The sequence below is a fragment of the Mycobacterium sp. DHQP2018-32-09 genome (genome assembly GCF_058148405.1).
Map to the genome: position 1 here is coordinate 1 of NZ_JBYVYK010000036.1, position 57,671 is coordinate 57,671.

The 57,671-nt window shown below is 70.6% G+C and carries 51 protein-coding genes and 1 pseudogene (1 of these 52 running past the window's edge); 33 read left to right on the plus strand and 19 right to left on the minus strand.

The features are described from left to right. The 9 genes and pseudogenes from AC30CM_RS17770 to AC30CM_RS17810 all read left to right on the plus strand — a co-directional run. Positions 1 to 1,006 (plus strand): annotated as a pseudogene (locus AC30CM_RS17770) (NAD(P)H-hydrate dehydratase); the annotation flags it as partial. Between the two features lie 75 nt (positions 1,007 to 1,081). Further along, entirely contained in the window at positions 1,082 to 2,473 is a 1,392-nt protein-coding gene (gene gad / locus AC30CM_RS17775; protein WP_490118223.1) for a glutamate decarboxylase, read from the plus strand. A gap of 6 nt (positions 2,474 to 2,479) precedes the next feature. Beyond that, entirely contained in the window at positions 2,480 to 3,673 is a 1,194-nt protein-coding gene (gene alr / locus AC30CM_RS17780; protein ID WP_490118276.1) for an alanine racemase, read from the plus strand. 20 nt (positions 3,674 to 3,693) lie between these two features. After that, on the plus strand, positions 3,694 to 4,782 hold the full coding sequence (locus AC30CM_RS17785) for an alpha/beta fold hydrolase (protein WP_490118224.1): 1,089 nt from the start codon (positions 3,694 to 3,696) through the stop codon (positions 4,780 to 4,782). Further along, positions 4,775 to 5,263 (plus strand): tRNA (adenosine(37)-N6)-threonylcarbamoyltransferase complex ATPase subunit type 1 TsaE, encoded by a 489-nt coding sequence (tsaE, locus tag AC30CM_RS17790; protein ID WP_490118225.1) that lies wholly within the window; start codon positions 4,775 to 4,777, stop codon positions 5,261 to 5,263. The genes AC30CM_RS17785 and tsaE overlap by 8 nt, the downstream gene beginning before the upstream one ends. Continuing rightward, the gene (gene tsaB, locus AC30CM_RS17795) at positions 5,260 to 5,886 is read left to right on the plus strand and encodes a tRNA (adenosine(37)-N6)-threonylcarbamoyltransferase complex dimerization subunit type 1 TsaB (RefSeq protein ID WP_490118226.1); all 627 of its coding nucleotides are present in this window, start codon (positions 5,260 to 5,262) and stop codon (positions 5,884 to 5,886) included. Before tsaE ends, tsaB begins: the two co-directional genes overlap by 4 nt. Beyond that, positions 5,883 to 6,347, plus strand: coding sequence for a ribosomal protein S18-alanine N-acetyltransferase (gene rimI, locus AC30CM_RS17800; protein ID WP_490118227.1), 465 nt, complete (start codon positions 5,883 to 5,885; stop codon positions 6,345 to 6,347). Before tsaB ends, rimI begins: the two co-directional genes overlap by 4 nt. A gap of 1 nt (position 6,348) precedes the next feature. Beyond that, a complete protein-coding gene (gene tsaD / locus AC30CM_RS17805) occupies positions 6,349 to 7,374 on the plus strand; it encodes a tRNA (adenosine(37)-N6)-threonylcarbamoyltransferase complex transferase subunit TsaD (RefSeq protein ID WP_490118228.1) in 1,026 nt (341 codons plus the stop codon). Next, complete coding sequence (locus tag AC30CM_RS17810; RefSeq protein WP_490118229.1) at positions 7,371 to 7,835, plus strand: nuclear transport factor 2 family protein; 465 nt, start codon at positions 7,371 to 7,373, stop codon at positions 7,833 to 7,835. Before tsaD ends, AC30CM_RS17810 begins: the two co-directional genes overlap by 4 nt. Before the next feature lie 3 nt (positions 7,836 to 7,838). Here the strand turns inward: AC30CM_RS17810 and AC30CM_RS17815 are convergent, their stop codons facing one another. From AC30CM_RS17815 to AC30CM_RS17830, 4 genes are all read right to left on the minus strand, one after another. After that, positions 7,839 to 8,900, minus strand: a complete 1,062-nt coding sequence (locus AC30CM_RS17815; protein ID WP_490118230.1) for a GGDEF domain-containing protein — start codon at positions 8,898 to 8,900, stop codon at positions 7,839 to 7,841. 85 nt (positions 8,901 to 8,985) lie between these two features. Beyond that, the gene (locus tag AC30CM_RS17820; protein WP_490118231.1) at positions 8,986 to 10,521 is read right to left on the minus strand and encodes an HNH endonuclease signature motif containing protein; all 1,536 of its coding nucleotides are present in this window, start codon (positions 10,519 to 10,521) and stop codon (positions 8,986 to 8,988) included. A 32-nt stretch (positions 10,522 to 10,553) separates the two neighbouring features. Next, positions 10,554 to 11,594, minus strand: coding sequence for a PucR family transcriptional regulator (locus AC30CM_RS17825; protein ID WP_490118232.1), 1,041 nt, complete (start codon positions 11,592 to 11,594; stop codon positions 10,554 to 10,556). Between the two features lie 89 nt (positions 11,595 to 11,683). Next, the gene (locus AC30CM_RS17830) at positions 11,684 to 13,114 is read right to left on the minus strand and encodes an APC family permease (protein WP_490118233.1); all 1,431 of its coding nucleotides are present in this window, start codon (positions 13,112 to 13,114) and stop codon (positions 11,684 to 11,686) included. Positions 13,115 to 13,275: 161 nt separating this feature from the next. Here AC30CM_RS17830 and AC30CM_RS17835 point away from each other — a divergent pair, with 161 nt between their 5' ends. The 6 genes from AC30CM_RS17835 (at position 13,276) to AC30CM_RS17860 (ending at position 20,329) form a co-directional block, all read left to right on the plus strand. Further along, positions 13,276 to 15,540, plus strand: coding sequence for a propanediol/glycerol family dehydratase large subunit (locus AC30CM_RS17835; protein WP_490118234.1), 2,265 nt, complete (start codon positions 13,276 to 13,278; stop codon positions 15,538 to 15,540). Beyond that, a complete protein-coding gene (locus tag AC30CM_RS17840) occupies positions 15,537 to 15,896 on the plus strand; it encodes a diol dehydratase small subunit (protein ID WP_490118235.1) in 360 nt (119 codons plus the stop codon). Before AC30CM_RS17835 ends, AC30CM_RS17840 begins: the two co-directional genes overlap by 4 nt. 13 nt (positions 15,897 to 15,909) lie before the next feature. Continuing rightward, positions 15,910 to 17,520 carry a diol dehydratase reactivase ATPase-like domain-containing protein gene (locus tag AC30CM_RS17845; RefSeq protein ID WP_490118236.1) on the plus strand — a complete coding sequence of 537 codons (1,611 nt, stop codon included), beginning with the start codon at positions 15,910 to 15,912 and terminating at the stop codon, positions 17,518 to 17,520. 154 nt (positions 17,521 to 17,674) lie between these two features. Further along, a complete protein-coding gene (groES, locus tag AC30CM_RS17850) occupies positions 17,675 to 17,977 on the plus strand; it encodes a co-chaperone GroES (protein ID WP_490118237.1) in 303 nt (100 codons plus the stop codon). A gap of 83 nt (positions 17,978 to 18,060) precedes the next feature. Then, positions 18,061 to 19,683 carry a chaperonin GroEL gene (gene groL, locus AC30CM_RS17855; RefSeq protein WP_490118238.1) on the plus strand — a complete coding sequence of 541 codons (1,623 nt, stop codon included), beginning with the start codon at positions 18,061 to 18,063 and terminating at the stop codon, positions 19,681 to 19,683. 253 nt (positions 19,684 to 19,936) lie between these two features. Next, positions 19,937 to 20,329, plus strand: a complete 393-nt coding sequence (locus AC30CM_RS17860; protein ID WP_490118239.1) for a DUF2510 domain-containing protein — start codon at positions 19,937 to 19,939, stop codon at positions 20,327 to 20,329. Positions 20,330 to 20,474: 145 nt separating this feature from the next. Here AC30CM_RS17860 and AC30CM_RS17865 read toward each other — a convergent pair whose 3' ends face one another. Then, entirely contained in the window at positions 20,475 to 20,648 is a 174-nt protein-coding gene (locus tag AC30CM_RS17865) for a hypothetical protein (RefSeq protein ID WP_490118240.1), read from the minus strand. A gap of 168 nt (positions 20,649 to 20,816) precedes the next feature. Between AC30CM_RS17865 and AC30CM_RS17870 the strand changes: the two genes are divergently transcribed. After that, positions 20,817 to 21,215: a VOC family protein gene (locus AC30CM_RS17870; protein WP_490118241.1), complete on the plus strand. Its 399-nt coding sequence runs from the start codon at positions 20,817 to 20,819 to the stop codon at positions 21,213 to 21,215. 13 nt (positions 21,216 to 21,228) lie between these two features. Here the strand turns inward: AC30CM_RS17870 and AC30CM_RS17875 are convergent, their stop codons facing one another. Further along, positions 21,229 to 21,519 (minus strand): WhiB family transcriptional regulator, encoded by a 291-nt coding sequence (locus AC30CM_RS17875; protein ID WP_490118242.1) that lies wholly within the window; start codon positions 21,517 to 21,519, stop codon positions 21,229 to 21,231. Between the two features lie 419 nt (positions 21,520 to 21,938). Here AC30CM_RS17875 and AC30CM_RS17880 point away from each other — a divergent pair, with 419 nt between their 5' ends. The 3 genes from AC30CM_RS17880 (at position 21,939) to AC30CM_RS17890 (ending at position 24,595) form a co-directional block, all read left to right on the plus strand. Then, the gene (locus AC30CM_RS17880) at positions 21,939 to 22,721 is read left to right on the plus strand and encodes a hypothetical protein (RefSeq protein ID WP_490118243.1); all 783 of its coding nucleotides are present in this window, start codon (positions 21,939 to 21,941) and stop codon (positions 22,719 to 22,721) included. Between the two features lie 91 nt (positions 22,722 to 22,812). Next, a complete protein-coding gene (locus tag AC30CM_RS17885; RefSeq protein WP_490118277.1) occupies positions 22,813 to 23,391 on the plus strand; it encodes a sigma-70 family RNA polymerase sigma factor in 579 nt (192 codons plus the stop codon). Then, positions 23,384 to 24,595 carry an anti-sigma-D factor RsdA gene (locus tag AC30CM_RS17890; protein ID WP_490118244.1) on the plus strand — a complete coding sequence of 404 codons (1,212 nt, stop codon included), beginning with the start codon at positions 23,384 to 23,386 and terminating at the stop codon, positions 24,593 to 24,595. Before AC30CM_RS17885 ends, AC30CM_RS17890 begins: the two co-directional genes overlap by 8 nt. 35 nt (positions 24,596 to 24,630) lie before the next feature. Here AC30CM_RS17890 and AC30CM_RS17895 read toward each other — a convergent pair whose 3' ends face one another. Then, positions 24,631 to 25,038 carry a DUF5319 domain-containing protein gene (locus tag AC30CM_RS17895; protein ID WP_490118245.1) on the minus strand — a complete coding sequence of 136 codons (408 nt, stop codon included), beginning with the start codon at positions 25,036 to 25,038 and terminating at the stop codon, positions 24,631 to 24,633. A 168-nt stretch (positions 25,039 to 25,206) separates the two neighbouring features. Here AC30CM_RS17895 and guaB point away from each other — a divergent pair, with 168 nt between their 5' ends. From guaB to guaA, 7 genes are all read left to right on the plus strand, one after another. Then, positions 25,207 to 26,748 (plus strand): IMP dehydrogenase, encoded by a 1,542-nt coding sequence (gene guaB / locus AC30CM_RS17900; RefSeq protein ID WP_490118246.1) that lies wholly within the window; start codon positions 25,207 to 25,209, stop codon positions 26,746 to 26,748. Positions 26,749 to 26,770: 22 nt separating this feature from the next. Then, positions 26,771 to 27,910 (plus strand): GuaB3 family IMP dehydrogenase-related protein, encoded by a 1,140-nt coding sequence (locus AC30CM_RS17905; protein ID WP_490118247.1) that lies wholly within the window; start codon positions 26,771 to 26,773, stop codon positions 27,908 to 27,910. 82 nt (positions 27,911 to 27,992) lie between these two features. After that, complete coding sequence (locus AC30CM_RS17910; RefSeq protein ID WP_490118248.1) at positions 27,993 to 29,759, plus strand: GMC oxidoreductase; 1,767 nt, start codon at positions 27,993 to 27,995, stop codon at positions 29,757 to 29,759. A gap of 131 nt (positions 29,760 to 29,890) precedes the next feature. Then, positions 29,891 to 30,688, plus strand: a complete 798-nt coding sequence (locus tag AC30CM_RS17915) for a cysteine peptidase family C39 domain-containing protein (RefSeq protein ID WP_490118249.1) — start codon at positions 29,891 to 29,893, stop codon at positions 30,686 to 30,688. Then, positions 30,685 to 31,515, plus strand: a complete 831-nt coding sequence (locus AC30CM_RS17920; RefSeq protein ID WP_490118250.1) for a hypothetical protein — start codon at positions 30,685 to 30,687, stop codon at positions 31,513 to 31,515. The genes AC30CM_RS17915 and AC30CM_RS17920 overlap by 4 nt, the downstream gene beginning before the upstream one ends. Continuing rightward, positions 31,512 to 32,363: a cysteine peptidase family C39 domain-containing protein gene (locus AC30CM_RS17925; protein WP_490118251.1), complete on the plus strand. Its 852-nt coding sequence runs from the start codon at positions 31,512 to 31,514 to the stop codon at positions 32,361 to 32,363. The genes AC30CM_RS17920 and AC30CM_RS17925 overlap by 4 nt, the downstream gene beginning before the upstream one ends. Before the next feature lie 56 nt (positions 32,364 to 32,419). Further along, the gene (guaA, locus tag AC30CM_RS17930) at positions 32,420 to 33,988 is read left to right on the plus strand and encodes a glutamine-hydrolyzing GMP synthase (protein WP_490118252.1); all 1,569 of its coding nucleotides are present in this window, start codon (positions 32,420 to 32,422) and stop codon (positions 33,986 to 33,988) included. A gap of 5 nt (positions 33,989 to 33,993) precedes the next feature. Here guaA and AC30CM_RS17935 read toward each other — a convergent pair whose 3' ends face one another. Beyond that, on the minus strand, positions 33,994 to 34,896 hold the full coding sequence (locus AC30CM_RS17935) for a MerR family transcriptional regulator (RefSeq protein ID WP_490118253.1): 903 nt from the start codon (positions 34,894 to 34,896) through the stop codon (positions 33,994 to 33,996). A 206-nt stretch (positions 34,897 to 35,102) separates the two neighbouring features. Here AC30CM_RS17935 and AC30CM_RS17940 point away from each other — a divergent pair, with 206 nt between their 5' ends. Then, complete coding sequence (locus AC30CM_RS17940) at positions 35,103 to 36,287, plus strand: NAD(P)/FAD-dependent oxidoreductase (protein ID WP_490118254.1); 1,185 nt, start codon at positions 35,103 to 35,105, stop codon at positions 36,285 to 36,287. Positions 36,288 to 36,357: 70 nt separating this feature from the next. Here the strand turns inward: AC30CM_RS17940 and AC30CM_RS17945 are convergent, their stop codons facing one another. Then, positions 36,358 to 36,972 carry an SDR family NAD(P)-dependent oxidoreductase gene (locus AC30CM_RS17945; RefSeq protein WP_490118255.1) on the minus strand — a complete coding sequence of 205 codons (615 nt, stop codon included), beginning with the start codon at positions 36,970 to 36,972 and terminating at the stop codon, positions 36,358 to 36,360. Between the two features lie 74 nt (positions 36,973 to 37,046). Next, complete coding sequence (locus AC30CM_RS17950; protein WP_490118256.1) at positions 37,047 to 37,280, minus strand: hypothetical protein; 234 nt, start codon at positions 37,278 to 37,280, stop codon at positions 37,047 to 37,049. A gap of 268 nt (positions 37,281 to 37,548) precedes the next feature. On the opposite strand from AC30CM_RS17950, the gene AC30CM_RS17955 reads away from it, so the two are divergent. Then, a complete protein-coding gene (locus AC30CM_RS17955; protein WP_490118257.1) occupies positions 37,549 to 40,344 on the plus strand; it encodes a helix-turn-helix transcriptional regulator in 2,796 nt (931 codons plus the stop codon). A gap of 19 nt (positions 40,345 to 40,363) precedes the next feature. On the opposite strand, the gene AC30CM_RS17960 is transcribed toward AC30CM_RS17955, so the two are convergent. Next, positions 40,364 to 41,689, minus strand: a complete 1,326-nt coding sequence (locus AC30CM_RS17960; RefSeq protein ID WP_490118258.1) for a helix-turn-helix domain-containing protein — start codon at positions 41,687 to 41,689, stop codon at positions 40,364 to 40,366. 81 nt (positions 41,690 to 41,770) lie between these two features. After that, a complete protein-coding gene (locus AC30CM_RS17965) occupies positions 41,771 to 42,184 on the minus strand; it encodes a cupin domain-containing protein (protein ID WP_490118259.1) in 414 nt (137 codons plus the stop codon). Positions 42,185 to 42,441: 257 nt separating this feature from the next. Between AC30CM_RS17965 and AC30CM_RS17970 the strand changes: the two genes are divergently transcribed. Next, complete coding sequence (locus AC30CM_RS17970; RefSeq protein WP_490118260.1) at positions 42,442 to 45,180, plus strand: helix-turn-helix transcriptional regulator; 2,739 nt, start codon at positions 42,442 to 42,444, stop codon at positions 45,178 to 45,180. 17 nt (positions 45,181 to 45,197) lie between these two features. On the opposite strand, the gene AC30CM_RS17975 is transcribed toward AC30CM_RS17970, so the two are convergent. From AC30CM_RS17975 to pknB, 5 genes are all read right to left on the minus strand, one after another. Continuing rightward, positions 45,198 to 45,590 (minus strand): hypothetical protein, encoded by a 393-nt coding sequence (locus tag AC30CM_RS17975; RefSeq protein WP_490118278.1) that lies wholly within the window; start codon positions 45,588 to 45,590, stop codon positions 45,198 to 45,200. A gap of 41 nt (positions 45,591 to 45,631) precedes the next feature. Next, positions 45,632 to 48,460 (minus strand): MMPL/RND family transporter, encoded by a 2,829-nt coding sequence (locus AC30CM_RS17980; protein WP_490118261.1) that lies wholly within the window; start codon positions 48,458 to 48,460, stop codon positions 45,632 to 45,634. Then, positions 48,457 to 48,924, minus strand: coding sequence for an MmpS family transport accessory protein (locus tag AC30CM_RS17985; RefSeq protein ID WP_490118262.1), 468 nt, complete (start codon positions 48,922 to 48,924; stop codon positions 48,457 to 48,459). Before AC30CM_RS17985 ends, AC30CM_RS17980 begins: the two co-directional genes overlap by 4 nt. A gap of 256 nt (positions 48,925 to 49,180) precedes the next feature. Further along, a complete protein-coding gene (locus AC30CM_RS17990) occupies positions 49,181 to 49,945 on the minus strand; it encodes a DUF1906 domain-containing protein (RefSeq protein WP_490118279.1) in 765 nt (254 codons plus the stop codon). Between the two features lie 137 nt (positions 49,946 to 50,082). Next, positions 50,083 to 52,020, minus strand: a complete 1,938-nt coding sequence (gene pknB, locus AC30CM_RS17995; protein WP_490118263.1) for a Stk1 family PASTA domain-containing Ser/Thr kinase — start codon at positions 52,018 to 52,020, stop codon at positions 50,083 to 50,085. 90 nt (positions 52,021 to 52,110) lie between these two features. Here pknB and hadA point away from each other — a divergent pair, with 90 nt between their 5' ends. Beyond that, positions 52,111 to 52,557: a (3R)-hydroxyacyl-ACP dehydratase subunit HadA gene (gene hadA, locus AC30CM_RS18000; RefSeq protein ID WP_490118264.1), complete on the plus strand. Its 447-nt coding sequence runs from the start codon at positions 52,111 to 52,113 to the stop codon at positions 52,555 to 52,557. 131 nt (positions 52,558 to 52,688) lie between these two features. Then, positions 52,689 to 55,568, plus strand: coding sequence for an MMPL/RND family transporter (locus AC30CM_RS18005; protein ID WP_490118265.1), 2,880 nt, complete (start codon positions 52,689 to 52,691; stop codon positions 55,566 to 55,568). On the opposite strand, the gene AC30CM_RS18010 is transcribed toward AC30CM_RS18005, so the two are convergent. After that, positions 55,500 to 55,952: a hypothetical protein gene (locus AC30CM_RS18010; protein ID WP_490118266.1), complete on the minus strand. Its 453-nt coding sequence runs from the start codon at positions 55,950 to 55,952 to the stop codon at positions 55,500 to 55,502. The genes AC30CM_RS18005 and AC30CM_RS18010 overlap by 69 nt on opposite strands. Before the next feature lie 158 nt (positions 55,953 to 56,110). Here AC30CM_RS18010 and AC30CM_RS18015 point away from each other — a divergent pair, with 158 nt between their 5' ends. After that, the gene (locus tag AC30CM_RS18015) at positions 56,111 to 56,887 is read left to right on the plus strand and encodes a class II aldolase/adducin family protein (protein ID WP_490118267.1); all 777 of its coding nucleotides are present in this window, start codon (positions 56,111 to 56,113) and stop codon (positions 56,885 to 56,887) included. A 63-nt stretch (positions 56,888 to 56,950) separates the two neighbouring features. Then, complete coding sequence (locus AC30CM_RS18020; RefSeq protein WP_490118268.1) at positions 56,951 to 57,241, plus strand: hypothetical protein; 291 nt, start codon at positions 56,951 to 56,953, stop codon at positions 57,239 to 57,241. Here AC30CM_RS18020 and AC30CM_RS18025 read toward each other — a convergent pair. Further along, positions 57,211 to 57,671 carry the final stretch of an NAD-dependent epimerase/dehydratase family protein gene (locus AC30CM_RS18025; protein WP_490118269.1) on the minus strand. The gene runs 577 nt beyond the window's last position, so the window shows 461 of its 1,038 coding nt (coding positions 578-1,038); its start codon lies off the right edge, out of view; it ends in the stop codon at positions 57,211 to 57,213. The two genes, AC30CM_RS18020 and AC30CM_RS18025, sit on opposite strands and share 31 nt — an antisense overlap.

Here is a 57,671-nt window from a genome sequence, read left to right on the forward strand (position 1 = left end):
CGCCGACGTCGCCCGGCGCGGCATCCCGGTGGTCGCCGTCGACGTGCCCAGCGGTGTCGACGTGCAGACCGGCGCGGCCGACGGGCCCCACGTCGAGGCCGCGCTCACTGTCACGTTCGGCGGTTACAAGCCCGTGCACGCCCTGGGGGACTGCGGCCGCGTACGCCTCGTCGACATCGGGCTGGACCTGCCCGAGAGCGACGTCCGCTCCCTGGAGCGCGTCGACGTCGACGCCCGGTGGCCGCGGCCCGGCGCCCGTGACGACAAGTACTCCCAGGGCGTCACCGGGGTCCTGGCCGGCTCGTCGACCTATCCCGGTGCGGCGATCCTGTGCACCGGCGCCGCCGTCGCCGCGACGTCGGGAATGGTGCGGTACGCGGGCACCGCGGCGGCGGAGGTGGTCGATCACTGGCCCGAGGTCATCGCCACGTCGTCGGCAGGCGAGGCGGGCCGCGTGCAGGCGTGGGTGGTGGGGCCGGGCGTCGGCACCGACGAGGCCGGCGCGGGCGCGTTGCAGTTCGCCTTGGCCACCGACCTGCCGGTGCTGGTGGACGCCGACGCGTTGACCATCCTGGCCGCCCATCCCGACCTGGTGGCCCAGCGCAGTGCACCCACCGTGCTCACGCCGCACGCGGGGGAGTTCGCGCGGCTCGCCGGCCACCCGCCGGGCGACGACCGGGTGGCCGCCACGCGCAGGCTGGCGGCGGCCTTCGGCGCCACGGTGCTGCTGAAGGGCAACGTCACGGTGATCGCCGACCCCGACGGCGCGGTGTACGTCAACCGGGCCGGTCAGTCGTGGGCGGCCACCGCCGGTTCCGGGGACGTGCTGTCCGGCATGATCGGCGCGCTGCTGGCGGCGGGCCTGCCGCCGGGCGAGGCCGCGGCCACCGGCGCCTTCGTGCACGCGCGCGCCGCCGAGTTGGCGGCCCTCGATCCCGGCCCTGCCGCGGCGCCCACGTCGGCGTCGCGCATCGTGCATCACGTCCGTTCCGCAATCGCTCACCTCGCGTCGGACCACCACGCGTCAGACCACCACGCTGCAGACCGTCACGCTTCAGACCACCACTAGGAGGCCCACCCGATGTCACGCCGTCACAAGCACGCCCCGTCGATCTCGCCCGCGTACACGGGGCGGCTGTCGACGTCGCCGGTGCCCTCGCTGCGGATGCCCGAGAAGTCCATGGAGCCGCAGGCGGCGTACCGCTTCATCCACGACGAGCTGATGCTCGACGGGAGTTCGCGACTCAACCTCGCGACGTTCGTCACCACGTGGATGGACCCCGAGGCCGAGAAGCTCATGGCCGAGACGTTCGACAAGAACATGATCGACAAGGACGAGTACCCGGCGACGGCCGCCATCGAGCAGCGCTGCGTGTGCATGGTCGCCGACCTGTTCCACGCCGAGGACCTGCGCGACGACGACCCGTCGAGCGCGGTGGGCGTGTCCACGGTGGGCTCCAGCGAGGCCGTCATGCTGGCGGGCCTGGCGATGAGCTGGCGCTGGCGCGCCAAGGTGGGCGACGGCAAGCGGGGGTGGCGCAGCCGCAGGCCGAACCTGGTGATGGGATCCAACGTCCAGGTGGTGTGGGAGAAGTTCTGCCGGTACTTCGACGTCGAGCCGATCTACCTGCCGATGGAGGAGGGGCGCTACGTCATCACCCCGCAGCAGGTGCTCGATGCGGTCAACGAGGACACCATCGGCGTGGTCGCGATCCTCGGGACCACCTACACCGGCGAACTGGAGCCCATCGCCGAGATCTGCGAGGCGCTCGACGGCCTGGCGGCAGGCGGCGGCGTCGACGTCCCGGTGCACGTCGACGCGGCCAGCGGCGGGTTCGTGGTGCCGTTCCTGCACCCCGACGTCGTGTGGGACTTCCGGTTGCCGCGGGTGGTGTCGATCAACGTCAGCGGGCACAAGTACGGGCTGACCTACCCGGGCATCGGGTTCGTGGTGTGGCGCAGCGCCGAACACCTGCCCGAGGAGCTGGTGTTCCGCGTCAACTACCTGGGCGGTGACATGCCCACGTTCACGCTGAACTTCTCCAAGGGCGGCAACCAGGTGGTGGGGCAGTACTACAACTTCCTGCGGCTGGGGCGTGCCGGCTACTCCAAGGTCATGCACTGTCTGTCGGACACCGCCCGCTGGCTGGGTGATCAGCTGCGGGAGAGCGAGCACTTCGAGCTGATCTCGGACGGTTCGGCCATCCCGGTCGTGGCGTTCCGGCTGTCCGGCAAGCGCGCCTACACCGAGTTCGACGTGTCGCACGCGCTGCGGTCCTACGGCTGGCAGGTGCCCGCGTACACCATGCCCGACGACGCCACCGACGTGGCCGTGCTGCGCGTGGTGGTGCGCGAGGGCTTCTCCGCGGACCTCGCCCGCGCGTTGCGCGACGACACGATCTCGGTGCTCGCGTCGCTCGACGAACTCAAGCCCAACGGCCACTTCGACGAGGTGCAGCCCTTCGCGCACTAGCCGCCTCTGGGATACTCGGTCGTGACCATGCACACCACCGACCCCACCCCCGATACCAGGACCGTCCCGCACGCCGCGACCGCGGTCGTGGACCTGGCCGCCATCGCGCACAACGTGCGGGTGTTGCGCGAGCGCGCCGGCGCGGCGGGCGTGATGGCCGTGGTGAAGGCCGACGGCTACGGCCACGGGGCGCTGCAGGTGGCGCGCACGGCGCTGGCGGCGGGGGCCGCCGAGATCGGGGTCGCGACGGTCGCCGAGGCCCTCGACCTGCGGCGCGCGGGGTTCGACGGGCCGCTGCTGGCGTGGCTGCACGGCCCCGACGTCGATTTCGCGCCCGCCGTGGCCGCCGACGTGCAGCTCGCGGTGTCCTCGCGGCGCCAGCTCGCCGGGGTGCTGGCCGCGGTCGAGAGCACGGGCCGGCCCGCGACGCTGACGGTCAAGGTGGACAGCGGACTCAGCCGCAACGGCGCGAGCCCCGGGGAGTTCGAGGCCCTGCTGCCCGAGTTGGGGCGCGCAGCGGCGGGTGAGCAGGTGCGGCTGCGGGGCATCATGTCGCACCTGGCGTGCGGCGACGAGCCGGACAGTCCCGTCAACGACGCTCAGGTGCAACGTCTTTCGGCGGCTCGCCGGCAGGCGCTCGCGGCGGGCGTGGCCTTCGACGTGGCGCACCTGGCGAATTCGCCTGCGGCCATGACGCGGTCGGACCTCGCCTTCGACCTGGTGCGTCCCGGCATCGCGGTGTACGGGCAGTCGCCCATTCCCGCGCGCGGTGACATGGGTCTGGTGCCGGCGATGACGTTGACGTGTCCGGTGGCGATGGTGCGGTCGCTGCCTGCCGGTGCGGGGGTGTCCTACGGGCACACGTGGATCGCCGAGCGCGACACCACCGTTGCCCTGCTGCCGCTCGGTTACGCCGACGGCATCTTCCGTGGCCTGTCGGGCAGGTTCGACGTCCTGCTCGGGGGACGGTTGCGGCGCAGCGTCGGTCGCGTGTGCATGGACCAGTTCGTGGTGGATCTGGGGCCGGGACCCGTCGACGTCGCCGAGGGCGACGTCGCGGTGCTGTTCGGGCCGGGCACCCACGGCGAGCAGACGGCGCAGGACTGGGCCGACGCGCTGGGCACCATCACCTACGAGATCGTGACGAGCGTGCGGGGGCGGGTCAACCGCGCGTACGCCACCGACGGCGGACCGCGTTGAGCGAGCGGCGGCGCGGGCGAATGCGCCACGCGCAGTGGATGGCCGGGGCTGCCGGGCTGGCGGCCGTCGGTGGCCTCGCCGGAACGACGGTGGCGCGCTCGCTCACCCGTCGGGTCACCGACGACGATCCGTACGCCCACGACGACTTCGAACTCCTGGATGCCGACCGCAGCTACGTCGTCACCACCGACGACGGGGTGCCGCTGGCGGTGCGGGAGGTGGGTCCGGAGAATGCCGCGCTGACCGTCGTCTTCGCACACGGCTTCTGTCTTCGCATGGGAGCGTTCTACTTTCAGCGGCTCCGGCTCACCGAGCTGTGGGGCGACCAGGTGCGCATGGTGTTCTACGACCAGCGCGGGCACGGACGGTCCGGGGACGCTGCGCCGGACACGTTCACGGTGCCGCAGCTGGGCAAGGACCTGGAGGCGGTGCTGGCCGTCATGGCGCCGACGGGGCCGGTGGTGCTCGTCGGGCACTCGATGGGCGGCATGACCGTGCTCTCGCACGCCAGGCAGTTCCCCAAGCGCTACAAGTCGCGAATCGTCGGCGTGGCCCTCATCTCCTCTGCCGCCGAGGGGGTTTCGCGGTCTCCGCTGGGCGAGATCCTGCGCAATCCCGTGCTGGAGGCGGCGCGGTTCGCGGCGCGGTACGCGCCCGGGGCGGTGCACCGCACCCGCGGTGCCGCGCGTGCGGTGATCGGTCCCGTGCTGCGGGCGGCGTCCTACGGCGACGAGAAGATCAGTCCCAGCGTGGTGGCGTTCTCCGAACGCATGATGCACGACACGCCCATCGCCACGCTCGTCGGCTTCCTGCACGCTCTCGAGGTGCACGACGAGACCGAGGGCCTGACCACGCTCGCGAAGATCCCCACGCTGGTGGTCTGCGGCGACCGAGACCTGTTGACCCCCATGGAGTATTCGGAGGACATGGCCGATCGCCTACCGAAGTCGGAGCTGCTGATCGTCTGTGGCGCAGGGCATCTGGTGCAACTCGAACAGCCCGAGATCGTCAACGAAGCGTTGGTCCGCCTGGTGGAGCGGGCGACGCCGTCGAAGCTCGTCGCGTTGACGCGACGGCTGCGGGAGCGGGCGGCGCGCAATCATGGCTGAGGGCGGTTACGACATCGAGGACGGTACGGCCGAACTGCCGATGGAGGCGGACACCGTGGCGTTCGGGGCGCGGTTGGGTGCGGGTCTGCGCGCCGGTGACGTGGTGGTGCTGTCGGGTCCGCTGGGCGCGGGAAAGACGGTGGTGGCCCGGGGAATCGCCCAGGCGATGGACGTCGAGGGCAGGATCACCTCGCCGACGTTCGTGTTGGCCCGGGTGCACCCGGCCCGGCAGCCCGGGCGGCCCGCGCTGGTGCACGTCGACGTGTACCGGCTGCTCGAAGGGCATGCCGGGGTGGACGCCGACCTGCTGGCCGAGCTGGATTCGCTGGATCTCGACACCGAGCTGTCCGACGCCGTGGTGGTGGTCGAGTGGGGTGAGGGGCTGGCCGAGCGGCTCTCGGATCGCCACCTCGACGTCCGCTTGGAGCGCAGCGTCACCACCGACGTGCGGACGGCCGTGTGGAAGTGGAGTACGCCATGAGGTTGGTGTTGGTCCTGGACACCGCGACGCCGGCGGTCACCGCGGGCGTGGTGCGGCGCGGGGAGGCCGACGTCGAGGTGCTCGCCGAGCACGTCACGCTCGACGCGCGCGCCCATGCCGAGCAGCTCACCCCGAACGTGCTGGGCGCCATGGCCGATGCGGGGGTGGCGATGGCGGACCTGGATGCGGTGGTGACCGGCTGCGGGCCGGGCCCGTTCACGGGGTTGCGCGTCGGCATGGCGACGGCGGCGGCGTACGGGCACGCGCTCGGGATCCCGGTGTACGGGGTGTGCAGCCTCGACGGCGTCGGCGTCGACACCGCCGGCGAGGCGCTGGTGGTGACCGACGCGCGCCGCCGCGAGGTGTACTGGGCGCGCTACCGCGACGGGATGCGGATCGCGGGCCCCGACGTGGCGGCGCCCGGTGACGTCGACACCGGTGACGCGGTGGCCGTGGCGGGTTCGCCCGAGCACGTCGGCCTGTTCGCGCTGCCGGCGCTGGCGGCGACCTACCCGACGGTGTCGGGGCTGGTGCGCGCCGTCGACTGGGATGCCGCACCGGCGCCGCTGGTGCCGCTGTACCTGCGCCGCCCCGACGCGAAGCCGCGCAGCGAGCAGCGGTGAGTACCGACGTCGTCTACGACGGGCTGCGCATCGGCGACGCCGACCGCTGCGCGGAGCTGGAGGCGCTGCTGTTCCCCGGCGACGACCCCTGGCCCGCGGTGGCGTTCATCCGGGAGGTCGAGAGTCGCCACAACCACTACGTGGCCGCCCGGGTCGGCCGGCTGCTGGTGGGGTACGCGGGGGTCAGCAGGCTGGGCCGTAAGCCGCCGTTCGAGTACGAGGTGCACACCATCGGCGTCGACCCGGAGTTCCAGGGGCGGGGCATCGGCCGTGAGCTGATGATCCGGCTGCTCGACATCGCGGCCGGCGGTGCGGTGTTCCTGGAGGTGCGCACCGACAACGAGCCGGCGTTGCGGCTGTACGAGAGCCTGGGGTTCGCGAAGGTGGGGCTGCGCAAGCGGTACTACCGGGTGAGCGGGGCCGACGCGTACACCATGCGTCGCGATCCAGAGGGAACCTGACATGACGATCATCCTGGCCATCGAGAGTTCGTGCGACGAAACGGGCGTCGGCATCTGCGAATTGGCGCCCGACGGCACGGTGCGGCTGCTGGCCGACGAGGTGGCCTCCAGCGTCGAGGAGCACGTGCGGTTCGGCGGCGTGGTGCCGGAGATCGCGTCGCGTGCGCACCTGGAGGCCCTGGGGCCGACGATGCGTCGCGCGCTGGCCGCCGCGGGCGTCGAGCGGCCCAACGTGGTGGCCGCCACCATCGGACCGGGCCTGGCCGGGGCGCTGCTGGTGGGCGTCGCCGCGGCCAAGGCGTACGCCGCGGCGTGGGGCGTGCCGTTCTACGCGGTGAACCACCTGGGCGGGCATCTGGCGGCCGACGTGTACGAGCACGGCCCGCTGCCGGAGAGCGTCGGGCTGCTGATCTCGGGTGGGCACACCCACCTGCTGCACGTGCGGTCGCTCGGCGAGCCGATCGTCGAGTTGGGCAGCACCGTCGACGACGCGGCGGGGGAGGCCTACGACAAGGTGGCCCGGCTGCTGGGGCTCGGCTATCCGGGCGGGCGGCCGCTCGACGAGCTGGCGCGCACGGGTGACCCTGCGGCCGTGGTGTTCCCGCGGGGCATGACGGGTCCGCGCGACGACCCGTACGCGTTCAGCTTCAGCGGGCTCAAGACGGCGGTGGCCCGGTACGTGGAGAGTCATCCGGAGGCGTCGACGGCGGACGTGGCGGCGGGTTTCCAGGAGGCGGTGGCCGACGTGTTGACGCGCAAGGCGTTGCGGGCGGTGGCCGATCTCGGGGTGTCGACGTTGCTGATCGCCGGTGGGGTGGCCGCGAACTCGCGATTGCGGGAGCTGGCCGAGGAGCGCTGTGCCGCAGCGGGTGTGACGCTGCGGGTGCCGCGGCCGCGGCTGTGCACCGACAACGGCGCCATGATCGCGTCGTTCGCCGCGCACCTGATCGCCGCGGGCGCGGCGCCGTCGGCGCTCGACGTGCCGAGCGACCCCGGGCTGCCGGTGCTGGTGGGGCATGTGTCGTGACCGGCGACGCCTTGGACCCGGTGCGCGACGTCGCGGACAAGCTGGCGATCGTCGACTTGCTGTACCGCTATGCCGAGTTGATCGATGCCGGCGACTTCGACGGTGTCGGCGAGCTGCTGGGTGGCGGGACCTTCATGGGCGTGGCGGGGGCGGCGCGCATCGCCGGGTTGTTCGCGGCCACCACGCGCCGGTTCCCGGAGCACGGCAACACCCCGCGCACGCGGCACCTGGTGTCCAACCCGATCGTCGAGCTGGCGGGTGACGTCGCGGCGGCGCGGTCGACGTTCTGCGTCGTGCAGCAGACCGACGCCGTGGCCCTGCAGCCCGTCGCGGTGGGCCGCTACGCCGACGAGTTCGCGCGCGGCGACGCGGGGTGGCACTTCACGTCGCGCACGGTGGCGTTGGAGATGACCGGCGACGTGTCCGATCACCTGCTGATCGACCCGCGGCAGCTGGGCTGACCGTCAGGCGGCGGCTTGGCGAATCTGGTTGCCGCCGGCGCGCTTCGCCTCGTACATGGCCATGTCGGCCGAGGCGACGACGCGTTCGATCAGCAACCGCGGGTCGGCGTCGGGGTCGCGCACGGTGACTCCGGCCACGCCGAGGCTGGCGGTGACACCCCAGCGGTTGGCGGCGATGGCCGAGCAGAGCCGGCGGGCCAGCAGCTCCATGTCGCGGGGCGGGGCGGCCTGGGCGACCAGGAATTCCTCACCGCCGACGCGGGCGGTGATCACGCCGTGGCCGCTGACGCTGCGCAGCGTGGTGGCCACCTCGACGATGACCCGGTCTCCGACGGTGTGGCCCAGGGTGTCGTTGAGGGTCTTGAAGCCGTCGAGGTCGATCATCACCACGCTGAAGCTGCCGGAGCCGCGGGCGGCGGCGTCGGCGATGAGGGTGCGCGCGGACCGGCGGAAGCCCCGCCGATTGGTCAGGCCGGTCAGCGGGTCGGTGGACACGGCGTCGTTCCAGAGCAGTCGCACCAGGATCTGCCCGCCCAGCGGCACCGTCAGCAGGCCGGCGGTGGACAGCAGGAGCACGGCCGCCCCGAGCGCCGTGTCGCCGGCCAGCGCCGTGCGGACGGTGCAGGCGACGGCGGTGGCGATGGCGACGCCGACGGTGAACACCAGCAGCCGGGGGCCGTGGAAGGACGCCACGTAGGCGCCGAGGCCGACGAACGCCCAGCAGGCCAGCAGGCCCACGTGGGGATCGGCCGGGGTGAGGGCGGTGACGGTGACGCCGGCGCTGCCCGCGACCGAGAAGATCGCCGACTGGCGTCTGCTGGGCCAGCGCACGGCGTAGGCGATGCCCATGCCCGCGAACCCGGCGGCGATCACCCAGACGACCGTTTGGGCGAGCCCGTGCTGGCCGTCGGGGCTGAGCGAGATGAGTAGCAGCGAGAGGGCGAGGACGGCGCCGACCGCGGTCATCGTCGCGCGCGACACGGCCATGAGCCGGCGCGACACGAGGTAGCCCGACAGCCACTCGTAACGGTCCGGCTGTCGCCACCACTGGCGGACGTGGTTCACCCGCGGCCCCCAATGCTCTGCTGCCGGTGATGGTACCCAGCCGAACCGCCGCGCTGACCGGATCGGCCGGTTCGGCCGCCTGCGCTCAGAACGGTGGGGGTCTACCCCGTTCGGCGGCCGCGGCGTTGAGCCCCCGTTCGGCGCGGATGCGTTGGGCGCGGGCTCGGCTGCGCGTGCGGCGGCGCAGCGGCATCCGCGCGGTGCGATCGGCGCCCCGGGGAGTCGGGCGGCCGGACGGGTCGGGCGCGGCGGGCGGGGCGGACGGGGCGGGCGGAGCGGAGGTGGGCACGGGCCAGCGTTCGAAGAACAGGCTCGCCGCGGGCCGTGTCGCGTACCCGTGCCCGGTGGGACTGGTCAGCAACACCGTCCCGTCGGGGAACTGACGCTCCGACCAGCCCGGCCAGAACGTCTTGATGAGATGGTGAATCCGGCAGTAGCACTTCAGGTTTCCGGCGTGGGTGGCCCCTGCGGGGTAGGCGACGGTGTGGTCGACGTCGGTCCGCGTCGCGGGTCGGTGGCAGCCGGGGAAGCGGCATGTGAGGTCGCGTAGGCGCACGAAGCGGTCCAGTCCGGCGCCGGGACGGTAACGTTCCTCGGCGGCCAGCGGTGGACCGGCCACGGGGCTGACCTTGGCACCCCGCGCGACCAGTTCGGCCAGCAGGGGTGCAGGGATGACGCCACCGCCGACGACCAGGCCCGCCTTGCCGCGCGGTGTGACGGCAGCGGCGTGGTCGTCGGAGAGCGGCCCTTCGCCGTCGAGCAGGGGATCGACCGGGCTCTCGATGCCGGCCTGCTCGGCGATGACGTGGATCCGTACGCTGCCTGCCCGTTCGTCGTCGACGGTCGCGCCGGGGCAGTCGGGTCGCTCGCACCGGCACGTCAGGTGATCGGCGCCCACGGCCAGCGCACCGAGCGCGTCGGCGCGGCGCTGGGCGACGGTCCGGGGATCGTCGTGGCAGACGTGCTCGACGATCTGGCCGAGACGTTCGTCGAGCAACTGGGCGTCGGTGGCGTACAGCCGCCCCCACACGTCGGCGATGCCGTGCTCGTTGCCCTGCCCGATGCGAAACTCGCGGCTGCGTGCGGCGTAACGGCTGCGCCGCACCCCGCCGGGATCGATCCCGTCGACGAGCAGGTCGAGTTTCTTGGTCAGCATGTACTCCGACAGCGGGCCCCAGCCCAGGATCACCTCGGCGATGGCGGCGTCGACAGCGGCCAACGCGTCGGGGTCCTGGACCAGGCGCGTGCGGTCGTCGACGATCCACACCCGGCGAGCGCTGAGCTGCCCCGCGAGGAACAGAGCGGCCACCGTGGGCAGCCGGTCGCGCAGCGTGACGGCCAGGTCCAGTTCCCCCGTGGCCCGGCCGTGGCTGACGTTCAGTGCCGCAGCCACTTCCGCGGCGGCGGCGTCCCAGTCGTCGGCTGCCCAATGCGCGTGCTCGCCGGTGACGCGTCGCCGCTGCAGCTCCGCCAGGGCGGCGTACTTGCGGGCGTCCGCGGCGGCGCTCACCGTCGCCCAGCCCGTCACGGCGTCGATCAGCGCGGCATCGTCGAGCGCCGGCAACGCCTCGGGATCCGGCAACTCGAACACGTGTTCGACACTACCGTCGGAGTCGGACACGCCGCTACGCCGGCGGAGTCGGACACGCCCCCTCACGTCGGAGGCGGACCCCCACGCGCCGCACTGATCTGGTGCACCCGCACGCTCACCTCCAACTGGAACCGGTCGGCGGGATTCTTCAGCGACAGTCCGGTGAGGTCCTCGATGAGCTTGATCCGGTACAGCAGCGAGTGCCGGTTGAGGTACAGCGCGCGGGCGGCGGCGCTGATGTTGGTGGCCTCGTAGAGCAGCACCTCCAACGTGTGCACCAGCTGGCCGCGCCGCGTCCGGTCGTAGTCCACCAGCGGCTGCAGGGTTTCCAGGATCGTGGCCATGCTCCTGGGGTGGTGGCGCAGTACCTCGGCGAACTGCCGAGGCCCGGGCCCGTCGGGCACCGCCGACGGCGCCACGGTCACCGGCTGTCCCTGCCCGGGTGGCAGCAGCACCCAGCTGGCCAGGTCGTCGGGCAGCGCGGCCTGCTCCCGAGCGCTGCTCACCAGCTCCAGGCCGAGCGCCGCGGGCACCGATGCGGCGAAGTGGCTCATCACCAGGTCGTCGGTGACCGACGACGTCGTGGTCACCCCGGCCTCGTGCGCCACCCGGTCGAGCGCGTCGGCGAACGCGGCCGCGCGGCCCGCCCAGTCCTGGTCGTCGCGTTCCCGTCGGCCGATCGCCATCTGCACCCGGGCGTCGGTGCGCACCGGCGTCACCAGGGGCAGCAGGCTGCGTTGCACGTCGGCGAACGCGATCTCCCACGGCAGCAGCACCAGCGGGAAGCCGTGCTCGTCCGCGAGCGGGATCAGGGTGGCCAGCAGGTCCTCGGTCGGGATCTCGGGCGGCGGGCTCAGCACCACGCCGGCCGCCGGTGACGACATCAGGTAGGTGAGGAACTCGCGGACGCCGGGCTGGCGGGTGTCGGCCCCGGTGGTCAGCACCAGATCGCCTGCGCGGACGAAGGATTCGGCGGGGGCATGCATGATGTCCACCCAGAGGACGGCACGGCTCAGCCCGTGGTGGCCCGCGATCACCGAGCCCCGATCCAGCGGCGGCACCGTCAGCGCCGTCGCCACGGTCGGTGGCGAGTCCGCAGACATGGTGCCCATCTCCTGAGGTCGAACGCGGCAGGTCGCTGACGCCGCCGAGGAACGACGGTATCAGCGACCTGCCGTCGCGTGACCGCCCGCTACGGCGCCGACAGGTCGCTGGGCGCCCGTCCGCTCAGCGCGGCGCCGATCGCCAGGAACACCAGCGGCGCCACGCCGAACACGATCGCCAGCGTCGTCGATCCGCCGACCACCAGGGTCAGGTTCACCACGATCAGCACGACGGCAGCGGCCAGCGCGATGGTCGCGACCACCGCGAGCACGATGACGCCCGTGGGGCCGCCGCGCCGCTTGAAGAACAGCGCGACCGAGATCGTGGTCAGCAGCCACAGGATGGACAGCCCCCAGATGCCCAGGCCGCCCAGCGGGCCGAAGATCTGCAGCACCGGGTCCAGCCCGATGACGACGAAGACGCCCATGATCACCAGCGACACCACGGTGACGACGACCGACGCGTTGGCGGGCGATCCCAGCCGGGGGTGCACCTCGCCGAGCCGCTTCGGCAGCACGTGGTCGCGGCCCAGCACGAAGGTGTACCGCGCGCAGATGTTGTGGAAGGCCAGCGCACAGGCGAACACGCTGACGAACCAGAACAGCGTGGTGAGGTCCTTGCCCAGGATGCCGAGGTACTTCGCGGCGGTGTTCACCATGAAGTTGTCGGGATCGTCCTTGGCCACCTGGATGGCGTCGTGGCCGCCGTTGCCCTCGACCAGGGCCCAGCTGGAGAACGCGTAGAAGCTCGCCACGATGGCGACGGCCCAGTAGGTGGCGCGCGGCACCGTGCGGTCGGGATCCTTGGCCTCGTCGCGGAACACCGCGGTGGCCTCGACGCCGACGAAGCCCCACAGCGCGTACAGCAGCGCGATGCCGACACCGCCCGCGAGCCCGGACGGCGTGAACGAGTCGCCGGTGATGCCCTTGTCGCCGCCCTGCAGCACGATGACGAGGTCGAGCACGACGAGGATCGCCACCTCGGACACCAGGAAGACGCCGAGCACCTTGGCGCTCAGGTCGATGTCGCGGTAGCCGAGGAACGCCACCACCAGCAGCACCACGCCGGTGAGCACCCACCACGGCACGGCGGGACCGTGGAACGCCTCGATGAGGCTGGCCAGGATCACGCCGTCGTAGGCGGCGACGGCGAGCAGGGTGGCCAGGTAGGCGGGCAGCGCCAGCACGGCGGCGCCGGTGCCCAGGGCCTTGCCGAGCCCCTTCTGGATGTAGGCGTAGAAGGCGCCGGTGTCGCTGACGTACTTCGACATGGCCACGAAGCTCGCGGCGAACAGCAGGAAGATCACGCCGGCGACGAGGAAGGCGACCGGGATGCCGGTGGTGTCGCCGAGGGCCATCGCGATCGGCACGTTGCCACCGACGGTCGACAGCGGCGCGGCGGCGGCCACCACCATCAAGACGATGGCCGGCACGCCCAGGTTGCCGCGCAGGTGGGTGCGCTTGGCGTCGGGGGGCGCCTGCGCGCCGCGTCTGTCGTCGTCGTTCACTACCTCGGACATGGTGTTCCTCCTCGGGTCGGGAGAAAGTGTGCGAGACGTCGCATCGGTCTGCCACCGCTCGGCGCAGGTTTCCAACACCTTGTGGTAACCGCTGCACGAGTTGTTGGAAGCCGTCCGTTTGCCGTTGTGACACCGGAGCACTCGGGTCGATGCTGTCTGGCATGCGCGTACCGAGTTCCGAATCCGAGCCCGATCACCGGTTGGGTCGCATCCGCCTGCTCGACGAGCAGCGGGTGAACCTCGACGGTTTCGCCGAACCGGACCCGGAGCTGGGCATGATCTCCCACCTCTCACCGCACGATCCGGAGCCGTCGTGGGTGCTCGACGCCGACGGCGTCGTGGTGGAGATGGACTCGACGCCGGCGGCGGACTTCGACACCATCGACGAGTTCATCGTCCGCTACGCCGTGGACCACGAGATGGCGCCGCGGGCCATGGCGATGAGCGACGTCGAGCTGTCCCGAATGATCGTCGACTCCGGCGTGCCGCGGGCGCAGGTGCTCGAGGTCTGCGCCGGTCTGACACCCGCCAAGATGGCCCGGGTGGTGGCAGGCCTGCATCCGGTCGAGATCCAGATGGCCATGATGAAGATGCGGGCGCGGCGCACTCCGGCCAACCAGGCGCACGTCACCAACCGTCTGGACGACCCGCTGCTCATCGCCGCCGATGCGGCCACCGCCGTCGTCTACGGCTTCCGCGAGCTGGAGGCCACCGTGCCGGTGCTCGACGACGCGCCTGCGGTGGCCGTCGGCCTGCTGATCGGTTCGCAGGTGCCCGCCCCCGGTGCGCTGACGCAGTGCTCGGTGGAGGAGGCCCGCGAGCTGGAACTCGGTGTGCGCGGCCTGGTTTCGTACGCCGAGACGGTGTCGGTGTACGGCACCGAGCAGGTGTTCACCGACGGCGACGACACCCCGTGGTCCAAGGCGTTCCTGACGTCGTCGTACGCCTCGCGCGGTATCAAGATGCGGCTGTCCAGCGGCGCGGGTTCGGAGGTGCTGATGGGCCAGGCCGAACGCAAGTCGATGAACTACCTCGAGGCGCGCTGCGTGGCACTGGCCAAGGGGATCGGCGCGCAAGGCGTGCAGAACGGTGGCATCGACGGCGCGTCGATCACGGCGTCGGTGCCCGGTGGGGTCAAGGAGCTGATCGCCGAGAACCTGATGGTGATGCTGCGCGGCCTCGAATCCTGTAGTGGCAACGACACGTTGGTCTCGGAGTCCACGATGCGTCGCACCAGTCGGACGCTGCCGGTGCTGCTGTCCGGATCGGACTTCATCTTCTCCGGCTTCGGCTCGGTGGTGGCCTACGACAACATGTTCGGGCCGTCCAACTTCAACGCGGCCGACCTCGACGACTACCTGGTGATGCAGCGGGACTGGGGCGTCGACGGCGGGTTGCGCTCGGTGGACCCCACCACGCTGGAGGCCATGCGCCGCAAGGCGGCCGAGGCCACCCGCGCGGTGTTCGAGTACCTGGGACTTGCCGACTTCGACGACGAGCACGTGGAGGCCGTGGTCGCGGCGGCGGGGTCCAAGGACCTACCGAGCACCGACGGCGTGGCGGTGTTGAGCGCGGCCAGGATGATCGACCAGTCCGGGTTGACGGTGCTCGACGTCGTGACCGCGCTGGCCGAGACGGGGTTCGTCGACCTCGCCGATCGGGTGCTCGGCATGGCCCGCGCCCGCGTCACCGGAGACTACCTGCAGGTGGCCGCCATCTTCGACGAGGAGATGAACGTGCTCTCGGCACTGCGGGATCCGAACGACTACCGCGGGCCCGGCACCGGGTATCGGCCGACCCCGGAACGGCAGGCCCAGATCGACGCGGTGCGCCAAGCCCGGTCGGTCACCGATCTGGTCCGGGAGCAGGCGAGTTTCGCCGAACCCGACCGGCTGCGCGACCGCGGTCCGGCACGGGCGGGTGAGGATCCGCGCGAAGTGGTGGTCGGCGTGTCACCGGCGTTCGGCACCAAGCTGTTTCGCACCCTGTCGGGGATGACGATCTACGAGGCGCTGGAGCAGATCCTGGCCGGGCTCGAAGAAGAGCAGTGCGTGCCGCGGCTGGTGCGCGTCGCCGACAGCATCGACCTGGGAGCCATCGGCAAGACGGCGGCGGGGCTGTCCGGCTCCGGCATCGGGGTGGGCCTGCAGGCCAAGGGCACCACGCTGATCCACCGTCGCGACCTGCCGCCGCTGGCGAATCTCGAATTGCTCAGCGTGGCACCGCTCATCACCCCGGAGATGTACCGCCTCGTCGGCATCAACGCCGGCCGCCACGCCAAGGGTGCGACGCCCGCCCCGATGCGCAACGCCTACACCGACGAGGCCATCACCGCCCGTTACCACACGCGCGTCGTCTCGATGGTCGCCATCGAGCGCGGCGCGTGCGCCCGCCGCCCCCACGACGAGATGGAGTTCACCCGATGACCGTGCGATCGCATTCGGGCCGCAGCGTTTCCGAGGTGACCGTCGAGGCCGCCCGCAGCGGCGCGCTGGCGCTCGACGACATCCGCATCAGCCGCGAGACCCTGCAGGCGCAGGCCGACGAGGCGCAGCGCTCGGGGTCGGCCCAGTTGGCGCTGAACCTGCGCCGCGCCGCGGAGCTGACGGCGCTCAGCGCGCAGGACATGCTGGCGGCCTACGAGGCGTTGCGACCGGGCCGATCGACGTTCGCCGAATTGGAGGCCCTCGCGCAACGGCTGACCGAGCAGGACGCGGTGGTGTGCGCCGAGCTGGTCAGGGAGGCCGCGACGGTCTACCGGCGACGCGGCCTGCTGCGATGACGGGGCCGTTCCGATGACGCTCTGGGCGGGCGTCGACGTCGGCAACTCCACGACCGAGGTGGTGCTGTGCCGGGTCGCCGACAACGGCGCCGCGCCCGAGGTGGTGGCCAGCGGGCGCACCCCCACCCGTGGCGGCAAGGGCTCGCGTCGCGCCGTCGAGGGTGCCGCCGCGCTGGTGCGCCGGCTCGCCGAAGCCCACGACGTCGTGGTTCGGCGCGCGGTCTTCGCGCCGACGCCGCCGGTGCATTCGGAGGTCGAGCGGGTGCAGGTGCGGACCCGGGGCACCGGTCGGTTGCGGATCGCGCTGCGCGCGGCGGCGACGACGGCGGGCGACGGCTGTGGCGTGGGAAGACCCGTGCCCGTCGACCGGTTGGGCGACGCGGCCCCCGGTGAGCCGATCGTGGCGTGCGCGTTGCCGCGGTGGGGTTACCGCGACGTGGCGCGGCTGGTGACCGAGGCGGTCGACGCGGGGGTGGTGGTGGTCGCCGTCGTCACGGCCAACGACGAGGCGGTGCTGATCGCCAACCGGGTGACCGCGGCGCTGCCGGTGGTCGACGACGTCGACGTCGAGCCGCTGTTGGCGGCGACGCGGGTGGCCGTCGAGGTGCGCCACGGCGTCGGCCCGTTGCAACGGGTCACCGATCCGTTCTGGTTGGCCGACGCCTTCGGCCTGCGCGACGACGAGCGCGGCGACGCCCGCACCGTCGCCGACGAGCTGTTCGACAGCGCGTGCGCGGTGGTGGCGCTGGGCGCTCCGCCTGCGGATTCCGCTGTGCACCAGCCTGATCCGCCGCGGGCGGTCGACGGGCAGACGCACGTCGTCGCGCTGGCCGACGTCGCGACGCAGGCGCGGGCGCGCCGCGGCTCGGTGGTGACCGACTGCGTGGTGGTGGCGCGGATGGGCGGCGCGGGGGAGGAGGCGCCCGCCGGTGCCGATGCGTTGGCCGCTGCCCTGGGGGTGCCGGTGACGCACGTCGACTCCGAGGCGGCGGCCGCCCGCGTCGGTGCGCTCACCACCCCCGGGGTCACGCCCGACGTCGTGGTGGTCGACGTGGGTGGCGGCACCGTCGACGTCGTCGGCGAGCGGGCGCACGTGGTGCTGCCGGGCGCGGGGCAGCTGCTCACCGTGGCGACGGCCACCGCGCTCGACGTGTCCCGGAGTGCCGCCGAGTACGCCAAGCGCGCCGAGGCGCTCACCGCGGTCACCGTGCAGTTGGTCGAGGACGAGCACGGCAGGCGGCGCTTCCTGGACGCTCCGCTCGACGGGCGCAGCGCAGGCTGGCTGCTGGCGGCGGCGCCCAGCGGGTGGTTGCCCTTCACGGCGCGGCTCTCGGGGGCGGAGTGGCGGGGTTGGCGGCTGGCGGCCAAGCAGCTGGTCATCGGCGGCAACGTGGCGCGCGGCGTAGCCCGGGTGGCGCCTGCGGCCACCGGGTTGCTGCTGGTGGGCGGCGGCGCCGGCGACGACGAGCTGGTGCGCGCGCTGAGCGAGCAGTGCGGCCGCGACGTCACCGTGGGCCGCGGAAACGTGGCTGGCGGCCTGGGGCATCGGTTCGCGGTGGCGTACGGATTGGTGGTGCTGGCGGCAACGGGTGGCACCGCGCACGGACCCACCCTTGAGTGCTAGCACTCGCGTGTATAGAGTGCTAGGTGGCAGGCGGCCAACCCCCTGCGCCGGCACCCGCGACGACGGCGCAACGGGCACGGAAGCGTGCCGACAGCTGGTTGAAACTGGTCCGGGAACCCCCGGGCCGCCACCGAACTAAGTGGAGGGCTCCATCGTGGCGAGCGTGAACATCAAGCCACTCGAGGACAAGATCCTCGTTCAGGCCAACGAGGCCGAGACCACGACCGCGTCCGGTCTGGTCATCCCCGATACCGCCAAGGAGAAGCCGCAGGAAGGCACCGTCGTCGCAGTTGGCCCCGGCCGCTGGGACGATGAGGGCGAGAAGCGCATCCCCCTGGACGTCGCCGAGGGCGACACCGTCATCTACAGCAAGTACGGCGGCACCGAGATCAAGTACGGCGGCGAGGAGTACCTGATCCTCTCGGCCCGCGACGTGCTGGCGGTCGTCAACAAGTAAGCAACCCCCCATGCCCGCCCCGGTGATCCTTCCGTGCTCGTGCGCGGAAGGGCCCGGGGCGGCGTGCTCTTAGGGAGACATGTATGAGCAAGCAGATCGAATTCAACGAAACTGCGCGCCGGGCCATGGAAGTCGGGGTCGACAAGCTCGCCGACGCGGTACGCGTGACGCTCGGCCCGCGTGGCCGTCACGTCGTGCTGGCCAAGGCCTTCGGCGGCCCCACCGTGACCAACGACGGCGTCACCATCGCGCGTGAGATCGACCTCGAGGATCCGTTCGAGAACCTCGGCGCCCAGCTGGTCAAGTCGGTGGCCACCAAGACCAACGACGTCGCAGGCGACGGCACCACCACCGCCACCGTGCTCGCCCAGGCCATCATCAAGGCCGGCCTGCGCAACGTCGCGGCCGGTGCCAACCCCATCGCCGTCGGCGCCGGCATCGCCAAGGCCGCCGACGCCGTGTCGGAGGCCCTGCTGGCCGCCGCCATCCCGGTCAGCGACAAGAGCGGCATCGCCCAGGTGGCCACCGTCTCCTCGCGGGACGAGCTGGTCGGTGACCTCGTCGGCGAGGCCATGACCAAGGTCGGCACCGACGGCGTCGTCACCGTCGAGGAGTCCTCGACGCTGAACACCGAGCTGGAGATCACCGAGGGCGTCGGCTTCGACAAGGGCTTTCTGTCGGCCTACTTCGTCAACGACTTCGACGCGCAGGAAGCGGTCCTCGAGGATGCGCTGGTGCTGCTGCACCGCGAGAAGATCAGCTCGTTGCCGGACCTGCTGCCGCTGCTGGAGAAGGTCGCCGAATCCGGCAAGCCGCTGCTGATCATCGCCGAGGACGTCGAGGGCGAGGCCCTGTCCACGCTGGTGGTCAACGCGATCCGCAAGACGCTGAAGGCCGTCGCCGTCAAGGCGCCGTTCTTCGGCGACCGTCGCAAGGCGTTCCTCGACGACCTCGCCGTCGTCACCGGCGGCCAGGTGGTCAACCCCGACGTGGGCCTGACGCTGCGCGAGGTCGGCCTCGACGTGCTGGGTACCGCCCGCCGCGTCGTGGTCTCCAAGGACAGCACGGTGATCGTCGACGGCGGTGGCACGCAGGACGCCATCGACGGCCGCAAGGCGCAGCTGCGCGCCGAGATCGAGGCCAGCGACTCCGACTGGGACCGCGAGAAGCTCGAGGAGCGCCTCGCCAAGCTGTCCGGCGGCGTGGCCGTCATCAAGGTCGGTGCGGCCACCGAGACCGATCTGAAGAAGCGCAAGGAAGCCGTCGAGGATGCCGTCGCCGCTGCCAAGGCAGCCGTCGAAGAGGGCATCGTCACCGGTGGTGGCGCGTCGCTGGTGCAGGCCCGCTCGGCGCTGAAGGCGCTGCGCGAGTCGCTGTCCGGTGACGAGGCCATCGGCGTCGACGTGTTCGCCTCAGCACTGTCGGCACCGCTGTTCTGGATCGCCACCAACGCCGGTCTCGACGGCGCCGTCGTCGTGAACAAGGTGTCGGAACTGCCTGCGGGACAAGGCTTCAACGCCGCCACGCTGCAGTACGGCGACCTGGTCGCCGACGGCGTGGTGGACCCGGTGAAGGTCACCCGCTCCGCGGTGCTCAACGCCGCCTCGGTGGGCCGCATGGTGCTCACCACCGAGACCGCGATCGTCGAGAAGCCGGCCGAGCCGGAGGACGACGGCCACGGCCACGGCCACGGCCATCACCACTAGGCGCTGACGACGAAGACACCCCCGGTCCCATGGACCGGGGGTGTTCTCGTTGTGTAGCTACGGATCCTTGATTCCTCGGCCTCACCCGCGGCGCGACGGTAGGCGTTCTCGCGGGCAAGTCGTCCCAGAGGCCGAATTCGCGTAGGCCAAAGGGCAAGACGTTGTAAGTGGCCCGGAGCAGTCGTCAGGCTCTCCCTGACGACGGCCAATATTGTCGCAACCGTCAAGTATGGTCACTGTCGAGGGAGAGGGGATGCTCGTGACGGCACCAGGTTGGTATCCGGATCCATCGAATTCGGAGCAGCAGATCTACTGGGACGGTAGTTCGTGGAGTTCGCCCGTGGGAGGGCAGGCTGAAGCCGGCTCGAACAAGAAGGTAGCGGTGGCTATCGGGGTTGGCGTGCTGATCGCAATAGGACTGGTCATGTCGATGCAGTCGGTCAGCCTCTTGACTGGCTCAGGACCGATCTGGACCGGTGTGGCGGTAGTTGCGGCGGGCACCGCGCTCGCGTTCTTCATGGGTGCGGCCACGTGGGTGCGAGTGCTCGCTGCGCTCGTGTTGGCGTTGGCCCTCCTCAACGGGTTCTACATGGAGAAGCAGATTTCCGATAAGCGTGAGGAACTGACCAAGATCTTCGATAACTGACGTTCGCTTGAGTTGATTCGTTCGTTCGCAGCGCCGGACCAATGGCAACTGCATCGCCCGGTACGCCGCCAGATTCTCCGTGACTGAACGAAGATGAGAACACCCCCGGTCCCATGGGCCGGGGGTGTTCTCGTCGAAGCGCCGCTCAGAACGGGACGTCGACGAAACCGTTGGTGGTGTCGACCTCGTCGTGGTTGTCCACGCTGTAGTGCGGCAGGTTCGGGGCCAGGTCGCCGGCGGCCAGGGCGGGGGCGGCAGCGCCGAGCATCCCGGCGGTGATGGCACCTGCGATCAGGGTGGCGATTCCGAACGTCCTCATGTCGATCATCTTCTTCTGCGATCGGTGCGGTCCAGGCGGTTCCTGCGGCCGTTGTGTCAGGTGTAACCCGGTGCCCGACAACGACATTTCCGCTGGCGGTGATTGACCGCCGCCTGGCCGGATCGCGCCGCTTGACCTCGACCGCGGTTGAGGTTCGACACTGTGGGCATGACACTTCCCCTCGCCCAACTCCGCATCGCCAGGCCCACCGACCGACTGCCCGAAGTCGAGGAGTTCTACGCCGGGCACCTGGGACTGCCGGTGCTCTACCGATTCGAGAACCACGCCGGCTACGACGGGGTCATGCTCGGGTTGCCCGGCGCCGAGCAGCACCTCGAGTTCACCACCCACGTCGACGGAAGTCCCTGTCCCGCACCGACGTCGGACAACCTACTGGTGCTGTACTTCCACTCCGACGCCGAGATGTTCGACGTCGTGGAACGGTTGGGCGCCCACGGCCACGAGCCCGTCGAGCCGGAGAACCCCTACTGGACGGGAGTCGGCGCGTTCACGTTCGAGGACCCGGACGGCTGGCGGGTGGTCCTGGTGCCGCGCCCGGTCTTCTGAGGGGCGACCCGGGTCAGGCCGACCGGCGGATGCCCCGCTTGAGCAGCATCTCGCGCTCGGACTCGCTCAGCCCGCCCCAGATGCCATAGGGCTCGCCGACGGCCAGCGCGTGACTGCGGCACTGCGTGATCACGGGGCAGCTGCGGCACATCTCCTTGGCGCGCATCTCGCGCTGTGCGCGGGCACGGCCACGTTCGCCGTCGGGGTGGAAGAAGACCGCGGAATCGACGCCGCGGCACACGCCGTGCATTTGCCAATCCCAGATGTCGGCGTTCGGCCCGGGCAGCTGTTGCGGCTGTGGCATTGGGTAACCCCTCTCCTACGCGCTGCGTTCGCGTGGTGCGAAGGCACGTGTCGTGACACCGAGTCCGAGTCGCCGATGACTGCTCGTGGTCACAACGTAGAAGGGCTTCCGAAATCGCGTCAATAGCCCGCACGGCTGCTCAGGGGCAGGCGGTCGACGGGGGAATTTACGTGCCGTTCATCGATGCCACCTAGCTGCAACGAGACCTATGGTGGGCCGGCGCGCCACGTCTCGGCCCCGGCGGCGTTTTCCCAGTTCGCCGGGAACGTCATCCGCGGCGCCGTCGCACGGCCGTCTCGGCGGTTGACGTCGTCGTAACACGGCCTCCATCAACTGTTAACCGATGTTGCGTTGGCAACATCGGCGGTCGCGGCGGGCCGTCCGAGGTCGGTGGCCGCCGCCGTTGGTAGCGTCGCCGCGTGAACGACGAGGCGTCCGAGCTGGCGCGCGCGGCGTTCGGCGATCAGCCGGGCCGCTGGCCGCTGCCCACGCCCGTCACCGCGCAGCAGGCCTGGCACCGTGCCGTCGCGGCGGGCGGGCAGGGCCGCTACGCCACGGCGCTCACCGATCTGGACGGCCTTGCCGGCACCCCGCTGGCCTCGCTCGCCTTGAGCACGCGCGCGTCGTTCCTGCGGCAACTCGGCGGGCATGCGGTGGCGCGCGGATTCGACGGCAGGGCCCTGGCGCTCGCCGGGCCCCTCACCGAAGGCCGTGCCGACGCCCGTGCCGACGCGCTGACCGGCCTGGCCGCCGACGCGCTGGGCGTCGGCCGGTTCGCGCTGTCCGCGCGCCTGCTGCAGCGCGTCGACCTGGCAAGCGCCGCGCCGCGCTGCGCGGTCCGCCACGCCTGGGTCCGCGCGGAGTTGGACATGGCCACCGGTGACGGTGCCGGCGCCGTCGGACACGCCCGGCGCGCCGTCGAACTGGCGGACGGCCTGGGCTCGACGCGACACGCCGTGAAGTCTCAGGTGGTGCTGGCCGCGGCCCACTGCTGCGAAGGGCGCATCGACACCGCCAGGGTGGTCGCCGACGCCGCCTTCGACACCGCCCGCGACCTGGGAATGCTGCCGTTGAGCTGGGCGTTGGCATGTCTGCTCGGCGACGTCGGCAGCGACGTGCACCCGCCGGCCGACGTCGTGGCGTGGCGGGAGCGTGCCGCCGCCACCATCACGACGCGCGGCGGGGCGTGGGCGGTCCGCTGATTCGGGGGTCGGCGGACGGATCATTAGTCTTTATCCGACACATCTGCTGGGGAACGCCACCCCATCCGTAACGCTGGAGATACTGCCCACGATGACAATTTCGGGAGACGGTCTCGATGCTGTCGTTGCCGACGCAGTCACAGGCGATCGAGACGCACTCCGGAAGGTGCTGGAGGTCATCCGCCCGCTCGTCGTCCGGTATTGCCGGGCGAGGATCGGAACCGCGGATCGCAGTGGACTTTCAGCTGACGACGTGGCTCAGGAGGTGTGCTTGGCCGCCATCACGGCGCTGCCGCGCTACAAGGATCAGGGACGACCGTTCCTGGCCTTCGTCTACGGCATCGCCGCACACAAGGTTGCCGACGCCCATCGTGCCGCCGGGCGCAACAAGAGCGACGCAACCGACACCCTGCCCGACCGCGCCTCCGGGGCGGCGGGTCCAGAACAGCTTGCCATCGACGCCGAATCCGCGGCGCGCATGAAGAAGCTGCTGCAGATCCTGCCCGAGAAGCAGCGCGAGATCATCATCCTGCGCGTCGTGGTCGGCATGAGTGCCGAGGAGACCGCTGAAGCCGTGGGCAGCACCCCGGGCGCCGTTCGCGTCGCCCAACACCGAGCGTTGGCCAAGTTGAAGGCCGAGGTCGTCGCGACGGGTCCCGATCATGGCTGATCAAGGTCGCTGGAACGCGGGCGGAGACCCGACGCTCAACGAGATCAACCGCGCCGACCGGTTCATCGAGGCGCTGAGCACCAAGCAGCCGGTGTACTCCACCGATCCGGGCGAGGCCGAGCTGGCCTACCTGTTCGCCGACTGGCGCGACGGTGTCCGCGAGAGCCCCTCATCGGTGATGCTCACCGAGCAGGACGTCCTGGCCGCGCTGGAGGCGGGCAGGCCCCGCAGGGCCAACCGGCTGTCGCTGGCCGTCGTCGGCTCCGCCGCTGCCGCGGTGCTGTGCCTGGGCGGCTTCGGTGCGGCCGTGTACGCGGCCGGCCCGGGCGATGCGCTCTACGGCCTGCACACCATGGTGTTCGGTGGTGGCAATGGGCAGACCACGCGCACCGATCCCGTGGCGCTGGCGGCCCAGCAGGAGCTCGCGCAGGTGCAGCAACTGGTCGACCAGGGGCAGTGGCAGCAGGCGCAGGACAAGCTCGTCGCGCTGTCCGACACGGTGCAGAACGTCGAAGCCGTCGAACAGCAGCACGATCTCATCCAGCAGTGGAATGCGCTGAGCTACAAGGTGGTCGAGCAGGATCCGGCGGCGACGCTGCCGCCGCCCGGCGCACCGTTGCCGGAGCTGCCCGCATCGCCGCTGACGCTGCTGCCGGTGCCCGAGTTGCCTGCGACCACGCAGGCGTCGGACACGAGCACCTCGGCGACCGACACCACGTCGGTGTCGACGTCGGCCTCCACGTCGGCCTCCACGTCGCCCTCGACGTCCCCCACGGACCCCACGACCACCGCCCCGTCCGAGACCAGCGGTTCGGCCACGCCCACCACGAACTCGCCCACCACGAACTCGCCCACCACGACCTCACCGGTGGAGGCCACCTCCACCGGGTCCTCGAACGCGCCGACGAGCACGCCGACCACCAGTGCCCCCGCGACGACGGCTGCGCCGTCGACCACCTCGGCGCCGACGACCGCACCGTCGACCAGCGTGGCTGCGACGACCACCGTGCCGCCGACCACCGTGCCACCGACCACGGCTGCGCCGACGACCACGCTCGCCACCGTGGCGCCGACGACCACCGCACCAGCGGCGGCGCCCAGCACCACGGCACCGGCTCAGCAGACCCAGCAGGCACCCGCCCGCACGCAGCAGGAAGCCCCGGTCACGACGACGACGGTCGTCGCCCCGGGTGGAGCGCGGTGAAGAGGGCGGTGAAGCGGGGGCGGCGGGTTACGCCGTCAGCGATATCCGTCCGACTCCGATGAGGTGGCCTCGTTCAGCGAGGCGTCGGCGTAGCCGCGGCAGTAATCCCACGTGACGTAGGCGTCGGGCTCGGGATCGTAGGCCGGCTCGTGCGGTCGGACGGTGCCGTCGACCAGCAGCTGCAGCAGGTTCGCGCGCAGCATGTCCCAGTCGTGGTAGTGGTCCTGCTGGCATTCGTCGCAGCAGACGACGAGGCCGCGGATGCCCTTGTGCGCCAGCAGGGATTCGTACACGGCGAGATCGGCCAGATCGGCCTCGACGGCGATGCGTTCTTGCGGGTCCAGTGGCTGACCGGGTTCGATGGCGTCCAGTGCCGCCGACGGATCGCACGGGTCGTCGGCGAACGGATCGGGAGGCAAACCCGGCGGCAGATGGTCACGCACGGTTCCACAGTACGCAAGCGCGCGGGTCTCACGCCAGCCGTACCCGTGCCGAAATCCGCGCGTGCGGGCGGGCGTGAAGCCGATCACGGCGCCCCGTCCCGATAGGATGGCCACTCAAGACTTTCCTCGTCTTGCAACCACGTCTCGCGCCTTTCGGGAGGCCACCCCATGTCGATCGCTGAAAGCAGCCTTCCCATCGCCGTTCCGGTGCCCACCGGCGGTGACGACCCCACCAAGGTCGCGATGCTCGGGCTCACGTTCGACGACGTGTTGCTGCTGCCCGCCGCCTCCGACGTCGTGCCCGCCAACGCGGACACCTCCAGCCAGTTGACGCGCAAGATCCGGTTGCGCGTGCCGCTGGTGAGTTCGGCCATGGACACCGTGACCGAGGCGCGCATGGCCATCTCGATGGCGCGCGCCGGCGGCATGGGCGTGCTGCATCGCAACCTGCCGGTGGCCGAGCAGGCGGCCCAGGTGGAGACGGTCAAGCGGTCGGAGGCCGGCATGGTCACCAACCCCGTGACGTGCTCGCCGGACAACACGCTCGCCGAGGTCGACGCGATGTGCGCCCGGTTCCGCATCTCCGGGCTCCCGGTGGTCGACGGCCGCGGCGCCCTGGTCGGCATCATCACCAACCGCGACATGCGCTTCGAAGTCGACATGAACAAGCCGGTCGCCGAGGTCATGACCAAGTCGCCGTTGGTCACCGCGCAGGAGGGCGTCTCCGCCGAGGCGGCGCTGGGTCTGCTGCGCAGGCACAAGATCGAGAAGCTGCCGATCGTCGACGGCAACGGCAAGCTCACCGGTCTCATCACCGTCAAGGACTTCGTCAAGACCGAACAGTTCCCGCTGGCCACCAAGGACAGCGACGGCCGACTGCTCGTCGGTGCCGCGGTCGGCGTCGGCGACGATTCCCGCGAGCGCGCCATGACCCTGGTCGACGCCGGGGTCGACGTGCTGATCGTCGACACCGCGCACGCCCACAACCGCGGCGTGCTGGACATGGTGTCGTGGGTCAAGGGCATGGTCGGCGGGCGCGTCGAGGTGGTCGGCGGCAACGTCGCCACCCGCGCCGCCGCCGCCGCGCTCGTCGACGCGGGTGCCGACGCCGTCAAGGTGGGTGTCGGTCCCGGCTCGATCTGCACCACCCGCGTCGTCGCCGGCGTGGGCGCGCCGCAGATCACCGCGATCCTCGAGGCCGTGGCGGCGTGCGCGCCGCGCGGCGTGCCGGTGATCGCCGACGGCGGACTGCAGTACTCGGGTGACATCGCCAAGGCCTTGGCCGCGGGCGCGTCGACGGCCATGCTGGGATCGCTGCTGGCGGGCACCGCCGAGGCGCCGGGCGACCTGGTCTTCGTCAACGGCAAGCAGTTCAAGAGCTACCGCGGCATGGGTTCGCTGGGCGCCATGCAGAACCGGGGTTCGCAGAAGAGTTTCTCCAAGGACCGGTACTTCCAGGACGACGTGCTCAGCGAGGACAAGCTGGTGCCCGAGGGCATCGAGGGACGGGTGCCGTTCCGGGGCCCGCTGGCCACCGTGGTCCATCAGCTCACCGGCGGGTTGCGGGCCGCCATGGGTTACACCGGTTCGGCGACCATCGAGCAGCTGCAGCAGGCCCAGTTCGTGCAGATCACCGCGGCGGGACTGAAGGAGAGTCACCCGCACGACATCACGATGACGGTCGAAGCTCCCAACTACTACGCCCGCTAGGGGTCCCACGGTCATGCGCGACATGGTTGAAATCGGCATGGGCAGAACCGCCCGCCGCACCTACGAACTCGACGACGTCAACATCGTCCCGTCCCGCCGCACCCGGTCGTCGCAGGACGTCTCGACGGCCTGGCAGCTCGACGCGTACCGGTTCGAGATCCCGGTGGTGGCGCATCCCACGGACGCGCTGGTGTCGCCGGAGTTCGCCATCGAGATGGGCCGGCTCGGCGGTCTCGGCGTGCTCAACGGCGAGGGCCTGATCGGCAGGCACGCCGACGTCGAGGCCAAGGTGGCGCAGGTGCTCGAGGCCGCTGACAAGGACCCCGATCCGTCGACCGCCACCCGGCTGCTGCAGCAGTTGCACGCCGCACCGCTGGATCCGGAGCTGCTCGGCGCCGCCGTCGCCCGCATCCGGGAGGCCGGGGTCACCACCGCCGTGCGCGTCAGCCCGCAGAACGCCGCGGCGCTCACGCCGTCGCTGGTCGCCGCGGGCATCGACCTGCTGGTCATCCAGGGCACCATCATCTCGGCCGAGCGCGTGGTCAAGGGCCACGACGGCGTGGGCGAACCCCTCAACCTCAAGACGTTCATCTCGGAGCTGGACGTGCCCGTGGTGGCGGGCGGCGTGCTCGACCATCGCACGGCGCTGCACCTCATGCGCACGGGCGCGGCGGGCGTCATCGTCGGATACGGGTCCACGGCGGGCGTCACGACCAGCGACGCGGTGCTGGGCATCGACGTGCCGATGGCCACCGCCATCGCCGACGCCGCGGCCGCCCGCAGGGAGTATCTCGACGAGACCGGTGGCCGCTACGTGCACGTGCTGGCCGACGGCGACATCTACACCTCCGGCGACCTGGCCAAGGCCATCGCGTGCGGCGCCGACGCCGTGGTGCTCGGCACGCCGTTGACGCTGGCCGCCGAGGCGCTCGGCGAGGGCTGGTACTGGCCCAGCGCCGCCGCGCACCCGTCGTTGCCGCGCGGTGCGCTGATGCAGGTGGCGGTGGGGGAGCGACCGTCGTTGCAGCAGGTGCTCACCGGCCCGTCCGACGACCCGTTCGGTGGCCTGAACCTGGTGGGCGGGCTGCGGCGGGCCATGGCCAAGGCTGGATACTGCGATCTCAAGGAGTTCCAGAAGGTCGGTCTCACCGTCGGCAGTTGACGTGTGACGGATCGCGGACGTTCTTTACAAGTTAGGGTCTCCTGTCTAGCTTGTTACCGGTCGGTAAGGTCATACTGGGAGTATGCGACCGGATCACTCGAACACTGACTCGTCGGACGTCGACTACGACGTCCTGATCATCGGCTCGGGTTTTGGCGGCAGTGTCAGCGCGCTGCGGCTCACCGAGAAGGGCTATCGCGTCGGCGTGCTGGAAGCGGGTCGGCGCTTCGCCGACCCCGAGTTCGCCAAGACGTCGTGGAACCTGCGGAAGTTCCTGTGGGCGCCGCAGTTCGGCATGTACGGCATCCAGCGCATCCATCTGCTGCGCAACGTGATGATCCTGGCCGGTGCGGGCGTCGGTGGCGGTTCGTTGAACTACGCCAACACGCTCTACGTGCCGGGGGACCCGTTCTTCAACGACCCGCAGTGGCGGGACATCACCGACTGGCGTTCGGAGCTGCTGCCGCACTACGAGCAGGCGAAGAAGATGCTGGGCGTCGTCACCAACCCCACCTTCACCGATGCCGACCGCATCATGAAGGAGGTCGCCGACGACATGGGCATCGGCGACACCTTCGTGCCCACCCCGGTCGGCGTCTTCTTCGGCAAGGACGGCGAGAAGACGCCGGGCAAGCGCGTGGAGGACCCGTACTTCGGCGGTGTCGGGCCGGCGCGCACCGGCTGCATCGAATGTGGTTCGTGCATGACCGGGTGCCGTTACGGCGCCAAGAACACGCTGGTGAAGAACTACCTCGGCCTCGCGGAGACGGCGGGCGCCACGGTGCATCCGCTCACCATGGTCAAGAGCTTCGAGCAGCGGGCCGACGGCATCTGGGAGGTGCACACCGCGCGTACCGGCGGCAAGTTGCGCCGTCGTCGCAAGACGTTCACCGCCCGCCACGTCATCCTGGCGGCGGGCACCTACGGCACGCAGAAGCTGCTGTTCAAGATGCGCGACACGGGCAGGCTGCCGCAGCTGTCGGACCGGCTGGGCCTGCTGACGCGCACGAACTCGGAATCGATCGTCGGTGCGGGCCGGCTGCAGGTGTCCGACGACCTGGACCTCACCCACGGCGTCGCCATCACCTCGTCGATCCACCCCACCAGCGACACCCACGTCGAACCGTGCCGGTACGGCAAGGGGTCCAACGCCATGGGACTGCTGCAGACGCTCATGACCGACGGCACGGGTCCCGGTGGCAGCGACGTGCCGCGCTGGAAGCAGTTGCTGCACAACGCCGGTGAGGACCCGAAGGGGACGCTGCGGTTGCTCAACCCGCGGCGCTGGAGCGAGCGCACCATGATCGCGCTCGTCATGCAGAACTTGGACAACTCGATCACCACGTTCACGCGCAAGACCAAGTTCGGGTTCCGCATGCTCGACAGCAAGCAGGGCCACGGCGAACCCAACCCGTCGTGGATTCCGGCGGGCAACGAGGTCACGCGGCGGATCGCCAAGAAGATCGACGGCGTCGCGGGCGGCACGTGGGGCGAGCTGTTCAACATCCCGTTGACGGCGCACTTCCTGGGCGGCGCGGCCATCGGCGACAGCCCGGAGCACGGCGTCATCGATCCCTACCACCGCGTGTACGGCTACCCGACGCTGTCGGTCGTCGACGGTGCGGCGATCTCGGCGAACCTCGGCGTGAACCCGTCGCTGTCGATCACCGCGCAGGCCGAGCGCGCCGCGGCGCTGTGGCCGAACAAGGGCGAACAGGACCAGCGCCCGGGGCAGGGCGAACCCTACCGCCGCCTGGCCCCGGTGGAGCCCGTGCGTCCGGTGGTGCCCGCCGAGGCCCCCGCAGCCCTGCGCAGGCTGCCCATCGAACCGGTGAAGTCCGCCGGCTGAGTCACCTCGCTGACGGGCGACGACCGCATCGAGCAAACGGTCGCCGCCCGTCAACGCATGTGTTAATTTCCTCTCGAAGTTGATCTTGCAATCATCGGGGGGATGAGCCCATGGCTCCGAGACGGTCTGCGATGTCCGCGTTCGCTGCGGCCGCCGTGGTCGTGCTGGCCGTGGGCTGCGCCCACGGTGAGTCGGCGCCGGCGAAACCCGAGGCCGCCGCCGCTGCGTCGACCGCGGCGCCCGCCGTCACGTCCGGCGGCGGGTGCCAGGACCACGTCGACGCCGCACTGCGCTCGCACCGGCCGAAGCAGGCGCCGCCCGCCGAGGACGTCGAGGTCCCGGGTGGGCCCGTGTACGGCGATCCGGAGGCGGCCAGTCGCTTCTGGCAACCACAGTCCCAGCAGGACTGCGGCTTGATGGCCACGCGCCTGGTCGTCGGCGAGGTCACGGGCGATCCGCCGTCGGAGGCGGACATGATCGCGCTGGCCACCAAGACCCCCAGCAGGTGCTCGCCCGGCGAGATGATCTACAACGAGGTCTACGAGGACGGCTCGGACACCCCCGGGGACGGCACGTGCACCAACGACCTGCCGATCCTGCTGCAGCACTTCGGTATCCAGTCGCAGTACTCCAGCGACGAGGCCGCCGCCTCCGGTGGGCCGAAGACGGGCATGACCGCGCTCAAGGAGTACCTCGCCGGCGGCAGGCAGGTCATCGCCTGCGTGGCGTCGGCCACCATCTGGGACGGCAAGACCGATCCCGACGGCTGTTCGCATCTGGTGACGGTCGCCGCCATCGACACCGACACCGAGGTCGCCTATCTGGGTGACAGCGGCGGTGACGACACCCAGGGCGAGCAGGTGCCGCTGGACACGTTCGAAACCGCCTGGGCGGCAGGCGGTCACGAGATGGTCGTCACGGCGCCGTGACCGGCATCCGCGCATCGCTGGCGGCGGCGCTGTGCGTGTGGTGCGCAGCGTGCGGGCAGGGCGGCCAGGCGCCGTCCGCGGACTCGCCGGTCGCCGTCGCCCAGCCCAACCTGGTGTGCGGGCCCACGACCGACCCGGGCGGGCCCGACCGAGTCGATGGGGCCGATCCGGCCGAGGCGCCCGAGGCCGCGGGTCTGGACGACGGCGGGCTGAACGCCGAACCCATGCCGAAGGGCCCCGTCTACGGCGATCCCGACGCGGCAGACCGCTACTGGCAGGCCCAGTCGCAGATGGACTGCGGGCTGATGGCGTCGCGCATCGTCGTCGGCGAGGTCACGGGCAACCCGCCGTCCGAGGAGGACGTCATCGGCGTGGCGAAGTCGATTCCCAGCGGGTGCTATCCCGGCTACGACGTCTACGACGACGCCGTCAACCCGGCCACGGGTGACCGGGGCGCCGGATCGTGCGGTGCCGACATGCCACTCGTGCTCGAACACTACGGCGTCAAGGCGATCCACACCGACGACACCAAGATGTTCGACGGCGGCGCCGAGACCGGACTCGTCGCGTTGCAGAAGTACCTGGGCAACGGCCACCCCGTGATGGCCTGCGTCAACTCGACGATCCTGCGGGGCGACGAGGCCGACGGCGGCGACACCTCCTACTGCGATCACATGCTCACCGTCGCGGCCATCGACACCACCGACGACCGGGTGTTCGTGGGGGACACGGCAGGAGAAGCCACGCGCAACGAGACGCCGTCGGTGGCGACGTTCGAGAAGGCCTGGGCGACGGGCAATCACGAGATGGTGGTGGCATTCCGATGAGACTCCTGCGATCCGTCGTGACGTGCCTGCTGGCGCTGCTCGTCGCGCTGTGCGTCGGTTGCAGCGCGTCGACCGACGCCGCGCAGGCGCCCGCCAAGGCCGGCAAGACGCCGAACTGGGCGTGCGGGTCCGGTCAAACGGACACGCCCGCGACCGATCCCGACGGTCCCGACGAGTCCGACGAGTCCGACGGCGCATCCGACTCGCAGGACGCCCCGCCACCCCCGGACCCGGTCACCGACGAACTCAACGCCGAGCCCATGCCCGCTGGGCCGATGTTCGGCGACCCCGACGCCGCCGATCGCTACTGGCAGGCGCAATCGCAGGGAGACTGTGGGCTCATGGCCTCGCGGCTGATCATCGGTGAGGTCACCGGGGCCGCGCCGTCGGAAGAGGAGATCATCGCCCAGGCGAAGTCCACGCCGTCGGAGTGTCACCCCGGAGCGAACGTCTACGACGATGCCGTGCAGGAGGACGGCTCCGTCGGTTCCGGGACCTGCACCTACGACCTGCCGTTGGTGCTCAAGCACTGGGACGTGAACGCGAAGGTCACCGACGACGACCAGGCCAAGGACGGTGGCCCGCAGACCGGCATGGACGCGCTCAAGCGCTACCTCGGCAACGGCCATCAGATCATGGCCAGCGTGAACTCCGAGATCATTTGGGACATGGACGGCGACAAGAGTCATGCCGACCACATGGTCACGATCGCGGCGGTCGACGCCGGCGGCGGTCTGGTCTACCTGGGCGACACCGGCGGTGACGACACCGAGCGCGAGCAGGTGCCCGTCGACAAGTTCGAGACGGCATGGGCCGCGGGCGGCCACGAGCTGGTCATCATCTACTGACGCGTCGACGGGACGCGTCGTGGGACCGCTCGCGGGCCCGCCACTAGACTCGACCCGTGGAATCGCAGTCTTCTCCCTCCCGGCGCCCGGTTCTCGTGGTCGACTTCGGCGCGCAGTACGCGCAGCTGATCGCGCGCCGCGTCCGCGAGGCGCGGGTGTTCTCCGAGGTGATCCCGCACACCGCGACGGTGGAGGAGATCAAGGCCAAGGATCCCCGCGCCATCGTGCTCTCCGGCGGACCGTCGAGCGTCTACGCCGAGGGAGCGCCCCGCCTCGACCCGGCGGTGTTTGACCTCGACGTGCCGGTGTTCGGCATCTGCTACGGCTTCCAGGCCATGGCCCAAGCGCTCGGCGGCACCGTGGAGCACACCGGCACCAGCGAGTACGGCCGCACCGAACTCACCGTGACGGGCGGTGACCTGCACTCCGACCTGCCCGACACGCAGCCGGTGTGGATGAGCCACGGCGACGCCGTCACGGCCGCGCCCTCCGGGTTCGACGTCGTCGCGTCCAGCGCGGGCGCGCCCGTGGCGGCGTTCGAGAACCGGGCCCGCAAGCTGGCAGGCGTGCAGTACCACCCCGAGGTCATGCACAGCCCCCACGGGCAGCAGATCCTCAGCCGCTTCCTGCACGAGTTCGCCGAGATCGGCGCCGACTGGACGCCCGCCAACATCGCCGAGACACTCGTCGCGGCGGTGCGGGAGCAGATCGGTGACGGCCGCGCGATCTGCGGGCTGTCCGGTGGCGTCGACTCCGCCGTCGCGGCGGCGCTGGTGCAGCGCGCCATCGGCGATCGGTTGACGTGCGTGTTCGTCGACCACGGCCTGCTGCGGGCGGGGGAGCGCGGCCAGGTGGAGCGGGACTTCGTCGCCGCGACGGGGGCTCGCCTCGTCACCGTCGACGTCGCCGACCGCTTCCTGGAGGCCCTGTCGGGTGTCACCAACCCCGAGGGCAAGCGCAAGATCATCGGGCGCGAGTTCATCCGTGCGTTCGAGGGGGCCGTGCGCGACCTGGTCGAGGGCGGCGGCCCCGACGTCGACTTCCTGGTGCAGGGCACGCTGTACCCCGACGTGGTGGAATCCGGCGGGGGCTCCGGCACGGCCAACATCAAGAGTCACCACAACGTCGGCGGATTGCCCGACGACCTGGCGTTCACCCTCGTCGAACCGCTGCGCCTCCTGTTCAAGGACGAGGTGCGTGCCGTCGGTCGCGAACTCGGCCTACCGGAGGAGATCGTTGCGCGCCAACCCTTCCCGGGTCCCGGCCTGGGCATCCGCATCGTCGGCGAGGTCACTGCGGAGCGTTTGGACACGCTGCGCCGAGCCGACGCCATCGCCAGGGAGGAGTTGACCGCAGCGGGTCTCGACGGCCAGATCTGGCAGTGCCCGGTGGTGCTGCTGGCCGACGTGCGCTCGGTCGGCGTCCAGGGTGACGGCCGCACGTACGGTCATCCGATCGTGCTGCGCCCGGTGTCCAGCGAGGACGCCATGACCGCGGACTGGACCCGCGTGCCCTACGAGGTGCTGGAACGCATTTCGACGCGGATCACCAACGAGGTGCCCGAGGTGAACCGCGTGGTGCTCGACGTCACCAGCAAGCCGCCCGGCACCATCGAGTGGGAGTAGCCTGCTCACTGCGCTTCGCGGGCGATGATGTCGCCGAGGATCTCGCCGACGGCGGACTCGATGGTCGACTCGATGGAGAAGGCCAGGGTGGCCGTCACCGCGGACACCGCCTGGGTGCGGAAGCGCACCAGCATCGTGATCAGTTCGGCCACTTCGGTATCCGGCGGCAGCGCCGCGCCGGGGTTGATGCGATCGAGGACGTGTTCGACGCCGGCGGCCACCAGCAGAGCGCTGATCTGATCGACCAGCGGCGCGATCTGCTCGTGCAGGTCGACGAGCTTGTCGGCGGCGACGCCGTACTGCCGGATCTCGTTGAACGCCTCGATCAGCTTGGGGCGCACGATGATCGCCTCGGGACCGCCGTCGGTGTCCTCGAGCTTGATGACGCCGAGACCCACCATGCGCTCGAACGCGGCGTCGTCGTCGACGAGGCGTTTGGCCTCGGACAGGCCGGTGCGTTCCGGCTTCTCGGTGGCCCAGCTGCCGGCGATCGCCGATTCCAGGCCGAGCAGCTCGCCGACGCCCTTGCCCTGTTCCCAGGCCGAGAGCATCTCGTGGACGTGGGCGATGGTGTACCCGCGGTCCAGCAGCGAGGTGATGAGCCGTAGTCGGGTGAGGTGCGTGTCGTTGAACAGCGCGATGCGCCCCACGCGCAGCGGCGGGTGCAACAGCCCACGATCACGGTAGACGCGGATGTTGCGGGTGGTGGTGCCGCCCAGCCGGGCGAGTTCCTCGATGCGGTACTCGCCGGACTGCACCGCGCCGTGCGGCTGGACGGCGGCGTCGAAGAGCTGGGAGACCGCCGTCTCGACGACGTCGCGGGAGCCGCGCCGGATCTGCGCGGGGGCGCGGCGCAGACCGGCCAGGATCGATGAGATCGCGCCCGTCGGTTGCGGCCGGGCCGCCATGTCAGGCCGCTCGCACGGGCGCCTCGTCGTCGCCCGCTCGGTTCCGTCGCATCCGTCGACGATACTGCGTCGCGGATCGGCGCGGACGCTCGCCGCCGACTACGGGTTTTCCGTGGTCCCCGCGGGCTCGCGGGCTGGCAGTGTCGGGTACGACAGCCAATCGCGACGGACTCGAGGTCGCGTCGACAGTTCATGGGAGGCAGGAAATGTCCGTTCACACGCACGTCGTCGTCGTCGGTGGTGGCTATGCCGGAGTGCTGGCGGCAAACCGGCTGCGGCAGCGTCCCGACGTCGCCGTCACGTTGATCAATCCCCGCCCGCAATTCGTGGAACGGATCCGCCTGCATCAGCTGGTGGCAGGCAATCACGACGCCACGGTGGCCTACGAAACGTTGCTGGCCGCAGGCGTCGAGCTGGTCGTCGACTCCGTGGAACACGTCGACGCCCGGGCACGTCGACTGCTGCTGGCCTCCGGCGCGGCGATGGGCTACGACTTCCTGGTCTACGCCGTCGGCAGCACGGGATCGGTACCGGCCTCCGTGCCGGGTGCTCGCGAATTCGCCTACGCCATTTCGGAGTTGGAGGCTGCGCAGCGCTTGGCGGCGCGGCTGGGCGACGTCCCGACGTCCGCGCCGATGGTGGTGGTCGGCGGCGGTCTCACGGGTATCGAGGCGGCAGCGGAGTTCGCCGAGGCGGGCCGCAAGGTCACCCTGGTGACCGACGTGTTGGGTCCGTCGTTGGCCAAGGGGGGCCGCCGTTCGGTGTCGCGGCGATTGGCCGCGCTGGGGGTCGACGTGGTCGAGGGCGCCCGGGTCGCCGAGGTGTCGCGGGATGCGGTCACCTTGGCCGATGGTCGGCGACTGGCCAGCGCGGCGACGGTGTGGACGGCAGGGTTCGGCGTGCCGGGGCTGGCTGCCGACAGCGGCCTGTCGGTGGATGCGATGGGTCGGCTGCTCACCGACGAGACGTTGACCTCCATCGACGATCCGTCGATCGTCGCCGCCGGCGATGCCGCGTCGCCGTCGGGGATGCCGTTGCGCATGAGTTGCCAGCTGGCGATGCCGTTGGCCTCCCGGGCCGCCGACACGATCTTGGCGCGGTTGGAGGATCGGACACCCGCCGACATCAACCCGGCGTCGGTGGGCCAGTGCATCAGTCTCGGTCGCCGGGGCGGCACGATTCAGATGTCCCACTTCGACGACGTGCCCATGCCGATGCACCTCGGCGGCAGGCTCGCCGCCACGATCAAGGAAACCGTGTGCAAGGGAACGGTGTCGTCGCTGAAGAAGGAGGCGCGCAAGCCCGGCAGCTATTCCTGGATCGACGGTGGTGACCGCAAGGGGCGGTTGGCCGCGCGGGCAGGCGCCGGCGACCCGTCGGCGACGGTCTGACCGCGCCGCCCCCGTACGGGCCGAGGATTGGTCCCGGCCCGTACGGATCCCGCCTCGGCCCCGTACGGGATCAGGCGGAATGTGCTGTCACCACACGGTATACGGCGTCGGCAAGCTCGTCGGCACGGTCGTCGGCAGGGTCGGGGGAGATCGCCAGTGCCTCGACCCGGATGCCGTACGGCCCGAACTCGCGGGCCCACGTCCGGGTGAGCGACATCAGGGCGGCGTCGACGGCGTCGCCGATGGATCGGTCCGGCGAGGGCATCTCGGGCGTCGCGCCGACGATGGTGACGATGGCGCCGCCGCCCTGCCGGATCATGCAGGCGGCGACGGCGCCGACCAGGAAGTAGGGGGCGCGCACGTTGACGTCGAACGCGGTGTCGAAGTCCGGTCCTTCGGCGTCGACGGTCGGTGTGGCGGGCATGGGCGCCGGGACGTTGATCAAGACGTCGATGGTGGTCTGCCTGGCGAGGTAGTCGACGGCGTCCAAGTCGGTGGCGTCGAGGCCGATGAACCGGGTGCCGCCGCCGATCTCCGAGGCGAGGATCGTGCCGCGCGGGCCGTCGACGTCGGAGATGATGACGTGGGCACCGGCGTCGGCGAGCCTGCGTGTGATGGCCGCGCCCAGCGCGGTCGTCCCCGAGGTCACCAGGGCGTGCTTGCCGCGCAGTGGCGATGCGCGCATGGGGGCTCCTCCGTTTGCGATGCGCTGGGCCGGTCACGGTGCGGCCGGCGTCTCCTGGTGTCGATGTGACCGAATCATGCGGAGTGGTCGGGTGTTCGGCGGTGTTCGCCGGGTGCGCGCCGCGCACGGTGCCCGGCGCGTGGCCGCAGGTAGCCGTAGACGACCGCGGTCAGCGGCGGGATGGTCCAGTAGGGGATGGGCGAATCGATGGCCCCGGAGGTCAACGTGTGCCATCCGACGTCGAACGCGTCCAGCAGTGCACTGGCCGCAGCCGTGACCATCTGGCCGTCCGAGTACGGATTCGCCATCGCGAACACCCCTTTCGACGGCCGGCTCGATCAGCGTGGGTACCGCGATCTCGCGGCGGTGACGCCGGCCCCTCTCGAGGGTGGCACCCTCGGCGGGTGCGGGGGACCACGGAAAACCCGTAGTCCCCAAGCCTCGAGGGCCGGACGTCGCGCCGGGCCGGTCGCGGGTCTTCCGGGTATCCGTTCACGTTCGCGTTCGGCATGGAAGAATTGGGCGGGACCGTTCGCTCTGTCTGGGCGGGCGTCCAGCACGACACGAAGGGCCAGCGTGACGGCAATCTCGGAGCAACGTCCGGTCGTGCTGCAGGGACGCGCCAAGGAATGTCACGCGTTGCACGAGGTGCTGTCGTCGATCCGTTCCGGTCGAAGCGATGTCGTCGTGGTGTGCGGCGAGGCCGGTATCGGCAAGTCCGCCCTCCTGGGTCACCTGCAGGAGGCCGCCACCGACTGCACGGTGCTGACCGCAGCCGGCGTCGAGTCGGACATGGAGTTGACGTTCGCCGGGTTGCAGCAGCTCTGCGCTCCGGTGCTCGACATGCGATCGTGTCTGCCCGCGCCGCAACTGCAGGCGTTGGAATGCGCGTTCGGTCTGGGGGAGTCCGACGGGGCGCCCGATCGGTTCCTGGTGGGCTTGGCGGTGCTGGGGCTGCTGGCCGCCGCCGCGCAGGATCGTCCGCTGCTGTGTCTGGTCGACGACGTGCAGTGGCTGGATCAGGTGTCCGCACAGACGTTGATGTTCGTCGCACGGCGGTTGCAGGCCGAGTCGGTGGGCCTGGTGCTGGCCATGCGCTCGATGATCGAGGGAACGGCCGGATTGCCGACGATCGAGGTGGCCGGGCTGGCCGCCGATCCCGCGCGCGCCGTGCTCGACTCGGTGTTCCCCGCCGGACTCGACGATGCCGTGCGTGATCGGATCGTCGCCGAGTCGGGCGGTAACCCGTTGGCGCTGTTGGAGATGCCGAACCACGTCGACGCCGTCGTGCCGACCGGTGCGGGCCGTCGTGCCGAACTCGGGTCGGTGCCTGCCGGGATCGAGGAGCGCTACCGGGCGGTGATGGCGACGTTGCCCCCAGAGACGCAGCTGCTGCTGGTGGTGGCGGCCGCGGAGCCGGTGGGTGACCCGACGTCCTTGGCGGCGGCGATGGCGCACCTGGGGCTCAAACCCTCGGCGATGCTGCCCGCACTGGAGTCCGGGTTGCTTCGGCAGGACGCGCGGGTGCAGTTCCGTCATCCGCTGGCGCGGTCGGCGGCCTACCGTCGGGCCGGCGTCGAGCAGCGTCGGGAGGCGCATGCGGCGTTGGCGGCCGTCACCGATCCCGCCCTCGACCCCGATCGTCGCGCCTGGCATCGCGGGCTGGCTGCCGAGGCCGCCGACGAGGACGTGGCCCAGGAACTGGCAGGGTCGGCCTGGCGGGCGCGTCAGCGGGGTGGAATCGCGGCGGCAGCGGCGTTCTTGACGCGGTCGGTCGAGTTGACCCCGGACGCGGCGGCGCGTGGCGAACGGGCCTTGGCGGCCGCCGAGGCGCATCGCGAGGTGGCCGCGTTCGACGAGGCTCGTGGGCTGCTGGCGACGGCGGAGCTGGGACCGCTGTCCCCGCTGCAGGAGGTCCGGTTGGCGCAGCTGCGGACACGGTTGGCCTTCACGGCCGCCCGGGTGGGTGGCGACGTTCGAGCGCTGATCGACGCGGTCGAGCGATTCGCCACGGTGGCAGCGGCATTCGAGCCCCTGGACGGCGGACTGGCCGTCGAGACGTACCTGGAGGCGATGAGCGCCGCGATGTACGTCGGCCGCAGCGGAGGTGGTTTGGCCCGCGACGTCGCCGAACGAGCGCGCCTGGCGCTGCGTCGCCATCCGCCCCGGGATGCGTTGGCCCTGGCCACCGCTGCGATCGCCGAACGCCTCACGGCGGGTGCCGTCGCGGCCATGCCCGCGATGCGCACGGCGCTGGCGGCCATCACGCGGTCGGCGACCGAGACCGGCGGCGCCGCCGCGGCCGACTGGTTCTGGCGGGCGTTCCCGATCGTGCACGACTCTCTGGTGCACGAGACGTGGGACGACGGGTGGGCGCTGATCGCAGCGCATGCCCTGCGGGTGGCCACCGAGACCGGTGCGATGGCGCTGCTGCCCTCGGCGCTGCTGTCGCGCGCCGGGGCACATGTCGAACGCGGTGAGTTGGCCTGCGCGCGAGCGCTGGTCGCCGATGCCGGGGCCATGAGCGAGGCAATCGACTACGCGCCCATGCGCTATCACACGATCATCGTCGCGGCCTTCGGCGGCGACGAGGCCGAGGTGGCCCGGTTCGCCGCACACGCCGTGCAGACCGGTGCGCAGCGCGGGGAGGGGCGCACGATCGGGTTGGCTCACTACGCCACCGCGGTGATCGACAACGCGATGGGCCGCTACCCCGAAGCGTTGGCCGCCGCCCGGGAAGCGATGACCTACGACGATCTCGGATTCGGCCCCGAAGTTCTGGTCGAGTCGATCGAGGCGGCGGTCCGCGCCGACGACCGCGAGTTCGCCGTCGAAGCCCTGGCCCGGCTCGAACGATGGACGTCGGCCAGCGGTTCGCCGCGAGCGCTGGGCGCATTGGCTCGCTCACGTGCACTGCTCAGCGACGGCGATCGGGCCGACGCACTGTATCTGGAGGCCATCGAGCACTTCTCGGCGACCAGCCAGCGGGTGCAGCTGGCGCGAGTGCGGTTGTTGCACGGCGAGTGGTTGCGCCGCAACGCGGCTGGGACGGCCGCGCGCGAACCGTTGCGCGTCGCCCACGAGCAGTTCGTGGCGATGGGCGCGGCGGCGTTCGCCGAGCGAGCGCGGCGGGAACTGGTGGCATCCGGGCAGAAGGCGCGCCGGCAACCCACGGCGGTCGGAGATCAGTTGAGCCCGCAGGAGCATCAGATCGCCCAACTCGCCGGGCAGGGGCTGACCAATCAGGAGATCGCCGGGCAGATGTTCCTCAGTGCGCACACCGTGGAGTGGCACCTGCGCAAGGTATTCGCCAAGCTGGGCATCCGCTCACGCCGCGAGCTGCGGCGCACGTTCGCCGACGCCGCCGGGTGAGGGCCGCCTTCTCGGGCCGTCACGCCACCAGGATGGCCTGCACCGTCAGGCCATGCCGTTCGTCGGCGATCTCGACGATCCGGTCGACCGCCGCGCGGGCATGCAGGCCGGGATAGGTCAGCCACACCACGGTGCCGGTGACGGCGGCCTCGGGCAGCCGTGCGGCGAGTTGCTCCACGACCCGCAGCGTCGCGGCCGTTCCCGCGAACGCCACCACCAGACAGGGGACGGCGCCGATGCTGACGAAGGATGCCAGCCCGTCGAGCAGACGTCCCGCGCCCACGTCGTCGGGGTCCACCCGGATGGGCACCAGATGCCGCCTGGCCGGTTCCGGGACCCGCAGCCGCTCCGTCGACGCCGGGGCGGGCGTGCCGTCGAAGGTCCCCAACTCGTCGAAGAGGGCCACCCGCTGACGGGCGTGCTTCAGCAGCAGCGGGGTGACCGTAGGCCGGGGTGGTTCGCCGTGGACGTGCTCGTGGCTGCGCTGAGCGACCAGCAGGTCCAAGACGACGGGGGCCGGGACCGCCGTGAGGATGTCGTCGCGGACCATGTCGGGGCGGTAGCGCGCGCGAAACTCGCTGGGAGACTGGCCGAACCAGTCCTGGAAGCCTCTGGTCAGATACTTGACGTGGGAGAAGCCGCAGGCGGCGGCGATCTCGGTGCTGGTCATGTCGGTCGTCAACAGCAACGTCTCGGCGTGCATCACCCGCAGGCCGGTGAGATGGTCGCCGAAGCTGATTCCGCACAGCTCCTTGACCACGTGCGACACATAGGACTTCGAGTAGTGGTGCGCTGCCGCCACCGCGTCGAGTGCGTCCCGACGTCGAAGGTGCTCGCGCATCGAGGCCAGGATGGCGTGCAACCGATGTCGTTGTGCGTTCGACAGTTCACGTCCGCGGTTGTAGTAGTGCTCCAGCGAGTAACCGGTGCACAGCAGGGCCACCAGATCGGCGGCCCGCGCATCGAGCCGCTCGGGATCGTCGGCCGTGACGCCGAGTTCGACGATCTCGACGAGCAGGGCGCGCAGCACGCCTTCCTGACGGCGGTACCGCGCGAGGTCGAACGACTCGCACGCGAAGATCATCGACGTGCAGTACGCGTCGACGTCGTCGAAGTCCTGCAGCCGCAACGAGACGATCGCGGTCACGTTGTCCTTGGACCCGACCAGGGCGTAGGGGTCGGCGCGGTTGACGACGACGAAGTCACCTGCCGCGAGGTCGAAGTCCTCGCTGCCGACCCGCACGTGTACTGCGCCGCGCAGGACGTAGACGACCAGCAGCGCATCGGTGTCGATGCGCAGGCTGGTGGCGGTGATGGCCGCCGCCGTCACGCCTACCCGATCCACCAGCTCGCCTCCGGGCCGACGGACGGCGGTGTCCGTCGGCGACGGCATCATCGCCGGCATCCGCCTCCACCGCGATGCGGCTCACGCACCGCCCGCCACCCTCCGGTCCTTCCGCTGCTCCAACTCGTCCTGGTCGACGAGGACGAACATCTCGACCCCCGGCGTGCACACCATCGTGACCAGGAATCGCAAGGCGACGTCGTCGCGGTTGTTGGCGTCGGAGTAGTGGATGACGTCGCCACCCGGTTCCCAGAACGCCTCGCCGGCGCGGATGACCCGTGGTGCTTCGCCTTCGAGTTCGAAGAGCATCTCGCCTTCGAGGACGTAGCCGAACGCGGGCCCTCCAGGATGGCGATGCGGTGGTGCGCCCGGACTTCCGGCGGGCCACTCGATCACCGCGGTCATCACCTCGGCGCCCGCCGGCAGCGCCGGTGGGGTGACGCTCTGGATCACGGTCATCGCCTTGGCGAGCGCGGCGACGGCATCGTCGGTCATGGGTGGATCTCCCTCGGTCGGGCGGGATGGCTGCGCGATCGGCGCACCCGCTCTCGACCATGGCATTCCCGACACTCGTTCGGCCCCCCGGAAAACCCCCGGTTTCGCGGTGCGGTGGGGTTTCGGTGGGGTGTCGGTGGTTTTGACGGGGGACGCCGCACCCGTTCGGTCGTGCGGTCACCGATACCCTTGAGCGGTGTGTCGGGCAGCGCAGTGCGTCAGCGACCACCACCTCTTCGCCGAGAGGGCGACGCGACGTGAGCGGTGACCAACTGTTCGGCAGAGGCCCTGAGTTGGCCGCCCTGGACAAGCTGGTGGATGCGGCACGCCACGGACGCGGCACGGTCGTCGTCCTTCGGGGCGACGCCGGCATCGGCAAGACCGCACTCATCGATCACCTGGTGGGCTCGATGACCGACGTGCGGGTGCTGCGCACCGCCGGGGTCGAATCGGACATGGAACTCGCCTTCGCCGGCGTGCACCAGCTCATCGCACCGTTGCTCGATCGGATCGCGTCGCTGCCTGCGCCCCAACAGCAGGCCTTGGCGATGGCCTTCGGTGAGTCCGCCGGCCGCGCACCGGACCGGTTCCTGGTGGGGTTGGCCGTGCTGGACCTCATCGCCGGCGCGGCTGCCGAGACCATGGTCGTGGTCGTCGTGGACGACGCGCAGTGGCTCGATCAGGTGTCGGCGCAGACCATGGGTTTCGTCGCACGCCGCTTGTTGGCCGAACGCGTGCTGATGGTGTTCGCGTCGCGCGAGCCGATCGCCGCACTGCAGGGCCTGCCGGAGCTGGTGGTGACGGGGCTGGCGGTCGCGGACGCGCGTGAACTCCTCGACGCGAGCGTGCTGGGTCGCATCGATTCGCGGGTGCGTGATCGGATCGTGGCGGAAACCGCGGGCAATCCGCTCGCGTTGTTGGAGGTCCTCGGCGACCTCGGAGCCGCGGCGCTGGTCGGCGGCTACCTCGTTCCGGACGCCCATCCGAAGGCGTCGACGGTCGAAACCCGTTATTCGGCCAGGATGTCGGCGTTGTCTGCCGAGGCCAGGCTGCTGTTGACGATGGCGGCCGCCGAGCCGATCGGGGATCCGGCGCTGCTGGCGCGCGCGGCAGCAGACCTCGAGATCGGCGACGAGGCATTGACCGAACTGCGCTCGACCGGCCTGGTCGAGGTCGACGCGCGGGTGCGATTTCGTCATCCGCTGGTGCGCTCGGTGGCCTACGCGACCGCACCGGTGGAACAGCGGCAGCGGGTGCACGACGCGCTGGCGCGCGTCATCGACGCCGCCGCCGATCCCGACCGGCGGGCGTGGCACCGGGCGTTGGCCGCATCCGGCCCCGACGAGTCGGTGGCCGCGGAACTGCTGTCGGCCGCCCAGCGGGCCCAGCAGCGTGGCGGCCTCGCGGCGGCCGCGGCCTTCCTCGCCCGCGCGTTCGAACTGACCCCGGATCCGGCACTGCGCGGCCCTCGCGCGTTGGCGGCGGCGCAGGCGAAACGCGGGGCCGCGGATCTCGACGCCGCGACCGAACTCGTCGCCGCCGCCGCGTTGTCTCCGCTGAATGACCTCGACGCGGCCCGTCGGCTGCGATTGAGCACCCAGTTGGCGTTCCACCGTCGCCGCGCCAGTCGTGCCGGGCCGCCGCTCTCCGAGCACGCCGCGACCATGTTCGAGGCGGCGGTTCGGCTGGCGCCGTTGGACGCCGAGGAAGCGGATCAGGCGTTCCTGGAAGCGCTCTGCGGCAGCGTCTACGCCGGACGGGAGGGGCGTCCGGACGTGCTGCCCGCAATCGCCGCCGAGGCACTGGCGCATCGCCGGAACGCGGGCGGCGACCGGTCGGTGGGGCTGGTGGTCGAGGGTCTGGCCCAGCGGGTTCTCGCCGACGCCGCCGCGGCGGTGCCTGCCCTGCGGGCGGCGGCCGCGGCGATCACCGAGGACGGTTGGCGGTGGGAGGCGTTTCCGCTGGCCCTGGAGGTCACGGTTCACGAGATCTGGGACGACGAGGCGTGGGAACGGTTGTCGGCGATGGCCGTTCGCATCGCCACCGACACCGCTGCGCTGCAGATCCTGCCCACCGCGCTGGTCAGTCGGGCCGGTGCGCACGTGATGGCCGGGGACCTGGCCGCGGCGCGGCTGCTGATCGCCGAGGCCGACGACATCGCCACGGCGATAGGTCACGACTCGTTGCGCTACCACACGCTGACGCTGGCCTCGTGGTCCGGCAACGAGGGCCACGTCGTCGCGATGACCGAGGCGGCGCTGCGCGAGGGGATGCAACGTGGGGAGAGCCGCGCGATCGCACTCGCGGCCTACGCCAGGGGCGTCCTCAACAACGGTCTGGGCCGCTACGACGTGGCGCTGGCGGCGCTGCAATCCGCCTGCGAATACGACGATCTGGGCATCATCGGATGGAATCTGAGTGAACTCGTCGAATGCGCTGCGCGCGTGGGCCAGGACGACGTGGCAGCGCGTGCCCTGGCGCGGCTCGAGGCACGCACCCGGGCCGCGGGCGGGCCGTGGGCGATGGGCATCACCCTGCGGTGCGCGGCCCTGATCGCCGCCGACGACTCGGCCGAGCCGCTCTACCTGGAGGCCATCGAGCACCTGGGACGCTCGCGCACGAGGGTGCACCTGGCCCGTGCGCACCTGCTCTACGGCGAGTGGTTGCGGCGGGTGGGTCGCCGTAACGACGCGCGCGAACAGCTGCGCATCGCCTACGACATGTTGCACGGCTTCGGTGTCGACGCCTTCGCGGACAGGGCACGTCGGGAACTGCTGCTGGTGGGGGACAAGGCCACCAAGCGAAACCGTGGCGGAACCGCGCTGACCCCGCAGGAGACCCAGGTCGCCGAGCTGGCCGCGACCGGCCTGACCAACACCGAGATCGGCGCCCAGCTGTTCATCAGTGCCCACACCGTGGAATGGCACCTGGGCAACGTCTACGCCAAGCTGGGCATCCGGTCGCGCCGCCAGTTGCGGAACGTCGAATTGCGCTGAGAACGACCCGACGTCGGTCACGGTTCGGGGGGCACCCGGGCGGGCAGGCGGCGTTTGAGGCGGGCGCCCTTGAGCATCTGGATGGACAGGTTCGTCGCGGTGAGCATCGGGATGATCCCGAGGAACGTGCGTTCCGAGGGTGGGTGACCGTGCAGCTGCTCGAGGCTGCCGAACACGAAGAAGCAGCCCAGGAAGAACAGCGTGGCGGGAATGGTGAAAGCCAGCGGGTTGCCTCGGGTGGACAGGACCTGGTGTGCCAGCTCCCATTCGGCGGCGGTGAGCGGTGCGCGCGTGCGGACCTTCTGCAACACCTCGCGCTGATGGCCGATGGGGAGGGCGTCGGTGACGTAGGCGCGGGTGCGTAGTCGACGGGTGAAGGCGTAGGCGGCCCCGGCGCAGACCCAGATCATCACGAACGCGACGAGTGCACAGACGCCCCACTGCTCGGAGGTCACGACAGTGCCTGCCGGGTCCGACGGAGGGGGCGCTGTCGGATCAAGGTCGGCCACCAGAACCACGGACCGAGCAATCGCAGCAGGCACGGCACGATGAACGAGCGCACGACGAGGGTGTCCATGAGTAGTCCGATGCAGACCGTGGAGCCGACCTGACCGATCGTGCGCAAGTCACCGATGAGCATGGCCAGCATGGTGATCGCGAAGACCACGCCCGCCGAGGTGACCACCCCGCCGGTGCTGCCCAAGGCCCGGATCAGACCGGTGTTCAACCCGGCTCCGGTCTCCTCCTTGACCCGGGCTATCAGCAAGAGGTTGTAGTCCGAGCCGACCGCGACCAGGATGATGAAGGTCAACGGCAGCACCAGCCAGTGCAAGTGCAAGCCGATCAGGTGCTGCCACACCAGCACCGAGAGGCCGAAGGCGCCCGCGTAGGAGAATGCGACGGTGCCCGGAATGACCAGGGCCGCCACCAGGCTGCGGGTGAGGTACAGCATGATCAGGAAGATCAGCACGAAGGCGGCGATCGCGACGATCATCAGATCCGAGGCGGCGTAGGCCTTGATGTCCTTGTTGTTCGACGCTGCGCCGCCGACGAAGATCTTCGCGCCGGCCAACGACGTCTCCTTCAGCGCGGCCTTGATCGCCTCGGGGAACGCTTCGACGTGCTCGATACCCTCGGGTCCCATCGCGTTGCCCTCGTGGGTGACGATGAAGCGGGCCGCCTGCCCGTCGGGTGACATCATCAGCTCCATGCCGGTCTTGACGTCCTCGTTGTCGAACGCCTCACGCGGGATGTAGAAGTAGTCGTCGTTGCGGGATGCGTCGAAGTCGTTGCCCACGTTGATCAGATCCTCGTAGGTCTGCCCGGTTTGGGTGGACTGCAGGTGTGACGGTCCGTAGGAGTTGGTGACCACCCCCAGCAGCGCACGGCTGTCCCCCATCATGCGCTCCAGTTGGGTGATCATCTGCGGCAACAGTCGGTCCACGGCTTCCAGCGAGACGACGGCGTTCGCGATCTCGGCGTCGAGGGCGTCGATGCCGTCGAGCGAGTCGAACAGCGAGCGCATCGCCCAGCACGCCGGGATGCCGAAACAGTGCGGTTCCCAATAGAAGTAGCTCTTCAGCGGGCGCAAGAAGTCGTCGAGGTTGGCGATTCCCTGGTTGACGTCGTCGGTGACCTGCTTGAGGTTCTCCAGCGTCAGCACCGTCGAGTGCAGTTCTTCGGACATCCGTTGGGTCAGGTCGATGACGGTCTGGAGCACCTCGACCGAGCGTCGTTGGATCTGGGCCTGTTCCTCGGTGTTCGCATTCTGTCGTTCGGCGAACGGCAGCTGTTGGCCGCTGCCGCTGCCCTGCGTGGTGAACAGGTACGGGATCGAGGCATGTTCGAGGGGACGGCCCAGCGGGCGGGTGATGCTCTGCACCATGGCGACACCGGGTAGGCGGATGAGGCTCTTGGCAACCCGGTCCAGCGAGATGAAGTCCGCCGAATTGCGCATGTCGTGATCGCTTTCGATCATCAACATCTCGGAAAACAGCTTGCTGGAGGGGAAGTGGCGGTCCGAGGCCTGAAACCCGACGTTCGCCGACGCGTCGCGGGGTTGGTACGCGCGGTCGTCGTAGCTGACGCGGTACGTCGGCACGAATACCGCCCCGGCGAGCACCACCGCGGCACTGGCCACCAGGATGGGTTTGGGCCAGCGCACCACGCTGGTGCCGATGCGCCGGTAGGTCCGCCCCTTCGCCGGACGCAGCGGGTCGAACATGCCGAACAGGCTGCCCAGCGTCAGCAGGGCCGGACCCAGGGTCAGTGCGCCGGCGATGGTGAAGATCATGCCGATGGCGACGGCCGGACCCATGGTGTGGAAGTAGTCCAGCCGAGCCAGGCTCAGGCAGTAGCAGGCGCCGGCGATGGTCAGGCCGGATCCGATGATGATGGGGGAGACGCTGCGGTAGGCGGTGTAGTAGGCGTCCTCGCGGCTCTCCCCGGCTTGGCGGGCCTCGTGGTATCGGCCGAGCAGGAATATCCCGTAATCCGTTCCGGCGCCGAGGGTCAACGCCACCACGATGTTCACCGCGAACGACGACAGCGGGATGACGCCGAGGTGCCCGAGGGTCGCCACGACACCCTTGGCGACCAGCATCAGGATCAGCACGCTGGCCAGCGGCACCAACAGTGAGGACACCGAGCGATACACCAGCAGCAGCATGAAGACGATGAGGAAGATCGTCACGATCGTGATGTTGTTCAGGCTCGAGTTCGCGATCGACAGCGTGTCGGAGGCCAACGGCGCCGCGCCGCTGACGTAGACCTTCAACCCCGGAGGCGGGGTGTCGTGGTCGATGACGTGGCGCACCGCGGCCACCGACTCGTTCGCCTGGATCTGGCCGATGTCGCCTGCCAGCCGCAACAACACGAAAGTGGCCTTGCCGTCCACGCTTTGGGCCCCGGCTGCGGTGATCGACCGCCCCCACAGGTCCATGACGTACTGGACGTGTTCGGTGTCGGCCTCGAGTCGGTCCACCAGGTCGTCGTAGTAGCGATGATCGCCGTCGTCGAGGGGACGGTCGGCCTCGAGGACCACCATGGTGAGACTGGTCGACGTGGACTCCTGGAACTTCTCCCCGATGCGCAGCATCGCGACCTGCGACGGCGCATAGCTGGGAATCATCGAGCCCGCGAGTTCCTCGGCGACGCGTTCGACCTGGGGGATGAAGGTGTTGGTGCTGACCGCCACCAATGCCCAGAACACGATGATCGGGATGGCCAACGCTCGCACGGTGCGCGCGACGAGGGGGCGCCGGCGGCCACGAGCGCTCATGCGGACTTGACCCGGCAGGTGACGTCGGCGTCGTCGCGGGTGGCGGACTGTTCGTCGAGGACCACGCCGTCGACCAGCATGCGGCATCCCACGTCGTCACCGTCGACCTGCACGGAGATGCTTCCGGAGACGACGGTCAGCGTCGTGGTCTCGGCATGCGACCACGGCAGTTCGGTCAACGCGACGGAGTGCGGGTGGCCATTGATGTCGACGTAGCTCAACAGGCCGTCACCGTCGAGGGTGCCGAAGACCTCGTACCTCAGCTCCTTCGGTGTGAACTGTTCGGGCGCTTGCGCGCTGAGAACCGTTGGCACCGGGCCTGGTTCGGACCCTTGGTGCACCTTCCACACGCCGAGCGTGCCGAGGGTCAGCGCGATCACGGTGACGATGGCCAGCCACCCCCTTCGCAGGATCGCCGATCCCCGGGGACGGTGTCGTTCGACGTGGTGCGATGTGTTGCTCAAGTCAGTCTTCTGCCTCAGACGTTGGCGTGGCCCGTCTCGGACGCCGCAGGGCGCGAGCAGGCCGCCTGCTCGTGGGACACCACAGAAGATGCTGACCGATCGCGGCGGCCGCGTACATGCACGGACTCGCTGCGTTGACGCGACGATCACGCTGGATCGCACGGTGGGTGGTTACGTGACCGGTCCCGTGAGCGGGAGCGCGCCGGGGTCCGGCATGCCGGGGGTCACCCCGGGACGATCGCCGATGGCCGCGACGTCAGGGGTGCAGGTTCCACTGGCCGACGTCGGAGGCCAGCGCGTCGTTGACGTCGACCTCGGATCCGCCGACCAGCGGGCCGGGGTTCGATGCGGTGCTCACGATCCGCTGGTACAGCACGGCGGCGGGGTGCACCTGGTTGCCGGACCAAGCCCGGGTCTGCCACGCCCAGCGCTTGCCGGGGGTCGACGAACTGCCGATGACGCCGTCGGCGGCAGCCCACTGGCACACGTCGATGCCGCCGTAGACGCCCGTGCGTTGCACGCCGAGCACGGAGTTGATGCCGCGGAACCACGGGAGCGCCAACGTGTTCCACGTGTTGCGGTCGATGTCCTCGTCGATGCTGAAGAAGATCGGCGCGCTCTGGCCGCCGCCTGCGGCCGTGTGCAGCTGCCAGCCGGCGCGCGCGTCGGCGATCCCGCCGGCCTGGCCTCGGGTGAAGTCCGACGGGGCGGACCCGCCCGGCTTGCCGTACTGGTAGTTGCTGACGATCACCAGGCCCGCGGCGGTGAGCGACTGCGCGTAGGGCCGGGTGATGGGCTTGGCGCCGAACGAGGTGCCCGGGCGTGACATCGAGACGTAGTTGACCACGCCGGCGTGGCCTGCCGCCCGGATGTCCTGGGCGGGAATCTGGCGGGCGGCGAAGTCGATCAGCGTGGGGGCCGCCGCCGCGGCCGGCGGCGCGGTGGGGCCGAGGGCGGTGGCGCCCAGGCCGGCGAGTGCCGAGATCGCGGTGGCGTAGCGCAGGGCGTCGCGCCGGGACACGGGGCGTTCGGGCAGGTCGCGCACGGCGTGATGTTAACAATGTGGCTGCTGTGAACGGTGGAGCCCACGCGGGGGCACCGCGACGCGCTCAGGATTCCCGGTCAGGATTCCGCACGAGATCCTGGTCTGGATCCCGGTCAGGATCCGTAGTAGGCCGTGACCGCGTCGCCCTTGCCGATGGGCGTTCCCGCAGGCGGATCCTGGCGCACCACCCGGTGCTTGTCGCCGTCCTGCGCGCCCGGGACGTCCCCTCCGTTGAGGAACGGCCCGGTGTGCCCCAGTCCGTTCAGCAGGTTGAGCGCGTCGGCGTAGAACATCCCGAGCAGCGAGGGCGTCACGATCTGGTTGCCCAGCGACACGCGAAGCTGCACCACCTGGTCCACCGCGGTTTCCTGGCCGGCGGGCGGGTCGGTGCCGATGACGCGCCCTGCGGGCAGCGTGCTGTCGGTCTGGACGGGAACGACGTTGGTGAAGCCTGCCGCGGTCAGCACCGTTCTCGCGGAGTCGGCCGTCTGGCCGTCGACGTTGGGCACCGGCACGTCCTGCGGGCCCGCGCCCACCACGACCGTGATGGGTACCGTCGTCGCGACCTTGGCGCCCGCGGGCGGCAGGGTCATGGTGACCAGGCCCTTCTGCTCGGGGGTCGAGGCGCCGGGCGTCTGGCGGACGGTGCCGAAGCCGTTGGCCTTCAGCGTCGCGACGGCCGCGTCGGCGTTGGTTCCCGAGACGTCGGGGACCGCGACGTCGCCGGGACCGGAGGACACCACGATGGTGACGGTCGCGTCGTCGGCCACCTCCGTGTCCGCAGCCGGGTCGGTGCGGGCGACCCGGCCCGCGGACACGTCGGGGTCGCTGGCCTCGTCGCGGGCCGTCGACAGGCCGAGTGTCCGGAGCTTCGCCGCGGCCTCGTCGTAGGACAGGTCGCGGACGTTGGGCACCCGGACGTCGCCGGTCGCGGCGTTGATGCCGATGACGAGGGCGCTCACCAGTGCGATGACGGCCGCCACCGCGCCTGCGGCGAGCCAGCGCCGGCGACGGCCGGGGGAGGTGGCGGCCACGGGGGCCAGGGGGGTGGTGGCCGTGGGGGCGCCGTCGCCGCCGCCGCGGATGCGGTCGACGTCGTCGCGGTCCCGGATGTGGTGGCCGACGTCGCCGTCGTGGTCGTCGCCGCCGAGGTGGTCGCCGCCGTGGTCGTCGCCGAGGTGGTCACCGGGGTGCGGGGCCGCCTGCGGCGCCGCACCTGCCCGCACGCGCAGCAGATCGGCGCGCATCTCCTCGGCGCTCTGATAGCGGGATTCGGGCTTCTTCGCCAACGCCTTGAGGACGACGGCGTCGACGTCCGGGCCGACGGCGGCGCGCCGGGCGGATGGCGGGGACGGCTTCTGGCGGACGTGCTGGTAGGCCACGGCGACGGGCGTGTCACCGAGGAACGGCGACTTGCCGGTGAGCAGTTCGTACAGCACGCAGCCCAACGCGTACACGTCGGAGCGGGCATCGGCCTTGGCCCCCGTCGCCTGTTCGGGGGACAGGTAGTTCGCGGTGCCCACGACGGCGGCGGTCTGGGTGAGGCGGCCGCCGGTGTCGCCGAGGGTGCGGGCGATGCCGAAGTCCATCACCTTCACGACCCCCGACGCGGACACCATGATGTTGGCCGGCTTGACGTCGCGGTGCACGATGCCGTGGCGATGGCTGAAGTCGAGGGCCTCGCAGGCGTCGGCGACGATGCCGAGGGCCTGGCCGACGTCGACGGGTCCGGCGTCGCGCAGCATGTCGCGCAGCGTGCGGCCGGCGACGTACTCCATGACGATGTAGGGCACCGGTCCGTCGGCGGTGTTCGCCTCACCGGTGTCGTGGATGGCGACGATCGACGGGTGGTTCAGCGCCGCGGTGTGCTGGGCCTCGCGGCGGAAGCGCAGGTAGGCCACGGGATCGCGGGCCAGTTCCAGACGCAGCAGCTTGACCGCCACGTCACGGTTCAGGCGCAGGTCACGGGCGCGATGCACCTCGGACATGCCGCCGATTCCGAGCACCTCGCCGAGGTCGTAGCGATCGGACAGCGGCTCCCCACTCGTCACCTCGTCACCCGCGCTACCGACACGGGGGCATTATCCACCGCCGCACCGACCGCGCGTCCGGCGTGCCGCCGGACGGCTAGGTTCGCAGGTATGGCCCTCTCACCCGACATCGTCGGCATGACCTACGTCTACCCCGACTACTTCGAGGTGGAGCGCGAGAAGATCCGTGAGTACGCCGCCGCGGTGAAGCACGAGGATGCCGCGTACTTCGAGGAGGAGGCGGCCCGCGCGCTCGGGCACGACGCCATCCTGGCCCCGTTGACGTTCATCGCCATCTTCGGGCTCAAGGCGCAACTGGCGTTCTTCGAGCACGCCGGCATCCCGATCGCCGAGGAGAAGCTCGTCCAAGCCGAACAGGGGTTGACGATGATGCGCCCCGTCAAGGCCGGCGACCGGCTGTACTGCCACATCCGCCTCGACTCGCTGCGTCAGGCGTTCGGCGCCGACGTGCTGACGATTCGCAGTCGGATCGTCAACCAGCACGGCGAAACGGTGCAGGAGGACTACACCACCATGGCGGGCCGCAGCGAGGAGTAGACCCCGCGCCCGACCCCCTCGCGGCGGGTGTTGTGCACACCCGCGCCGTGTCGTACCGTCAACCTACTTGATTAGCCTCGCTACGGGACTGTTCGCCGTCGAGCCTGTCGCCGCTGATGGAAGGTGCACGGATGCAGCGGGTTTCGACCAGTGGGCGGTTCTCGACCGCCGCGGTGCCCGGTCTCATCCGTCGGTTCTCGGTCCTCATCGCCCTGTTCTGGCTCCTGCTGGCGGTGCTGACCAACGTCTTCGTGCCGCAGCTGGAGACGGTCGCCGAGGCGCACAACGTCTCGCTGAGCCCGCAGGACGCGCCCTCGCTGCTGGCCAGCAAGCAGATCGGCAAGGTGTTCGACGAGTTCGACTCGGACAGTTCGGCGATGATCGTCCTCGAGGGCGACGAGCCCCTCGGCGCCGACGCCCATCACTACTACGACGGCCTGGTGAAGAAGCTCGAAGCCGACACCGCGCACGTCCAGCACGTGCAGGACTTCTGGGGCGACCCGCTGACGGCGGCGGGCTCACAGAGCCAGGACGGCAAGGCGGCCCTGGTCCAGCTGTACCTCGCGGGCAACCAGGGGGAGTCGCTGGCCAACGAATCCGTGGACTCGGTGCGCCGCATCGTCGCGGACAATCCGCCCCCGCCCGGTGTGCACGCCTACGTCACCGGCGCCGCGCCCCTGGTCACCGACCAGTTCGAGGTGGGCAGGCAGGGCACGCTCAAGACCACGCTGATCACCATCGGCGTCATCGCGGTGATGTTGTTCGCGCTGTATCGCAGGCTCACCACGGTGTTCTTCGTGATCTTCACGGTGATGATCGAGCTGACCGCCTCCCGCGGCGTCGTCGCCGTGTTGGCGAACGCCGGCATCATCGAGCTGTCGACCTATTCGACGAACCTGCTGACGCTGCTGGTGATCGCCGCGGGCACCGATTACGCCATCTTCATCCTCGGCCGGTTCCACGAGGCGCGGTACGCGGGGCAGGACCGCGTCGCGGCGTTCACCACCACCTATCGCGGCACCGCCCACATCATCCTGGGGTCGGGCGTCACCATCGCCGGCGCCGTGCTGTGCCTGACCTTCTGCCGGCTGCCGTACTTCAACAGCCTGGGCGTGCCCGCGGGCATCGGCGTCCTGGTCGCCGTGATCGCGGCGCTGACCCTGGCGCCGGCACTGCTGCTGATCGGCAGGCACTTCGGCCTGTTCGAGCCCGCGCGGCCGATGCGGACGCGGGGCTGGCGGCGCATCGGCACGGCGATCGTGCGCTGGCCCGCGCCGATCCTCGTCGCGACGGTGGCGATCGCGCTCATCGGTCTGCTCTCGCTGCCCGCCTACGAGACGAGTTACGACGCGCGGCCCTACCTGCCGGCGACGGCGCCCGCCAACGTCGGGTACACCGCGGCGGAGCGCCACTTCACCCAGGCGCGGCTGAACCCGGAGCTGCTGATGCTCGAGGCCGACCACGACCTGCGCAATCCGACGGACATGATCTTGCTGGAGCGGGTCGCCAAGGCCGTCTTCCACACCGACGGCATCGCGCTGGTCCAGTCGATCACGCGGCCCCTCGGCACGCCGTTGGAGCACTCGTCGATCCCGTTCCAGATCAGCGCGGGCAGTGCCTCGCAGCTCAACAACCTCCCCTTTCAGCAGGCGCGCGGCGCCGATCTGCTCAAGCAGGTGGCGGTCATCAACGACTCGATCAACCTGCTGCGGCAACAGTTCGCGCTGCAGCAGCAGTCGGCGGCGATCACCGACGAACAAGCCAAGGCGTTCGCCGACACCGTCGCCACCGCGCAGACGCTGCGCGACGAGATCGCGGACTTCGACGACTTCTTCCGGCCGCTGCGCAGCTACTTCTACTGGGAACCGCATTGTTTCGACATCCCGGCCTGCCATGCGCTGCGCTCGCTGTTCGACGCCCTCGACGGCATCGACGCCCTCACCGACCAGTTGGCGAGCGTGGCGGGCAGCATCGCCCAACTCGACGCGCTGCAGCCCAAACTGCTGGCCGTGATCCCGCCGCAGATCGCCGATCAGCAGACCAATCGCGACCTGACGCTGACCAACTATGCGACCACGTCCGGTATCGACGATCAGACGCAGGCGGCGCTGCGGAACGCGACGGCGCTGGGCCAGGCGTTCGACGCCTCCCAGACCGACGACTCGTTCTACCTGCCTCCAGAGGCGTTCACCAACCCCGAGTTCCAGCGCGGCTTGAAGCTGTTCCTGTCACCGGACGGGCGGGCCGCCCGCATGATCATCACCCACGACGGGGATCCCGCGACGCCCGAGGGGATCTCGCACATCGACGCCATCCGGCATGCGGCCCAGGGGGCGATCAAGGGCACGCCCCTGGCGGGGTCGAAGATCTTCATCGCCGGAACCGCGGCCACCTACAAGGACATCCAGGACGGCGCCACGTACGACCTGATGATCGCCGGGATCGCGGCGCTGACGCTGATCCTGCTCGTCATGATGTTCATCACCCGCAGCATCGTCGCGGCGATCGTCATCGTGGGCACCGTCGCGTTGTCGCTCGGGGCGTCCTTCGGGCTGTCGGTGCTCATCTGGCAGGACCTGTTGGGCATCGAGCTGTTCTGGATCGTGTTGGCGCTGGCCATCATCCTGCTGTTGGCGGTCGGCTCGGACTACAACTTGCTGTTGATCTCCCGGTTCCAGGAGGAGATCCATGCCGGGCTGAAGACCGGCATCATCCGGGCGATGGCCGGGTCTGGGGCGGTGGTGACGGCGGCGGGGCTGGTGTTCGCGGCCACCATGGCGTCGTTCATCTTCGCGGATCTGCGGATCCTCGGGCAGATCGGCACCACGATCGCGCTGGGTCTGCTGTTCGACACGTTGATCGTGCGATCGTTCATGACGCCTGCGGTGGCGGCGCTGCTGGGCCGGTGGTTCTGGTGGCCCCTGAACGTGCGCCGCCGCCCGTCAGGCGGGTACCGCGACGTCGTGCCGGGTGCGGGGCAACCGGTCGCGCAACACGGCGACCCGGCGTAGCTGGTTGGCGATGTTCATCGACGTCAGCATCGGGATGCCCCCGATGAACGTCCGGAACGACGGGTGCCCGCCGTCGAGGTGCAGCATGAACAGGCACCCGACCACGTAGAAGAAGCCGGTGGTGAACAGTGCCGCCGGGATGGCGTACGCCAGCGGTGCCCGGGCGTCGTCGACGAGTTCTCGGGCGTAGTCCGCCTCCTCGGCGGTCAGCGGCTCGCGCTTGCGCACCTTGGCCAGCACGGCCTTGTGCGCGCCCACCTGCTCGCCCATGGGGTGCGACCCGCGCCGCTCCAGTCGGGTGACGTAGCGGAACACGCAGGCGCCGAAGAACAATTCGGCGACAGCGGCAATGATCGTCAACACGCCCCAGGGACCGAGATCCATTCCCGAAAGGTTACCCTAGCTAACCGTCTCTGCGGAGGCTCGTGGGAAGCCGACGGGTTCGGCGGCGCACGCGCGCTTGGGCGCTGGCCGACGGCCCCCGCGACGCGGCGGCAGCCGCACCGCCGCCTGGTCGTCGCGGTCTGAGTATCGTGGCCGACGTGGCCTTCAGCAGCGTGCGATTCGATCATCTGGACCCCGCCGTCGGCGAGCCCACGTTCGACGATCCGGTGCGACACCGCGAGCATCTGCTGGGCCGGCTGGCGCTGGCCTACCGCGTGCTGGGCGCGCTGAACTGGGGCCTGCTGGGCGACGGCCACGTCTCGGCGCGCGACCCCGAGCAGCCCGACCACTTTTGGCTGGCCCGGTACGGCGTGCCGTTTCGCCACGTCACGGTCGACGACCTCGTGCTGGTGGCCCCCGATGGTTCGGTGGTCGGGGGCGGCCACGTCAACGACGCGGCGTATTACATCCATGCGCCCATCCACGACGCGCGCCCGGAGGTGGTGTCGGCCGTGCACACGCACACGCCCTACGGCACGCCCTTCTCGGCGACGGTGACCGAGCTGGCACCGATCTCCCAGGAGGCCTGCGCGTTCTTCGAGGACCACGCGATCTTCGACGACGAGGAGGTGCAGGTGCTCTCGACCGATGGCGGCAAGCGCATCGCGGTGGCGCTGGCCGACAACCGGGGGGTCATCCTGCGCAATCACGGCCTGCTCACGGTGGGTCGCTCGGTCGACTCGGCCGTCGGCTTCTTCCTGCTGATGGAGCGCTGCGCCGAGGTGCAGCTCAAGGCGGGGGCCGGCCACCCGATCAGCGCCGAGTCCGCCCGCCGCGCCAAGGCCACCTACGACGAGGTGGCGGCCTGGCACGCGTTCCAGTGGGCGCTGCGCACCCACGTCCCCGACACCAGCGTGGTGCAGCCGACGGGCTGACGTCGGAGGGAGTTGTCGGTGGCCGCTGCTTGACTGTGACCACCGACGTACGAAGGGGTTTCGATGACCACTCCCGTGATGGCGATCGAGCGGCATCCGGCCGGGTATGACTGGCGCGCGCGGTTCGGCGACGTCGACCTGGTGCTGCGCTACGAGGACGGCGCGGCGTTCGCGGCGCGCACCGACGATGCCTATTGGATCGTCGTCGACGAGAGCCCGTTGGCGGCTCGACTGGATCCGGTACGCGGTGCCGCGACCATCGCGACGCTGGTGTCCTGCACCCGCTACGACGACCGGCTGCGCTGGCAGGCCGCCATCGACGGCTACCGCAGGCGCGCGCGCTGGGCGCCCTGACCGAGGATGCCTCGCGCGGTGTCGACGAGGGTGTCCTCGATGGGGCGGGGTCGCCAGCCCAGAACCTCGGTCGCCGTGGTGGTGACGAGCCGTTTGGGCGGCCCCAGCAGGCCGACGAACGCCTCGAGTTCGGGTGTCTCCGTGGTGGCCTGACGCACCAGGTCGTCGTCGATCGTCTCGACGGGGACGTGCGCGGCCGCGGCGCCCAGCCGCGAGCGCAGGACGTCGGCGATCCACGGCAGCGTGACGGGCTGGCCGGCCGCCGCCAGGAACCGCCGGCCTGCCGCGGCGTCGTGGACCATGGCGGTGCGCAGCAGCGCGGCGACGTCGCGCACGTCGACCACCGCGAAGGACGCGTGCGGAAGCACCGCGGGCCTCCCTTCGAGGAGGTTCGCGATGATGCCGACCGACGTTCCGTGGTCGGCGCCCA

Coding starts and splice junctions, on each gene's coding strand:
- gad (WP_490118223.1), top strand. CDS start 1,082: ATGTCACGCCGTCACAAGCACGCCCCGTCGATCTCGCCCGCGTACACG.
- AC30CM_RS17785 (WP_490118224.1), top strand. CDS start 3,694: ATGCGCCACGCGCAGTGGATGGCCGGGGCTGCCGGGCTGGCGGCCGTC.
- tsaE (WP_490118225.1), top strand. CDS start 4,775: ATGGCTGAGGGCGGTTACGACATCGAGGACGGTACGGCCGAACTGCCG.
- tsaB (WP_490118226.1), top strand. CDS start 5,260: ATGAGGTTGGTGTTGGTCCTGGACACCGCGACGCCGGCGGTCACCGCG.
- tsaD (WP_490118228.1), top strand. CDS start 6,349: ATGACGATCATCCTGGCCATCGAGAGTTCGTGCGACGAAACGGGCGTC.
- AC30CM_RS17825 (WP_490118232.1), bottom strand. CDS start 11,594: ATGTCTGCGGACTCGCCACCGACCGTGGCGACGGCGCTGACGGTGCCG.
- AC30CM_RS17830 (WP_490118233.1), bottom strand. CDS start 13,114: ATGTCCGAGGTAGTGAACGACGACGACAGACGCGGCGCGCAGGCGCCC.
- AC30CM_RS17835 (WP_490118234.1), top strand. CDS start 13,276: ATGCGCGTACCGAGTTCCGAATCCGAGCCCGATCACCGGTTGGGTCGC.
- AC30CM_RS17840 (WP_490118235.1), top strand. CDS start 15,537: ATGACCGTGCGATCGCATTCGGGCCGCAGCGTTTCCGAGGTGACCGTC.
- AC30CM_RS17845 (WP_490118236.1), top strand. CDS start 15,910: ATGACGCTCTGGGCGGGCGTCGACGTCGGCAACTCCACGACCGAGGTG.
- groL (WP_490118238.1), top strand. CDS start 18,061: ATGAGCAAGCAGATCGAATTCAACGAAACTGCGCGCCGGGCCATGGAA.
- AC30CM_RS17860 (WP_490118239.1), top strand. CDS start 19,937: ATGCTCGTGACGGCACCAGGTTGGTATCCGGATCCATCGAATTCGGAG.
- AC30CM_RS17865 (WP_490118240.1), bottom strand. CDS start 20,648: ATGAGGACGTTCGGAATCGCCACCCTGATCGCAGGTGCCATCACCGCC.
- AC30CM_RS17870 (WP_490118241.1), top strand. CDS start 20,817: ATGACACTTCCCCTCGCCCAACTCCGCATCGCCAGGCCCACCGACCGA.
- AC30CM_RS17875 (WP_490118242.1), bottom strand. CDS start 21,519: ATGCCACAGCCGCAACAGCTGCCCGGGCCGAACGCCGACATCTGGGAT.
- AC30CM_RS17885 (WP_490118277.1), top strand. CDS start 22,813: ATGACAATTTCGGGAGACGGTCTCGATGCTGTCGTTGCCGACGCAGTC.
- AC30CM_RS17890 (WP_490118244.1), top strand. CDS start 23,384: ATGGCTGATCAAGGTCGCTGGAACGCGGGCGGAGACCCGACGCTCAAC.
- guaB (WP_490118246.1), top strand. CDS start 25,207: ATGTCGATCGCTGAAAGCAGCCTTCCCATCGCCGTTCCGGTGCCCACC.
- AC30CM_RS17905 (WP_490118247.1), top strand. CDS start 26,771: ATGGTTGAAATCGGCATGGGCAGAACCGCCCGCCGCACCTACGAACTC.
- AC30CM_RS17910 (WP_490118248.1), top strand. CDS start 27,993: ATGCGACCGGATCACTCGAACACTGACTCGTCGGACGTCGACTACGAC.
- AC30CM_RS17915 (WP_490118249.1), top strand. CDS start 29,891: ATGTCCGCGTTCGCTGCGGCCGCCGTGGTCGTGCTGGCCGTGGGCTGC.
- AC30CM_RS17925 (WP_490118251.1), top strand. CDS start 31,512: ATGAGACTCCTGCGATCCGTCGTGACGTGCCTGCTGGCGCTGCTCGTC.
- AC30CM_RS17935 (WP_490118253.1), bottom strand. CDS start 34,896: ATGGCGGCCCGGCCGCAACCGACGGGCGCGATCTCATCGATCCTGGCC.
- AC30CM_RS17940 (WP_490118254.1), top strand. CDS start 35,103: ATGTCCGTTCACACGCACGTCGTCGTCGTCGGTGGTGGCTATGCCGGA.
- AC30CM_RS17945 (WP_490118255.1), bottom strand. CDS start 36,972: ATGCGCGCATCGCCACTGCGCGGCAAGCACGCCCTGGTGACCTCGGGG.
- AC30CM_RS17950 (WP_490118256.1), bottom strand. CDS start 37,280: ATGGCGAATCCGTACTCGGACGGCCAGATGGTCACGGCTGCGGCCAGT.
- AC30CM_RS17965 (WP_490118259.1), bottom strand. CDS start 42,184: ATGACCGACGATGCCGTCGCCGCGCTCGCCAAGGCGATGACCGTGATC.
- AC30CM_RS17975 (WP_490118278.1), bottom strand. CDS start 45,590: ATGATCTGGGTCTGCGCCGGGGCCGCCTACGCCTTCACCCGTCGACTA.
- AC30CM_RS17980 (WP_490118261.1), bottom strand. CDS start 48,460: ATGAGCGCTCGTGGCCGCCGGCGCCCCCTCGTCGCGCGCACCGTGCGA.
- hadA (WP_490118264.1), top strand. CDS start 52,111: ATGGCCCTCTCACCCGACATCGTCGGCATGACCTACGTCTACCCCGAC.
- AC30CM_RS18005 (WP_490118265.1), top strand. CDS start 52,689: ATGCAGCGGGTTTCGACCAGTGGGCGGTTCTCGACCGCCGCGGTGCCC.
- AC30CM_RS18010 (WP_490118266.1), bottom strand. CDS start 55,952: ATGGATCTCGGTCCCTGGGGCGTGTTGACGATCATTGCCGCTGTCGCC.
- AC30CM_RS18020 (WP_490118268.1), top strand. CDS start 56,951: ATGACCACTCCCGTGATGGCGATCGAGCGGCATCCGGCCGGGTATGAC.